Genomic DNA, 57,671 nt, shown 5'->3' on the forward strand with positions numbered 1-57,671 from the left:
GAGGCCGCCAGCATGGCCACGAGGCCCACGGCGATCAGGGCAAAGCCGATCCACAGGCCGGCGGCCAGGGCGGCGAAAAGGACGACGACGAGGAGGGGGGCAAGCACGGCGATTTCCATCAGGCCTCTCCCTGTTCCTGGGCCGCGTAGCCGGGCGTGCCGCCCCGCAGCAGCGTCACCAGCCCGTCCAGCAGGGCGACCAGCAGCAGGATCAGGCCCAGGGTCATCACGCCCTGCGGCAGCCACAGCGGCACGCGCACCATGCCGAAGGACACGCTGTCATAGACCCAGCTGTCCCAGGTCTGCAGCACCGAGGACCAGGTGGCGAAAAGGCACAGCCCGGCGGCGAGGATCAGCACCAGCGCCTCCAGCGGGCGGGCGATGCGCGGCGGCAGGGCGCCGGTCAGCAGGCCGACGCGGACATGGCCGCCCCGGCAGAAGGTGCCGGCAAGACCGAGGAAGACCGCGGAGAGGAACAGCATCCCGCCGATTTCCGCCAGCGAGGGCACGGTGATACCAAGGGGGGCGGCGCCGATCAGCCGGGCGCCCCGGTCGATCAGGCGGCCGAGGATCTGCACCAGCACCAGCGCGGCGATGGCGGCAAAGGCCGCCGCGGCCAGCATCAATGCGCCGGTGTAAAGCCGGTCGAGTGTCTGTCTCATCTGTCTTGCTTCCCTGCGCGGCGCCGGTGTGCCCCGGCCTTGTCCATATGGAGGATGCAAACCGGCCGGGGCACGGCATCCGCGCGCCCCGGCCGGTCCGGTGGTCTTACTCGGCGTGGTAGGCGTCGACGACCGACTGGCCTTCCTCGCCGGCTTCTTCCAGCCATTCGGCGGTCATCGTCTCACCGATCTCGGCCAGTTCCGCCGACAGGGTCTCGGAGGGGTCCGAGATGGTCATGCCGTTCTCTTCCAGCACCGCCAGCTTCTCGGCGGTTTCGGCCTTGGACATCTCCCAGCCGCGGGTTTCGGCGGCGGCGGCGGCCTCCAACACGGCGGCCTTCGTGTCGTCCGACAGCGCGTCGAAGGCGCGGGAGTTCACGATCACCATGTTCTTCGGCAGCCAGGCCTGAAGTTCGGTGTAGTTCGACACGAAGTCCCAGGCCTGAGAGGAGACACCGGTGGAGGGCGAGGTGATCATCGCGTCGGCGCGCCCGGTGGAGAAGGCAGTGGGAATGTCGCCGGTCTCGATCTGGGTGGGCACGGCGCCCATCAGCTGGGCCAGGCGTTCGGTGGCGTTGTTGTAGGCGCGGAAGGCGGCGCCTTCGAGGTCGGCGGTGCTTTCCACGGGGCCGGCGGTGAACAGGCTCTGGCCCGGCCACGGTACGGCATAGAGCAGGGTCAGGCCCTGTTCGGCCAGCTTCTCTTCGACCATGGGGCGCGAGGCCTCCCACAGCTTCATGGCGTCATCGTAGTTGGAGGCCAGGAAGGGGATCGAGTCGATGGCGAAGATCGGATCCTCGTTCGCCAGGCGCGACATCAGGGTCTCGCCGATCGGGGCCAGGCCGCGACGCACGGCATCCTTGATTTCCGGGTGGGCGAAGAGCGAGCCGGCGGAATGCACGGTGATCTCCAGGTCGCCATCGGTGGCCTCGGTCACGTCCTCGGCAAACTCGATGATGTTCGCGGTGTGGAACACGCTGTCGCCATAGGGCGTGGGCATGTCCCAGGTTTCCGCCATGGCGGCAGGGGCGGCCAGGGCGGCGAGGGCCCCGGCGAAGAGCGGCATGCGAAGGTGTTTGGTCATCTTGGGTCTCCCAGTTGTCGATTTTCTGAGCAGCGGATCAGGTCCGCCACCTCGCTTCGTGCCCCGACCTTGACAGATACGCTGAAAGTTCGTCAACAAATTGTCAGCGAAATGACTGCAAGATGCAGGGAGAAGATGAATGAATAAGCAGCAGCGCGGCGCGGAATGGGATTTCTGGATCGACCGTGGGGGCACTTTTACCGATGTGATCGCCCGTTCCCCCGAAGGGGGACTGACCGCGATGAAGCTCCTGTCGGAGAATCCCGGCGTCTACGAGGATGCCGCAATCGAGGGGATTCGTCGCCACCTGGGCGAGGATGAAATTGATTCGTCCCGCGTCGGCACCGTCCGCATGGGCACCACCGTGGCGACAAATGCGCTGCTTGAACGTAAGGGCGACCGGACGCTTCTGCTGATCACCAAGGGGTTCCGCGATGCCCTGCGCATTGCCTACCAGGACCGGCCCGACATCTTTGCCAAGGAAATCATCCTGCCCGAACAGCTTTACGAACGGGTGATCGAGGTCGAGGAACGGGTGCGCGCCGACGGCACGGTGGAGGTCGCGCTGGATGCGGAAGGCACCCGCGCCGAGCTGGAGAAGGCGAAGGCCGACGGGATCGACGCGGTGGCCATCGTGCTGATGCACGCCTGGACCGCGCCCGATCACGAGTTGGCGCTGGAGGCTTTGGCGCGCGAGGTGGGCTTCGGCCAGATCTCGGTCAGCCATGAGGTGTCGCCGCTGATCAAGCTGGTGGGCCGGGGCGATACCACCGTCGTCGACGCCTATCTGACACCGATCCTGTCGCGCTATGTCGAACGGGTGGCCAGCGCCCTGGGCGCCACGCCCCCGGACGAGGCGGGACCCACGCTTCTGTTCATGATGTCCTCGGGCGGGCTGACCGCCGCCGACCGCTTCAAGGGCCGCGACGCGATCCTGTCGGGCCCCGCAGGCGGGGTCGTCGGCATGGCACGCACCGGGCAGATCGCTGGCCATGACAAGGTGATCGGCTTCGACATGGGCGGCACCTCGACCGACGTGGCGCATTTCGATGGCGCCTTCGAGCGCGCGTTTGAAACCCAGGTGGCGGGCGTCCGGATGCGCACGCCCATGGTCCAGGTGCACACCGTCGCCGCCGGGGGCGGGTCCATCCTGCATGCCGACCCGGGCCGCTTCCGCGTCGGCCCCGACAGCGCCGGCGCCCATCCGGGGCCGGCTTGCTACCGGGGCGGGGGGCCGCTGACCGTGACCGATGCCAATGTCATGCTGGGCAAGCTGAACCCCGACTACTTCCCCGCCATTTTCGGCCCCGATCAGGACCAGCGACTGGACCGCGACACCGTGGCGGCGAAGTTCACCGAGATTTCCGATGGCCGTGCCCCCGAAGAGGTGGCCGAGGGCTTCCTGCGGATCGCCGTGGAAAGCATGGCCAACGCGGTGAAGAAGATCTCGGTGCAGCGCGGCCATGACGTGACGGGCTACCTGCTGAACGCCTTCGGTGGCGCAGGCGGGCAGCACGCCTGCCTGGTGGCCGATGCCCTGGGGATGAGCCAGGTTCTGATCCACCCGCTGTCGGGCCTTCTGTCGGCCTACGGTATCGGCCTGGCCCGCGTGACCGAGGCGCGCCAGCAGGGGCTGGAAGGCACCTTTGGCGAAACCACCGAAATCCCCCCCGCGCTGGAGCGGCTGGAGGGTGAGGTGCTGACCGCCCTGGCCGAACAGGGCGTGCGCGACGGTGTCGAGATCCGCCGCCGGTTGCACCTGCGCTATGCCGGCACCGACACCGCCCTGCCGGTCGCCTGGGACGGCGACGAGGGGGCCGCGCGCGAGGCCTTCGAGGCCGCGCACCTGGCCGAATTCGGCTTCACCGATCCGCAGGCGGCGCTGATCGTCGAGGCGGTGGAGGTCGAGGGCGAGGCGCCCGAGGGCGATCGCATCGACGGCACCTCCGCCCTGACCGAGGGCGCGGCAGAGATCGAGGCCCGCGTGCCGGTCTTCTCGGGCGGCACCTGGCACGAGGCCGCGGTGTTGCGCCGCAACGCCCTGACGCCCGGCCGCCACGTGCAGGGCCCGGCGCTGGTGATCGAACCCAACCAGACCATCGTCGTCGAACCCGGCTGGCGCGCCGAGGTCAGCCAGCATGACCACGTCATCATGACCCGCACCGAGGCCGCCAATCGCGCCGAGGCGGCGGGGACCGAGGCCGACCCGGTCCTGCTGGAGGTGTTCAACAACCTCTTCATGAACATCGCCGAACAGATGGGGGTCGCCCTGCAGAAAACCTCGCGCTCGGTCAACATCAAGGAACGGCTCGATTTCTCCTGTGCGGTCTTCGATGCCGATGGCGCGTTGGTGGCCAATGCGCCGCATATGCCGGTGCACCTCGGCTCCATGGACCGGTCGGTCGAGGCGGTGATCCGGCAGAACAAGGGCCGCGTCCGTCCGGGTGATGTCTTCGCGCTGAACGCGCCCTATAACGGCGGCACCCACCTGCCGGACATCACCGTGGTGACGCCGGTTTTCGAGGGGGAGGAGATCCTCTTCTGGACCGCCTCGCGTGGGCACCACGCGGATGTGGGTGGCATCGCCCCCGGGTCCATGACCCCGCGCGCCACCAGCGTCGACGAGGAAGGCGTGCTGATCGACAACTTCCTGCTGGTCGAGGGCGGGCGGTTCCGCGACGGCCCGCTGCGCGAGCTGCTGACGGATCACCCGTACCCCTGCCGCAACCCGGATCAGAACATCGCTGACCTGAAGGCCCAGGTGGCCGCCAACGCGCGCGGCGCGGCGGAATTGCGCCGGATGATCGAGCAGTTCGGGCTGGAGGTCGTGCAGGCCTACATGGGCCACGTGCAGGACAATGCGGCCGCCGAGGTGGCGCGGGTGCTGGGCCGGCTGGACGACGGGGACTACGCGTACCCCACCGACACCGGCCAGGTGATCCGCGTGAAGATCACCATCGACCGTGACGCGGGCGAGGCCACGGTGGACTTCACCGGCACGTCGCTCATGGCCGAGAACAACTTCAACGCACCGGAACCGGTGACGCGGGCGGCTGTTCTCTATGTCTTCCGGGTCATGGTCGAGGCGCCGATCCCGATGAACGCAGGCTGCCTGCGGCCCATTCGGATCATCGTGCCCGAGGGCTGCATGCTGGCGCCCACCTACCCGGCGGCGGTGGTGGCGGGCAACGTCGAAACCTCGCAGCATGTCACCAACGCGCTTTTCGGGGCGCTTGGGGCCATGTCGAACAGCGAGGGCACGATGAACAACCTGACCTTCGGCAACGACGCCTACCAGTACTATGAAACTATCTGCGCGGGTTCGCCCGCCGGTCGGTTCAACGACGGGCGGGAGTTCGCGGGCCAGGCGGGGGTGCATGTGCACATGACCAACTCGCGCCTGACCGATCCGGAGATCCTGGAAAGCCGCTACCCGGTCCTGCTGGAACGCTTCGGCATCGACGAAGGCTCGGGCGGTCAGGGCCGGGTTGCGGGCGGCGACGGCACCAGCCGGGTGATCCGCTTCCTCGAACCGATGGATCTGTCGATCCTGTCCTCGCACCGGGCGAACCCGCCACAGGGCCTGAAGGGCGGCCAGCCCGGCCGCTGCGGCAAGACCGAGGTGCGGCGCCTGTCGGGGCAGGTCGAGGTGCTGAAGGCCTGCGACCAGACCGAACTGGCCGCCGGAGAGGCGGTGATCGTCACCACCCCCACGCCCGGCGGCTACGGCAGCTGATCCCGGGGGCACAGCCTGAAACGCAAAAGACCGGCGCAGATCGCGCCGGTCTTCTGTCTTTTGATAGGCAGGCTGCACACCCGCTGGCCGGTCAGCCGGGCCACGGTATTGAGCGCCGCCGGCGGCACGGCGGGCAGGTCGGGCTCGCCCACGCCGCCCGTCTGGGCGCCGGAGCCTGCCAGGAAGCCACGGCGCGAGATGTTTTGCGGCGCGAGGCAGGGGTGATCTTGTCGAGGATCCCCATGGATCGGGCCTCCTTGCAGGCCCTCGTATGGCTTGTCCGGCGCAGGCATCCTGCGAAGGGCAGGGCGCGCCGGCATTGCGTCGCCGGCGCAAGGATGACCCCCATGGGCGCCTTACGCTCAGGGCGGCGGCCAGATAGGAGCAATGAGCCTGCCTCATGAATTGGGCGCCCCTTGGCCGCAGGACCGACGGCGGGGGCCCATTTTCCGTTGGAAAGCGTCCGGCGGCCCTGTAGCACCGAAGGGGTACAGGGCAGGGAGGGGGCCATGGCGCAGGCAACACCGGAGGGGGAGACCTTCGATTACGTCATCGTCGGCGCGGGCACGGCGGGCTGCCTGCTGGCCAACCGGCTGAGCGCCGATCCCGGCACACGTGTCCTGCTGCTGGAGGCGGGTCCGAAGGACAGCTACCACTGGATCCATATCCCGGTCGGCTATCTCTACTGTATCGGCAATCCGCGCACCGACTGGATGTATTCCACCGAGGCCGCGCCGGGGCTGAACGGGCGCAGCCTGCTCTATCCGCGCGGCAAGACCCTGGGGGGCTGTTCCTCGATCAACGGCATGATCTACATGCGCGGCCAGGCGCGGGACTACGACGGCTGGGCGCAGATCACCGGAGAGGACGCCTGGGGCTGGCAGGCCTCGCTGGAAGATTTCAAGCGCCACGAGGATCACTACCGGCTGGACGGCGGGGCCGATCCGGTCACCGGTGACAACAGCCGCTTTTCCGACCTGCATGGGTCGGGCGGCGAATGGCGGGTGGAGAAACAGCGCCTGCGCTGGGACGTGCTGGACAGTTTCGCCGAAGCCGCCGCCGAGGCCGGGATAGAGCCGACCGAGGATTTCAACACCGGCGACAACGCGGGCGTGGGTTACTTCGACGTGAACCAGCGCGCGGGCTGGCGCTGGAACGCCTCAAAGGCCTTCCTGCGGCCCGCGCGACACCGCGCGAACCTGACCATCTGGACCGGCGCGCAGGCGGAGCGGCTGACCTTCGAGCGTACCGGCGCCCTGCGGTGTGACGGCGTGGTGGTGCGGCGCGGCGGCGCCAGCGTGACGGCAAGGGCCCGGCGCGAGGTGGTGCTGGCGGCGGGGGCGGTGAACTCCCCGGCGCTGCTGCAGCTCTCGGGGCTGGGGCCGGCGGAGCTGCTGCGCACGCACGGGATCGAGGTGCTGCGGGATGTGCCCGGAGTGGGGGAGAACCTGCAGGACCATCTGCAGATCCGCGCCGTCTACAAGGTGGCCGGGACGAAGACGCTGAACGCGCTGACCGCCAGCCTCTTCGGCAAGGCGGCGATCGGGCTGGAATACGCCCTGCGCCGCTCGGGCCCGATGAGCATGTCCCCCAGCCAGCTGGGTGCTTTCACCCGGTCAGACCCGGACCGGGCGCATGCCAACCTGCAATATCACGTGCAGCCGCTGAGCCTCGATGCCTTCGGTCAGCCGTTGCACGGGTTCCCGGCAATCACGGTTTCGGTCTGCAACCTGAACCCCACCTCGCGCGGGCAGGTGCGGATCGGATCGGGGGATTTCCGCGACGCGCCGAAGATCGCGCCGAACTACCTGTCGACCGAGGAGGATCGCCAGGTCGCCGCCGCCAGCCTGCGCCAGGTGCGCGGGATCATGGAACAGCCCGCCATGGCGCGCTATGCGCCGGAGGAATACAGGCCCGGGGTGCAATACCAGAGCGACGAGGAGCTGGCGCGGCTGGCCGGCGACATCGCCAGCACGATCTTCCATCCCGTCGGCACGGTCCGCATGGGGGCCAAGGACGATGCCACCGCGCCGCTGGATCCACATCTGCGGATGAAGGGGGTGGCCGGGCTGCGGGTGGTCGATGCCTCGGTCATGCCCCGGATCACCAGCGGCAACACCAATGCGCCAACGCTGATGATCGCCGAAAAGGCCGCCGGCTGGATCCGCGCGGGGGGCTGAGGCGGCCGCGCGCGGGCTCAGGCCTGTTCCTCGGGCACCTCGACCACCAGCCCGTCCAGCGCCGCCGTGATCTTCAGCTGGCAGGACAGGCGGGAGCGGGCCGGGTCGCTGCCTGGGGCAAAGTCCAGCATGTCCTCCTCCATCGGGTCCATGGGCGGCAGCCGGTCCACCCAGTCGGGGGCCACGTAGACATGGCAGGTGGAACAGGCGCAGGCGCCGCCGCATTCGGCGACGATGCCTTCGACGCCGTTGTCGCGGCCGCCCTCCATCACCGTCAGCCCTTCGGCCAGATCGAGCGCGTGGGTGGTGCCGTCATGTTCGATATAGGTGATCTTCACCACGGGTCTTTCCTCCGTCTTGTTGGGGTGTCAGGCGGCCGCCAGGGCCTTCAGGTCGGTCTCCGGCGCGGCCAGTAGCGCCGGGTCGGGGCTGGTGTCCCGGGCCAGCAGGCGGCGGCCGATCATGTAGGCGCGCGGGTCGTTCATCGCGTCCAGCGCGATCAGCCGGTCCCCGGCGTAGTACCAGTGCGACAGGCTGCCGGCGCGGGCGCCGGGGCGGGCGACGACGCGGGTGTAGCCCGCGTTCAGCCCGGCGATCTGCAACTTGGTGTCGTATTGATCCGACCAGAACCAGGGCTGTGGATCATAGGGCGTTTGCGCGCCCAGCAGGTTGGTTGCGACGCATTCGGCCATGTCGATGGCGTTCTGCACGCTTTCCATCCGCACTCGGGTGTCGCGCCACGGGAAGCTGGCGCAGTCGCCCGCCGCCCAGATGTGCGGATCGCCCGTCCGGCCCAACTTGTCCACGGCGATGCCATTGTCCAGCGGCAGGCCCGCGGCTTCGGCCAGGGCGACATTGGGGGCGACGCCGATCCCGGCCAGCACCAGGTCCGCCTCGACCCGGCTGCCATCCGACAACTCCGCCCCGGTGACGTGGCCCGCACCCAGAAGCCGCGCCAGCCCCGTGCCTTCGCGCAGGTCGACGCCATGGGCGCGGTGCAGGGCACGGAAGTAGTCCGAGGTTTCCGGCGCGGCGACCCGTTGCAGGATACGTGGCGCGGCCTCGATCAGGGTGACCTGCAGGCCGAGGCCGCGCGCCACCGCCGCTGCTTCCAGCCCGATGTAGCCACCGCCCACCACCAGCAGCCGCGCGCCGGGGCGCATCCGCGGGGCCAGGGCGTCGACATCGGCGATGCCCCGCAGGGTGAACACCCCGTCGAGGCCGCCGCCGATCATGTTGGGCAGGCGGCGGGGCGTGGCGCCGGTGGTCAGGACCAGCTGGTCGTAGGGCAGCCGTTCGTCGCCGATGCGGACGCACCGCGCGGCGCGGTCGATGGCATCCGGCGCGCAGCCCGTCCGCAGGGTGATCCCCTGGTCGGCATAGAAGGCCTCGGGGCGCAGGAACAGCCGCTCGCGCGGCATCTCGCCCAGCAGGTATTTCTTCGACAGGGGCGGGCGCTGGTAGGGCGGATGGGGTTCGGCGCCCAGCAGGGTCAGGGGGCCGTCATGGTCCAGGGCGCGCAGCTTCGCGACCAGGGCACAGCCCGCCTGGCCCGCGCCGATGACGACGATGCCGCTCATGCCGCGCCCTCCGCCAGCATGCGCGCGAAGGCCGCGTGCAGCTCCGGCATCGGCGGGGCGCCTTCGTATTGCGCCACGCCGGGCAGGGCGGGCAGCCAGGGTTGGCGCTCCTCTATGAATAACTCCGCCACCGGACGCAGCCAGCCGGGCGCGTCCAGCGTGCCGGGTTTCAGCACCACCACCGGGCTGCCCTCCACCCGGTGGGTGATCCGGGTGCCGCAGGCCGGGCAAAACCGGATCTCGCCTGCGCGCCCCGAGCCGCCGGTGACGGCGCGGGCCTGCAGCTCGCCCTCGATCTGCAGATCCTCGGGGCGCAGTTGCAGGCTCTCGCCGAAGGCGCTGCCCGATTGCCGCTGACAGCGCGAGCAGTGGCAGAGGTAGAAGGTGACCGGCGCGCCGGTCACCCGGTAGCGCACCGCGCCGCATTGGCAGCCACCGGTCAATGGCAGATCGGGCAGCGCCAGCGCGCCGCCCGGCTTGGGCGTCGAGGCGTCAGATCGAGAGGACGACATAGTCATCCTCCGTCCGCACCTCGAAGATCTCCGCCTGGTAGGGGCCTTCGGCCAGGGTCTCGCCCGGCTTCACCTCCACGTCGAAGGTCTTCACCCGCATGCGGTTCGGGTCGCAGTAGGACCGCCCGTTGGCCAGGTCAAACTCCCAGCCGTGCCAGGGGCAACGCACCATGATCTTCTCGTCCTCGGTGCGGTAGTCTCCTGGCCCGTCGGCGCTGATGAAGGCCGCGACCTTGCCGTGGCACAGCTCCGCCCCTTCGTGGGGACAGCGATTGGTGATCGCGGCGAAGCGATGGCCCAGGTTGAAGATCGCGATGACGCGGCCCCCGATTTCCACCCGGCGGGCGGCGCCTTCGGCGATCTCGTCGGTGCGGCAGATGATGTGATCGGCCATGATGCCTCCTTCAGGTCAGGTTGTAGACGCCCAGGGCATTGTCGCGCAGGATGCCGCGCCGGGCCTCCTCGGACATGCCGACGCGGAAGGCGCGGTCGGGGTGGTCGAAATCCCAGTGCGGGTAGTCGGTGGAGAACATCAGCTTGTCCCAGCCGATCCAGTTCAGCAGGTGGGTCATGTGGCGCACGTTCGGCGGCTCCTCCACCGGCTGGGTGGTCAGCCAGACGTTGGATTTCACGTAGTCCGAGGGGCGCCGGGTGACATGGGGCACCTCTTCGCGCATGCGTTCCCATTCACGGTCCATGCGCCACATCAGCGGCGCCAGCCAGGCAAAGCCGCCTTCGACCAGCACCACCTTCAGTTTCGGGAAGCGCTCGAAGACGCCCTCGAAGATCATCGAGGTCAGCATGGTCTGTGCGGTGTGGGCGAAACCGTAGTGCTCCTCCACGTAGAAGCTTCCCCAGCCCGCGCCCGAATTGGCGCGCCAGCCGGTTGCGGCGGAATGCACGCCGATGGGCAGATCCAGCGCCTCGGCCCTTTCGTAGATCGGCCAGTAGCGGCGGCGCCCGGCCGGTTCCATGGACCGGGGCACGAAGGCCACCTGCACGAAGCGCGGGTCCTTCGAGCGTTCGTCGATCTCGCGCAGGGCGGCGGCGGTGTCCTCCTGCGGGATCGAGATGCCGCCTTTCAGCCGCGGCTCCTTCGACAGCCACTTGTCGATCTGCCAGTCGTTGAAGGCTGAACAGACCGCCGCGCCCAGCTCCTGGTTCTGCAGCGAGGGGCCGGCGTTCAGGGCATGCAGCAGGCCGAATTCGATGTTCAGATCATCCAGCAACTGCGTCTGCATGAAGGCCAGGTTGGACGCCGGCGCACCGCCGTCGGGCGGATAGCTGTCCTGGCGCATGCCGTGGCCCATGCGGGGATATTGCAGGGCCCCGGCGAAGGGTCCGCCCGATCGCATCCCCCAGTCGCGGACATGGTCGCGCCAGCGCAGCGGCAGGAAGGCGGCAATCTCGCCCCGCGTCGTCAGGGCCGGGTGGATGTCGCAATCGACGATGCCCAGCTTCGCCTCGGTGGTTTCGGTCTTTTCCAGTTCGGTGACGGACATGTCACACCTCCAGTCTGGGGTAGGTGGCAAGGATGTTGTCGCGGCAGATCGCCGGGGCCAGATCGGGCGCCAGCCCGGCCGGCCAGAGCGCGGCGCGCGGCCCCTGGTCGTGTGGGAAGTCCGAGGAGAACAGCAGCATGTCGGACCCGCCTACGCAGTCGATGACGGCCGCGACCTCCTCGGGATCGTCGGGCAGGTCGAAGGGATGCAGGGTGAACCGCAGCTGGCGTTGCAGTACCACCTCGGGGCTTTCCTTCAGCCAGGGCACCTCCACCCGGCTGCCGCGCCAGTCCTTGGCCATCCGCCAGGACAGGCCGAAGAGCCAGGAGATGCCGCTTTCGGCCATGACGACCTTCATGTCGGGAAACTCGGTCAGCACCCCTTCGGACAGCAGGCTGGCCGTCTGGCTGGCAAAGCCCTGGGTCCAGGTCACCTGTTCCTCCACCAGATAGCTGAGGAAGCCCGCCTGGGTGGGCGCATGGCGATAGTTGCTGCCCGGGTGGATCGACAGGGCGAAACCCGCCTCGCTGGCGGCGCGCCAGATGGGCCAGTAGTCGCGCTGCCCCAGCAACCCGTCGCCCATGCAGATCGCCAGCACCTGCACGAAACGCTTGTCGTCGGCATAGCGCCGGATCTCCGCCACGGCCTCCTCCACGTGGCGGAAGGGCACCAGCAGAGAGCCGCGCAGGCGCGGATCGTGATCCAGCCATTCGGCGGCCAGCCAGCGGTTTGTGGCTTGGCACATCGCCGTCTGCATGTAGGGATCGAACAGCGCCTGCACCCCGTTCACCACGTTCAGCACCGCCGCCGACAGGCCCAGCGGATCCAGATGCGCCTCGGCCAGCCGTGCGGGGGTGGCGACGCCGCCGTCCGCGCCTTCGGCCCGGAAGGGCTTGGTGGCGAAGGGGTAGGAGGTCAGCTCCATGTGGCCGATGTCGCGATAGGGCAGCATGTCGCGCCAGTAGCTGTCCATGAACGGCATCAGGTCGGCCTGTTCGGGACTGCGCGGATGCACGTCGCAGTCGATGGCGCCAAGGCCCTTCAGGGGTCCGGCGGCGGTCTCTGTCTTCGGATCGAGCTCTGTCAGCATGTCTCGGTCTCCTGCGGTTACATGAAGAAGGGAAGTTCGAAGGGGGTGTGCAGCACGCGGTCGTAAAGCCCGTAGAGGACCAGCCCGATCGCGGCGGTGTAGAGGGCCACGATCCACCAGCGGAACCGCCCCCAGAGCGCGGCGTAGAGGCCGGCAAAGCCGAGGATCGCCGCGTAGGTGCCGATCCAGGGGGTCAGGGCGACCATCAGGGTCACCGCCGCCAGCAGGGTCATCTGCCGCCCGTGGTCGGCCACGAACCCGGCCAGCGTGCCTCCTGCCGACTGGTCGCCCGCGGCCCGGGCGGCGGCGATGCGGCCCAGCCGGACACGGTCCTGCAGCAGGACGAAGCCCATGATGACCAGCCCGGCCACCCCGAAGGAAATGGGCGAGAGCTTCGCCAGCAGCTTCCAGTCCAGCGCCATCCAGACCGCCCCGGCAAAGACCATCGCCAGCAGCACGGCGAGGCCGGAGGAGAGCAGCAGGCTCGCCTTCGTTTCCACCGTGTTCTCGATCGAGTGCTCCGCCAGGCCGCGCCGGGTCGAGCGCAGGGCGAAGGCGAAGACGACGCCCAGCACCAGAACCAGGCCGATCACGGTGGGCCGGCTGATGACCTCCATCGGCGTGTAGCTTTGCCAGGTGATCGACAGCGCGCTTTCCAGCACCGGGCCCAGCACGAAGCCCAGGATGAAGGGCGGGCGTGGCCAGCCCGCGGCCTTCAGCACGTAACCCAGCAGGCCCACGCCCAGCAGGGTGATCCAGGTGAACATGCCCGGTTCCCAGACCCAGGAGCCCATGAAGATGAACAGGATCACGGCGGGCACGATGAAGTTGCCGTCGACGAAGGCCGCGCGGGCCACCTGGCGGCCCCAGATCATCAGGGCGGCGGCGCCGATGATATTGGCGATGATGATCGTCCAGACCATGGAGAAGGTGGTGTCCAGGTTCTCGCCCAGCATGTTGCGCCCCGGCGAGAAGCCGTGGATCGTCAGCGCCCCCAGCAGGACGGCCATGGCGCCTGAGCCCGGAATGCCGAAGGCCAGCGTCGGGATCAGCGACCCGCCCAGCACGGCATTGTTGGCCGCCTCCGGCGCGATCACGCCGCGCACGTCGCCCTTGCCGAACTGGCTGCGGTCCTTGGCGCCCTGGGTGGCATGGCCATAGGCCAGCCAGTCCACCACCGACGAGCCGATCGCCGGCAGCATTCCCACGTAGACCCCCATCAGCGAACAGCGCACCACCAGCCAGCGGTTGCGGATCGCCTGGCGGATGCCGTTCAGGATGCCGTCGTCTTCGGCGCGGGTGTCGCTGATATGGGCAATGGCACTGCGCCGGGCGGCCAGGTCCATCATCTCGGGCAGGCCGAACAGCCCGAGGATCACCGGCACCAGCGGCAGCCCGTCCAGCAATACCCGCTGATCGAAGAAGTAGCGCGGCATGGAGCTCGCCACCGGGTAGCCCATCTGGCTGAGCATCAGGCCGAGCGCGGCGGCGCCCAGCCCCTTCGAGATCGCGTTGCCGCTGACCGCGCCCACCATCAGCAGGCCCAGCAGGGACAGCAGGAAGAACTCGGGCGAGCCGAAGGCCAGGATGATCCACAGCGCGAAGGGCAGGGAGGCCGCCATGGCCAACCCGCCCAGCACGCCGCCGAAGGCGGAGCTGGCGAAGGCCGCGCCGAAGGCGGTCTGCGCCAGCCCGCGTTTGGCCATGGCATTGCCGTCGATGACGGTGGCCTGGCTGGCGATGGTGCCGGGGATGCCCAGCATGACCGAGGTGATCGTGTCCGAGGTCGAGACCACGGCGAAAAGCCCCAGGAGCATTGCCAGCCCCGCCGCCGGATCCATGCCGAAGGTCAGCGGCAGCAGCACGACCATGCCGGTCACGCCGCCCAGGCCCGGCACCACGCCCAGCCAGAGCCCCACGGCGATGCCCGCCAGCAGGTAGAAAAAGGTTGGAAAGGTCAGGACAAGGCCCAGCCCCGCCAGGAAGGAATCGAACATGAGACGTCAGCCCGTAAGAAGGTCGAGGGCCCGCGCCCGGAGGCCGGCCAGGGCAGGAGGCCCCGGGCGCGGGAGGGTCGGATGGGCAAGCCCCCTCCGGTCACGGCCCGCCATGGCTGGCGGGACCGCACGGCCGGATCCGCCGGGGCCTGCGATGAGGGCGGAAAGGGCGCGCCGGCCCTTACCGCTCCATCCGGTCGATCAGGCCGCGCATGGCGTCCTTGATCTCTTCGGGGGTGTTCTGCACGTCGGCGATGATGCCGCTCATCTCCTCGGCGTTGACGATGTTGGGGGGCGAGCCGTAGACCTTCGTCGCCTGTTCCAGGTAGGCCGCGTCGGCCACCGCCGCGTCGAAGCTCTCGCGCAGCATCGCCAGGTGCTCTTCCGGGGTGCCGGGGGGCGCCACGACGATCCAGTTCACGGGCGCGGAGGCTTCGGCGTGGTACATGACCACGTCCCACATCGGCCCCTCGGGCGCGGCACCGGTGGCGGCCTCGATGTATTCGCCCACCGTCGGGATACCCTCCAGCGCGGGGTCCTTCTTCATGGTGCCATCTTCCAGGATCGGGCCCATCTGCCAGACCGCCATGGAGGTGCCATCGGCGATCGGGCCAGCCTCCAGCTCGTTCATGTATTGCGCGGTGGTGGCGGGGTAGGCCTCGATCTCGCCCCGTTGCAGCGCGGCGTAGAGGGGCCCGTCGCCGAACATGCCGGAGACATAGGACCAGTCGACGCCCAGCAGGTCGAGCGCGGCCAGGGTCTGCATGCCCTGGGTCATCTTGGGGGAATAGCCGCCGACCTTGACGCTTTCGAGGCTGGCGAACTCGTCCCGGCCTTCCAGACCGCCGCCGAGGTCGGTGCGGGCATGCACCAGGAAGTTGGACCCGCCGATGCCGGCGATGGTGCCGAACTCCTCGAAGGGGATCTGCAGGATTTCCGGATCGAGGATCCGCGTCGTGCCCTGCCAGGCCAGGTAGCCCAGGGTCAGACCGTCGGGTCGCGCCTCCATCACGTGGTCGATGCCCTTGGTCAGGGCGCCGCCGGCCACCGACTGCACGACCATGGTGGGGTTGCCCGCCATGGTCTGCGCCCAGGCATCGGCCAGCACCTGCGCGCTGAGGCCGGTGGCGCCGCCGGGCGAGGCGTTGTGGACCAGGGTCACGGTCTTGCCGTCGAGATCCAGCACCTGCGCGCCGGCCGGCGCGGTTAGCGCCAGCATCGCCGTCAGGGCCGACGCCGCCAGGGCGCCGGGGGTCTTGGTCATTCCAGGTTTCATGTCTTCCTCCCATGTGGACCGCCGGGGAGCCGGTTCGGGGCAGGCATCCCTGGAACCGGCGAGGCCGTCTTCGGGCGTCTGTACCCGGACCCCTCCTCAAAGGTCCGCGGCGCCGTCGGATGGCAGGACCGGGGCGGGGCGATCAGCCGCCCGCGGTCTGGTCGTCTGACGCGCTGGCAGGGCCTTGTCTGCCATGGGTCGCGTCGTGTTGCGTGCCGGTCCGTCGCGGTCTCCCGTCCGCGCGGTCACGGCCTATTACTGCGAAGGATGTATACACCTCCTTCGCCCGCCACAGGCGATTCCTGACCGCCAGTATCGTCGTTGAATCATGGATACACTATTTTTCTTGATCCTCGCAGAGGGATCGGCAGACTTTCCCACATCGTGGGAGGCGATGTTTCATTGAGGGAGGTATACATGGCGACATCCGGTCAGGATGGAGTCCAATCGGTCGGCCGTGCGCTCGACCTGTTGGAACTGCTGTCACAGAACGAGGATGGCCTGCGGGCCAGCGATCTGGCGCGGTTGTCGGGGCTGGCGGTGTCGACCACGCACCGGCTGCTGACCACGCTGGAGGGGCGGGGCTTTGCCCACAGCGATCCCGACAGCGCGGCCTGGCACGTGGGGCGCACCGCCTTCGCCGTGGGCAGCACCTACGGGCGGCGGCGCAGCTTTGCCGTGCCGGCGATGCCCTACCTGCGGCGACTGCGCGACCTGACGCGCGAGACGGCGAACCTGGGCGTGCTGGACAATGACCACCTGGTCACCATCAGCCAGGTGGAAAGCCGCGAGATCGTACGCGCCATCGCGCCGCCGGGCGGGCAGGCGCCCATCGTCTGTTCGGGCATGGGCAAGGCGCTGCTCGCCACCTGGCCCGATGCCGAGATCGCGGCGCTGGTCGCGCGCACCGGCCTGCCGCCGATGACGCCGCACAGCCTGACCTCGCTTCAGGCGGTGATGGCCGACATCCGACAGGTCCGCGAACGTGGCTACGCGGTGGACGACGAGGAACGCAATCCCGGCCTGCGCTGCGTCGCCGCCCCGGTCTGGGCGGCCAGCGGTGAGCCGGTCTGCGCCATTTCCATCTCTGCCCTGGCGGTGCGGCTGACCCTGGCACGGATCCCGGAGGTGGGCGCCCAGGTGCGTGAGGCGGCCCACGCGCTGAGCCTGCATCTGGGCGGCGTGCCGGAGATGCCACCGCCGCGGGAGTGAGCGGGGAGAGATTCGCCACGGCCCTGCGGGCGGCGCGTCGTGGCAACGGCGTGCCCCTCTTAAACAGGGCCCAGGGGCATCTGATGCCCGTCCGGTGGGCGAGTTTTCGGGGAAAGGGGCCGCCTCGCGCGCTTCTGTCTTGACCGATCTGTCATGCTGACGTCACACGGATGCGCAGGGTGCCGCACCGTCATCCGATCCAGATCCCCATGCCGCCAAGGCACAGCAGGAGGCCGATCCCGTGGAAAACAGTTTCAAGGACCGCTTCACCACCGCCGCCCCCGTGGTTCCGCAGGGCGATGCCTTCTTCCCCTTGCCGGCGCCGGAGACGTCGACCGTCTTCGCCTTCCTGCTGGTGCCCGGGTTCACCCTGCTGGCCTTTTCGGCCGCGGTCGAGGCGCTGCGCATCGCCAACCAGCTGTCGCAGCAGCCGCTGTATCAGTGGCGTGTGCTGTCGGTGGATGGTGAGCCGGTCTATTCCTCCTCCGGCATCCCGATCGGGGTCGAAGGGGCAATCGACAAGCTGCCGCGCGACACGGGCCTTTTCGTCTGTTCCGGCAACCCGGCGGCAGAGGCGATGACGCCGGCCGTGGTGGGCGCGGTGCAGCGCCACCACCGCTTCGGCGGCATGGTGGGCGGGATCTGCACCGGCGCCGTGGCACTGGCTCGCGCGGGCCTGCTGGGCGACAAGGCCTTCACCCTGCACTGGGAAAACCTGCCCGCCTTCCGCACCCATTTCCCCGATCTGCTGCCCAAGGAAACCAAGTACGAGATCGACGGTCGCCTGATGACCTGCGGCGGCGGCTCGGCGGCCATCGACATGATGCTGGACCTGATCGGCCGGGACCATGGCGAGGCCTTCGCCGCGATGGTGTCGGAGATGTGCCTGCGAAAGGTGGCCGTGGGCCGCGAGGAAGAGCAGCGCAGCTCGACCTCTGTGCTGATCCGCACCCGTCACCCGGGCCTGCTGTCGATGGTGGAGCTGATGAAATCCCACCTCGAAGATCCGCTGACCATGGAAGAGCTGGCGCTGACCTCGGGCTATTCCCGGCGCCATATCGAGCGGCTGTTCATGTCGGTCTTCGGCAAGACTCCGGGGGAGTTCTACCGCGGGCTGCGACTGGACCACGGGCGGATGCTGCTGAGCTCGACCGACCTGGAGCTGATCGACGTGGCGACCGCCTGTGGCTATGGCTCGGTCGGGCATTTCTCGCGCTGCTTCAAGGCGCGTTTCGGCGTGGCCCCCACGGCCTACAACCGCGCCCTGGGGCGCGCGCGGCGCACGACGCGCCGGGGATGACGACGGACGTTCGCCTGTCTGGGAAGCGAGCCTGTCTCGGCAGATAAAAGGGGGGGGTAGGGCACCGGAGACGGGGGGACATGTCTCCGGTGCCAAGTCCGGGGGCGAGACGAGGAAAAAACACGACCCCAGAACCGATGCACTATCTGTACGGGACGAGGACATCGGACGGGAAGCTAACGCGCGGCCCCGGAATGGGTTCCAAGAAAAATCAGGATTTCTCGAAAAAAGTTGTCGGCGCGTCGACAGCGGGCATGCGGTCGACTTCCTGCATCTGCCCAAGGCCCTTCTGACGGGCGCGCGCGGCGGACACGAGGGCGCGGAAAATGCGGCGCTGGCGGCGGGCGTAGACCAGGTGTTCGGGGTGCCATTGCACACCGATGGCAAAGGGATCCGACAGGCTTTCGAGGGCCTGGGGCATGCCGCCTTGGTCGCGGGCCGACAGGCGCAGCCCGTCGCCCAGCCGGTTCACCGCCTGGCTGTGCAGGGCATTGACCTTCATCGGTTCGGTGCCGGCCAGGTCGGCCAGGCGGGTCCCGGGCAGCACCTCGACCTTGCGGCGGGGCAGGATGGTCCGGTAGCGGCGCGAACTGTCGTAGACCTCGAAGGCATCCTGGTGCAGCGTGCCGCCCAGCACCACGTTCAGCATCTGGGCGCCGCGGCAGATGCCAAGAACGGGCAGGCCATGGCCACGGGCCTTTTCGATCACCCGCGATTCCATCCGGTCGCGGGCCGGGTCCAGAGTGACGCCCGCACGGACCTCGCCGCCGTAGAGCATCGGCGCAATGTCATCGCCACCGCCGATGACCACGCCGTCGACCTTGTCCAGATCGACCTCATCCTCCCGGATCCAGCGCAGGGCCTTGCCGCCCGCCAGGGCCACCTGAAGGCGGATCAGCGGAAAGATCCGCCAGGCCGAGCGGGCCGAGACGGTGACGCCGATCCTCGGGCGCGGGCCATCCCGCTTGCCGAACAGCAGGCTCATGAACGCAGCGCCTCGGCCAGCTGCCGCAGATCGCCATGGCCGGCGCGGGTCAGGATGTCTTCCGAGGTCTCGACCCAGCCGTTCAGCTGCAGGCGCAGCCGTTCCATCGGGTCTTGGCGCATCGCCCGCCAACGGGTGCAGAGCGCCTCCAGCGTGTCGCGATCCTCAGCCAGCCGTTCCACGGCGCACCACAGGGCCCATTCGCCGGCCAGGCTCCAGCTTGGCTCGTCGATACGGCAATCGGGCATACGGTAGTGATAGGCGGGCCGGGCCGAGACGGTGCCCCCCGCGCCACGGGCCAGGGCGTCGCGGGTCAGGTCCGGGCACAGGTGGGCGAAGATCGGCAGCATGTCGAGCGCATGGTTGCGCGAATGCGTGGCCCCCAGGTAGCTTTCGACCAGGGTATCCAGCCGCTCGGGACAGCCCTGGGCCAGGACATCCAGCAGGCGCTGCGGGTAGGGATCGACAAAGGGCAGGGCGCGGCGCGACATGTCCAGGTCGTAGGCGTCGCGCAGCAGCGGTTCGGCCATGGCGAAGGCGGTGGTGACGGACCAGAGATGCGCGGCCGTGGGCGCGGCGATCTGCACGTTCAGATGCACGCCGAAGCCCAGCAGGATCCCGCCATGGGTGCCGCTGGCTCCGGCGGCGCGATAGCGTGCCAGAACCTCGTCCAGCTCGCCCAGCCGGTCGGGCGGAAAAGGGGAGGTGACCAACTCCACCGGCACGACGTTGCGCGCCAGGTCCAGGGCGGCCCGGCCAAGCGCGGTGTCATCCTGATTGCGATAGGCCGTATCCATGTAGAGCTTGCAGGTGCCGAAGGGCGTGTCCTCGACGCGGTAGTCCTCATCGCCCTGCGTGACCTCGCGGTCCGTCATTCCGGCCAGGATATCCGCGGCGCGGCCCTCGGTCAGCCCGCCGAATTCCACCTCGACGCCCAGCAGGCGGGTCTCTCCGTCCTCGTTCTGCGGAGAGGGCAGGGCGGGGATGACGGAGCTGTGGCGCAAGGACATCGGGTGCGTTCCTTTCGGGGTGAGCGGGCGGGGCCGTCGTCGGCGCCCGCCCGGTCGGCGTCAGTAGTCCAGCGGTTCCGGCTGGAAGCTGGCAACTTCGAAGCTGATCGAGGCGCGGTATTCCTTCTCGGTTTCCTTGATCTCGATCGAGCTGCCCAGCTGGGTGGCAAAGGCGCGGATCAACTGGTTGCCCAGTCCCGTGCTTTCGCCATCGGTTTCCAGGTGGTGCGCTGCGCCCTTGGAGTTGACGACGACCAGGCGCGCCCGGTTCCCTTCCTGCACCAGCGTCAGGGTCATCCAGGGCGGACCCTGGTCGCTACCGGTGTATTTCACCCCGTTGGCCATCAGTTCGGAAGCCAGCAGCGACAGAGGCACGGCCTGGTCAGGGTAGAGGATCACGTCGGCCACGTCGTATTTGACCCGGATCCGGTGCCCGCCCGAGGCGGAGGCCTGCAGGGTCTGGTTCGCGACTTCGCGCACCAGCTTGCCCACGTTGACCTGACCCTGGCTTTCGACCTGGTGCAGGTTGCGGTGGATCGACGCCATGGCGAGCACGCGATCCTGCAACCGGGAAAGGATGGCCTTGGTCTCCGGCGAATGGGCGCGGCGGATGTTCATGTTCATGATCGAGCTGATCAGCTGAAGATTGTTCTTCACCCGGTGGTGCACTTCCTTCAGCAGCACGTTGCGCTGGCGCACGGCGTTTTCCAGCTCCGCCTGGTCGTGCAGGATCGTTTCGGCCATGAGGATGAAATCCTCTTCCATGTTCTTCAGCTCATCGGCGGCATAGCGCATCGAGCGTTGGCCCTCGAAGGTGCGCACCCGTTCAAACCGGCGCATGCGGCGGCTGAGCTGGCGGATATGGCGGCCGGCCATGCGGTCGATGGCCACCAGCCCGACCACGGCGGAGGCGATCCACATCAGCAGCGGGAAGAGAATGACGGGGACCTGGATCTGGTCGCTCATGTTCTCGAAGGAGGGCCAGATGCCCAGGGCGAAGACCTCGTCCTCGACGATCGGGACGACGACATAAAGCTGATCGCCTTCGGCGCGGCTCTGCCCGGAGAAGACCATCGGTGCCAGCCGCGACATATCCTCCAGCGAAGAGCGGATCGGCAACAGGCTCTGTGTCCTTTCCCCGTCCGGCGCGGCGTCCTCGATGCTGCTGGTCAGCACCTCGCCGGACGCATTGAAGGTCATCAGGTAGTCAGGCGCGGCGCCGAAGCTGGGCTGATGTGCCAGGTTCAGGTTGGCATGGGGCACCGAGATCGCGGTGTAGCCGACATAGGTGCCGTCAATCTCGACCGGATGGGACACGACAAGGACGGAGGTGTCGCTGATCGCACCGTGGTTCACCACCATGACGCGAGGGCGCTTTTCACGGATCGCTTCCAGATGCGACGCCCGCTCGGACACGTCCTGACCCACGCCGCGCGAGGAGCAGCTGACCTGGCCGTCGACCGGGATGAAGGCCGCCAGGCTGAAATCCGGCATGGCGGCGTTAAACTCCTGCATCACCTCGCGGCAGCCCGGCGCGTCAGGGCCCTGGGTCTGGATCATGCGCGCCAGCGCCGCTGTCGCGCCGAAGGCCTGTTGCAGCACGGCGCGCTCTTCCTCGACGCCCTGCTGGGTCAGCGCCAGCAGGGACAGTCGTGTGACTTCTTCGGCCTGGGAAGAGACCTGGTTGGTCTGGTAGATCGCGATGGACCCGATGGGGACCAGCGCCAGAGAGAGGACACCTGCGATCCGGAAGGACAGCGACCGGAACCAGGGCGTATTCGCGCTATGCGGCATTTGGGCTCCCGCCGGTCAGCGAGCCGTCATGGGTTTCGACGTCACCACGGCCATCGTGGCAGGGTCGGTCAGTTCCAGGGCTTCATTTTCGTTCAGCTTCATCAGTTCGGCCAGCTTGGCGCGGCCACGGTTCGCACGGCTCTTGATCGTGCCGACAGCCACACCGCAGGATTCCGCGGCTTCCTCGTAGGAGGCGCCGAGGGCACCGACAAGGACCAGCGCCTCGCGCTGTTCGTCGGGCAGCTGGTTGAAGGCGGTACGGAAATCGGCCATCGCGAGGCGGCCGTCATGGGCCGGTTTCTCGGACAGGCTTTCGGCAAAGACGCCGTCGACATCCGCCACTTCGCGGCGCGTCTTGCGCAGCGAGGAGTAATAGGTATTGCGCAGGATGGTAAACAGCCAGGCACGCAGGTTGGTGCCGACCTGGAATTTCTCGATGTTGGTCCAGGCTTTCACGATCGCGTCCTGAACAAGGTCGTCGGCGGTGGCCGAGTTCCGGGTCAGACCGAGGGCGAAGGCACGCAGCGCGGGCAGGTGATTGACCAGCTCATCACGCGGGTTGGGGCCGGACAGGCCGCTGGTGTCGTCGCCGGCGCCGCCATTGGCGGAGGTCGCTCGCGTCGTCATTCCCGGTGCTCCTCGTTGTCAGCGGAAGCGCTCTGGGGCTCCTGCTTCTGCAGCTGCTGCAACAGGTCCTTGAACCGGTCGGGGATGTCCTCTTCCAGAGTGGATTGGAACACGCGACGCAGGTTGTCGTCGATCCCACCGTGTGAGCTTGATTTTGTCTGACCCAATGTCATGTTCCTCTTTCGATAGTCCGAGAAATTCTCATCGCTGGCGGAACCCAACGCGCCATCCGGAGTTAGGTTCCTGAAAAATGCAAAAAAGGGGATAAAATGTCAGTCTCTTCCGGCAACGCATCGAACACCGGTGATCTTGCTGCACTGATCGGTGCGCATCTGCCTTTCCTGCGCCGTTACGCGCGGGCGCTGACGGGGGCGCAGTCCAGCGGTGACGCCTATGCGGCCGCGACGTTGGAGGCGATCCTCCAGGACCGGTCGGTCTTCGAAGGGGGCATTGGCGAGAAAGTTGCCCTTTTCAAGGTGTTCCATACGATCTGGGCCAGCTCCGGGGCCCCCGTTTCCATCGAGGCTTCGGGGCTTGAGGCGCAGGCGCAGAGGCACATGGCAAAGCTCAGCCCGAACACGCGCGAGGCGCTGCTGCTGCACACCATCGAAGATTTCAACGTAAGCGAGGTGGCCAGCGTTATGGGAACCGACGAATCCGAGGTCGAGACCCTTCTCGATACCGCCCGCCAGGAGATGGCCGACGCAGTCTCCGGCCGGGTCATGATCATCGAGGACGAGGCGATCATCGCCATGGACCTGGAGGCCCTGGTGGCCGAAATGGGTCACAAGATCACCGGCGTGGCACGCACCCACGGTGAGGCGGTGGATCTGGCCAAGGCGGAAACGCCGGACCTGATCATGGCGGACATCCAACTGGCCGACAACTCCAGCGGCATCGACGCGGTGAACGAGATCCTGGGCGAGCTGGGCGACCGTCCGGTGATCTTCATCACGGCCTTCCCCGAACGCCTGCTGACCGGCGATCGTCCCGAACCCGCCTTCCTGATCTCCAAGCCCTACCGCGAAGACCAGGTTCGCTCGGCTGTCAGCCAGGCGATGTTCTTCGCCTCCACCGAGACGCTGAAAACCTGAGGATGCTGCGGGTCCCGGCTGTACCGAGTGCCCGCCATATCCCTGTTTTGACGAAAGAAACGCCCCGCCGATCTTCGCGATCGGCGGGGCATTTTCGTTGACGTTTCTTGCTCTGCCCGAGGTCAGTACCCGCGAGAGTTCTCGTCGAACTCGTCTTGGTTCTGATCCTCCGTCATGTGCAGCAGGAGCGACAGGATCCCGAGACCTGCAAAGAGCAGGAACAAGATCTGTGCGATCCCCGCAGAGGCTGCCGCGATCCCCGCGTATCCGAAGATTCCGGCGATGAGCGCGACAGCAAAGAAAGTGATTGGCCAGATCATGGCACACCTCCGTTTTTCGTGTCGCTTCAGGCGTTTCCATCCGTCTTGGATAAGTAAACGCCGCACACGGGGGGTGGTTCCGCAGAGTCCCCTGGGAATCCGGAGATTCTAAGTGAAATTTGAGATAATTTCTGCGGAGCGCCGCAGGATCACGGGCGGTCCAGCTCGTCCCCGGCGGTGACGCCGGAGATCAGCTGGTAGGCCAGCAGGTCATGCATATGCGCCGGGTCGCGCAGCAGCGGAGTGACGTTGGCTGCCAGGCGCTTCAGTCGCGCGGCAGGGGCCACGGGCAGGGGGGCGGCTCCTGCATCGTCGAGCAGGGTGAAGTGCAGCGGGCTGCGCGCGTCGGCCTGGATCAGGCGGGGCAGGTCCTCGGGATGGATGGACCCGAGGCGGGGATACCCGCCGATGGTCTGGCATTCCGGACCCAGCACGAAGGGGGTGCCATCCCCGGTGATCTGCACGTCGCCGACCTGGATCGGCTCGGACGCCATGCCGCCGGCGTCCAGGTGCCAGTCCTGCGCCGCCTCGCAGAGCAGTTGGATGGCCTGGCGGTTGCTGCGCGGGCCGCGGGTGAACCGCGCGGCCAGAAAGCTTTCCATCCGGGCGCGGTTGAAAAGGTGAGTCTGCGGGCCGGGCAGCAGACGCAGGGACCCGCCGCCAAAGCGTGGCTCGGGGCGCAGGGCGCAAGCCGGGCGGTGCGGCATGGGGTCGTCCCCGGTGGGCAGGGAGGTGCCATCGGCCAGGAGGGTGCCGACCCCGGCGGCCAGGTGCGCGGCGCGGCTGCCCATCAGGGGCGGCGTGGCGAGGCCGCCAGCGGGTGTCAGGTAACCCACCGTGCCGCCGGTGGTGCCGCCGATCCGCAGGACCTGGCCCGGGCGGACCGGGTGGGCGGCGTGCCAGGCCAGCGGCTGGCCGTCCAGCGTCGCCTGCATCGGCGCCCCGGTCAGCGCCAGGCGCATCGGCGCCGTGACCGCGAAGGTGGCGCCCATGCCGGGCATTTCGACCGAGGCCACGGGGCCTTTCAGCCCCAGCAGGGCGGCGGCCTCCCATAGGGCCAGCGGGTCGAGCGCCCCGCCGCGGGACAGCCCCTGGCCCGCACGGCCCGGGCGGCCCAGGTCCTGGACAGTCAGTGCCGGGCCGGGGGCGGAGACGATCAGCGCGGCGCCGGTCACGACAGGATCTCCAGCCGGGCGCCACCCATCGGATCTTCACCCAGGGCCTTCAACTCGCCGTCGGGGATGGCGTGAAAGCGGATCTCGTCGCCGGTGCGCAGGGGCATCGGGTCTGTCGCGTCCGGTTGGAACGGGCGGAAGGCGGCACGGCCGATCTGCATCCATCCGGTCGGCGAGGCGTTTGAAAACAGCACCATCTGCCGGATCGCCAGGGTCAGCGCCCCGGCGGGCACGTCCTGCAGCTGTGCGCGACGGGGCAGGTCGAAGACCGGGGGCAATTGGCCAAGGTAGGGCTGCCCCGGGGCAAAGCCGATGGCCAGGACGCGGGGCCGTTCGGCCAGGATACGGGTCACGACGTCGGCCTCGGGCAGGCCAGTGATCCGGGCCACCTCGGGCAGGTCGGGTGCATCCGCCTTCGCGAAGGAGACCGGCAAGTGCCAGCACCGGGCGGCCGGTGCGGCGGGCAGGGACAGCCAGTCGTGGCTGTCCAGCAGGGCGCGCGCGGCGCTTTGGACCTGGGCGGCGGGCTGTTCCCGAGGATCGAGGCGCAGCAGGACCGAGGCCGGGGCCGGAACGACCTCCGTCACGCCGTCCAGCGCCGCGGCCTCTGCCGCGAAGGCGCGGGCGGCCCGGTTTCCCTCTTCGGTGAAGGTGGTGCCGAAGCGCACGAGCACCCCGTCCAGGCCGAGCGGCAGAAGCGCGGGCAGGGCAACAGGATCACGGGCGGCGGCGGGCATCGGGGTGGGCTCCGGCAGGGGGCGGACGGGGAGGGGCACAGGTTGCAATTCCGCTCCCCGTTGTCAACGTGGCGTGCCCGACGGCGGCGGCTGGCCCAGGGGGCCGCCGGGGCTTCGATCCGCCGCCGGGATCGGATAGGATGGGCCAGAGCAGACGAGGTGGGTGCATGAGAAAGAGACCGGACGGCGCGGGGGCCCTGCGCCGGATCGCCCTGTGGCTGGTGGTGACCGCCGGCATGACGCTGGCCGGCGTTTCCGGCAGCACCGCGATGGCACAGGACTTCACCGCGCGCGCCACGGTCCTGCCGGGCGACAGCGGGATCCGCGACCGGCGCGGCCGGCTGGAGCTGTCACTGCACCTCAGCCAGGGGGTGCCCTACCGCATTTTCACGCTGGAGGACCCGCGTCGCATCGTGCTGGACTTCCGCGAGGTTGACTGGCGCGGCGTCGATCCGGCGGTCCTGCTGAAATCTGACCTGGCGACGGCGGTGCGCATGGGGCAGTTCCGCCCCGGCTGGTCGCGCATGGTGATCGACCTGGCAGAGCCCCTGGCGCTGGAGGAGGCGGACCTGCGCCTGACCGAGGACAGCGGTCGCGCCCGGCTGACCGCGCGGTTCGGCCCCGTGGCGGCGGAGGAGTTCACCCGGCTCTCGGGCTATCCCGCAACCCCGGGCTGGGGCCGCGAGGGTCTGGTTGCCCTGCCGATGCAGGTGCCGCCCAAGGCACCTGACGGGCCGATGCGCATCCTGCTGGACCCGGGCCATGGCGGCATCGACCCGGGCGCCGAGCGTGCGGGCGTGGTCGAGGCCGACCTGATGCTGACCTTCGCCCGCGAGTTGCAGGAGGCGCTGGTGCGCTCCGGTGCCGAGGTCTATCTGACGCGCGAGGACGACAGCTTCGTCAGCCTGGAAGGGCGGGTCGCCATGGCCCATGCGCTGGAGGCGGACCTGTTCCTGTCGCTTCACGCGGACGCCTTGGCCTCCGGCCGGGCGCTTGGCACCACGGTGCATACCCTTGCGCGGTCGGCCAGCGACGAGGCCAGCCGCCTGCTGGCGGAACGTCACGACCGCGCGGACCTGCTGGCGGGGATCGACCTGAGCGACAGCGACGACCAGGTGGCCGGCGTGCTGATGGACCTGGCCCGGACCCAGACGCAGCCGCGCAGCGAGCAACTGGCCGATGCCATCGTCCTTGCGCTGCGCAGCGAGGGGATGCCGCTGAACACCCGCCCGCGCCGCGCTGCCGGCTATTCGGTGCTGAAGGCGCCCGATGTGCCGTCGGTCCTGATCGAGACGGGCTTCCTCTCGTCGCCCCGGGACCGGGAGAACCTGGTTGACCCGGTGTTCCGTGCGCGCCTTGCCAATGCGATCCGCGACGGCATCCAGGCCTGGAAGATCGCCGATGACACCCTGGCGCCCCTGCGGCTGAAGTAGCAGGGCGGGGCGGATCCGCCTCCGCCCGTCCATGGCGGGGTGGGGAGGCTGCGCGCGCGGCAGTAGCGGCAGCATCGGACCGCCGGTGACGCCTCCTTGCGGGGATGTGTTTTGACCGTCATGGGCACGCGGTCTATATGGTCGAGCCTAATCAGAGAGGCCCGGGCGCGTGATCAGATTCGTACTTTCCTTCCTCGGCGGTATTTTCACCCTGGTGACCGCCGGCATTGCCATGGTGGCCCTGTCGGTGGGCGCCATCTTCTGGGTCTATGGCCGGGATCTGCCCAGCCACGAAGCCCTGGCGCGGTATCAGCCGAAATCCATCTCCCGGATCTATTCCGGCGAGGGGCAGCTGATCGACGAATTTGCCCGCGAACACCGCCTCTATACCCCCACGGAGGAGATCCCCGACCTGGTGAAGAACGCCTTCATCTCGGCGGAGGACAAGAACTTCTACACCCACGCGGGCTATGACCCGCGCGGCATCGCCGCCGCGATCTTCGAGGCGATCCAGACCCGCGGCGAAAGTGTGCGCGGCGCCTCGACCATTCCGCAGCAGGTGGCCAAGAACCTGTTCCTGTCCGGTGACCGGCGGATCGAGCGCAAGGTGAAGGAGGTCATCCTGGCCTCGCGCCTGGTGGAAAGCCTGCCCAAGGACGAGATCCTTGGCATCTATCTGAACGAGATCTTCCTCGGCCAGAACTCCTACGGGGTGACGGCTGCCGCACGGGTCTATTTCAACAAGTCCCTGACGGAATTGGCCCCGCATGAGGCCGCGACGCTGGCGGCCATGCCGCAGGCGCCCAGCAACTACCATCCCGTGCGTGCGCGTGAACGGGTCACGCAGCGCCGCAACTATGTGCTGCGCGAGATGCTGGAAAACGGCTATATCGACCAGGCGACCTACGAGACTGAGGTGGCGCAGCCGCTGCGCTCCGTTCAGGCGGGCGATTTCGAGCCCTACCGCAACCAGCTGCCGCCGCGCGACTACTTCACCGACGAGATCCGCCGCCAGCTCTCCGATGACTTCGGCGAGGAAGAGTTCTTCTCCGGCGGCTACACCGTGCGCGCCACGGTCGATCCCGACATGCAGGACGTCGCGGCCCGGGCGCTGCGTCACAAGCTGGAAGAGGTGGACCGCAACCTGGGCGTCTGGCGGGGCACCGGCGCGGCGCTGACCGAAGATCAGCTGGCCAGCGAAGAGGCCTGGCGTGCGGCGCTGGACAGTGCCGACGTGCCGCGCGACATCGACCTGGGCGGCCAGTGGCGGCCGGCGGTGGTGCGCGAGATCGCGGCCCAGAGCCTGACCATCGGGATTGAGGACGTGGCGCTGGACGATCCGCGCGGCACCTCCGTCCCCCGCAGCGACATCCAGTGGCTGCGCGGCGACTTCTTCGACAACTTCGAGGTCGGCGACGTCGTCCTGGTGCGCGAGGTGAAGACCAGCGGCGGCGAGTTCGACCACTGGTCGCTGCGTCAGGTGCCCGAGGTGCAGGGCGGCTTCATGGCGATGGACGTCAACAACGGCCGCGTCATCGCCATGCAGGGCGGCTTCAGCTACCAGGACTCGGTCTTCAACCGTGCCACCCAGGCGCGTCGCCAGCCTGGGTCTAGCTTCAAACCTTTCGTCTATGCCTCGGCGCTGGACAGCGGATATACCCCCGCCACGATCGTCATCGACGCCCCGATCGAGATCGACACCGGCGAGGGCCTGTGGCGGCCCAAGAACTCGTCGAACAAGTTCTACGGACCCACGCCCCTGCGCACCGGGATCGAGATGTCGCGGAACCTGATGACCGTGCGCCTGGCGCGCGAGGTGGGCATGGACGTGGTCGCGGAATACGCCGAACGCTTCGGCGTCTACGACGATATGAGCCCCTATCTCGCCAACTCCCTCGGCGCGGAGGAAACCACGCTTTACAAGATGGTGGCGGCCTACGCGATGTTCGCCAACGGTGGCGAGCGGGTGGAACCCACCCTGGTCGACCGGGTGCAGGACCGCTACGGCAAGACCATCTATCGCCACGACCAGCGGATCTGCGTCGACTGCGAGGATCTGTCCCTGACGCCCAGCCAGAGCCCGCGGATCCTGCCCAACCGCCAGCGGGTGATGGATGCCATCACCGCCTATCAGCTGACCTCGATGATGCAGGGCGTGGTGCAGCGCGGCACGGCGGCCCGCGTCGTCAACCTGCCGGTGCCCACGGCGGGCAAGACCGGGACGTCGAACGACGCCCGCGACGCCTGGTTCGTCGGCTTCACCTCCAACATCGTGGCGGGCTGCTACATCGGCTACGACACCCCCCGGCCCATGCTGGGCGGGCGCGGCTATGGCGGCACGCTCTGCGGTCCGGTCTTCCAGGAGTTCATGACCGAGGCCGTTAAGGAATTCGGTGGCGGGCCCTTCGAGATCCCCGAGGGTGGGCATTTCATCAAGATCGACCGCTACACCGGTGCGCGTCTGCCGCAGGAGGCGTCGGGTGCCAATGTCGTCGCCGAATACTTCCGCGATGGCGAGGAGCCGATCTTCGGCATCTTCTACGATGGCGGCTTCGCCATGGGGTCTGACCTGCCGTTGTTCGACAGCGCCGCAGAGGCGCGCAACCAGGCGCAGCGCCAGGTGACGACGTCGACGGGCGAAACGGCCACCGTGGGTCCGAACGCAGGCTTCGGTACGCTGTCCTCGGGCGGGTTGTACTGACTAGCCTGCAGCGCCGCGCAGCCGAATGACGGCGCGGGGGGCTTTGCGCCCCCCGGTCCCCAGGCTGGCGACTCCCCGGGGGTATTTTCGGCGAAGAGAAGACGGGGCCGGGCGCGTGGCTGCAAGGGGCTGCGCGCCGCGTGCGGCGATGCGGCCCGCTCTTGTTCCGCCCCGGGCCATGGGATACACCCCGGGCTCAGACCTGCCAGTAAGGAACCACGATGCGCGCCGAGGCACAGAACACCGTCACCGAGATCGAGAAATCCCTGGAGCTGCTGCGCCAGCGGGTGGATTGGGACACGGCCCAGCACCGCCTGGAGGAGTTCAACGCCCGGGTCGAGGACCCGAACCTCTGGGATGATCCCGCCAAGGCCCAGGCCCTGATGAAGGACCGCCAGGCCCTGGTCGATGCCATCGACACCCATAATGCCCTGCAGCAGGAGCTATCGGACAACGTCGAGCTGATCGAGCTGGGCGAGATGGAAGAGGACGAGGAGGTCGTCACGGAGGCCGAGCAGGCGCTGAAGGCGCTGAAGGAGAAAGCCGCCGAGAAGGAGCTGGAAGCCCTGCTGAACGGCGAGGCCGATGCCAACGACACCTTCCTGGAGATCAACGCCGGCGCCGGCGGCACCGAGGCCTGCGACTGGGCCTCGATGCTGCAACGGATGTACGTCCGCTGGGCCGAGAAGCGCGGCTACAAGGTGGAGCTGCAGTCGGAGGAAGCCGGCGGCGAGGCGGGCATCAAGTCCTGCTCCTACAAGATTTCCGGCCACAATGCCTATGGCTGGCTGAAGTCGGAAAGCGGCGTGCACCGGCTGGTGCGCATCTCGCCTTTCGGCAAGGGCACGCGCGAGACCTCCTTTGCATCCGTCTGGGTCTATCCGGTGGTCGACGACAATATCGAGATCGAGGTGAACCCCGCCGACATCCGCATCGACACCTACCGGTCGTCGGGCGCGGGCGGTCAGCACGTGAACACCACCGACTCCGCCGTGCGGATCACCCACCACCCCACGGGGATCGTGGTGACCAGCTCGGAGAAGTCGCAGCACCAGAACCGCGACATCGCCATGAAGGCGCTGAAATCGCGCCTCTACCAGCTGGAGCTGGATCGCCGCAACGCGGCCATCAACGAGGCCCACGACAGCAAGGGCAGCGCCGGCTGGGGCAACCAGATCCGCAGCTACGTCCTGCAGCCCTACCAGATGGTGAAGGACCTGAGGACCAACCACGAGACCTCCGACACTTCCGGCGTGCTGGACGGCGCCCTGGACGGTTTCATGGCGGCCACCCTGGCGCAGAACGTCGCCGGCAAGAGCCGCGCCGAGGCTGCGGGCGAGTAAGCCCCGGCGCGAGGCCCGGGCCGCCTGGCCCGGTGCCTTTACGGCGTCGCTGCGGCAATGCGGTGAGCCCCTGAAATTCAGTCCCTATTTACATTACCTTATGGTCACGGTTGCGAATCTCAATTCAATGTATTGGGACGGGTCGAGACTTTTGGGCGCCGAACCTGATCAAATTCGCCATTCCCTCTGGCAATAACGCCTGAAAGGTTGCGTCATCGGGTCACAATTTCGTTCCCACGCGGCGGAGGTCGCGCGACAGGACGGGGGAATGGGGTAGATTGATCCGGTACTGCGTGAAATCCATTTGATTTCGTCGGGACGTTGCGCGACGCCGCCGGATGCGTGTCGGGGCACGTTCCGGGGCTGCGCGCCGTGCAGTGTTTGTGTGTGGGCGGGGCTGGCCAAGCTCTCTTTCGATCCCGCCCGTGGGTTTTCTGAAAAGGTGGGGCAATGAACCGGAAAGTAGTGATCAAGGGCCATTTCGGCACCATGCACAAAGGCGGCTGGACCCGCTCCTTTCCTCCGGGAAGTGTGAACGGCGGCAGCTGGATGCTCGACGTGGTCGAGGACATGAAGGCCTATGCCGCCCATCACGACATGGAAGAGGCTGAACAGATCCTGGCCGACACCCAGGCGCGCCTGTCGCGGGTCGTCTTCACGGGCTGAGGCCCGGCAACTGCGCCGGGCGCAACTGTTTCAGCCGTCGATCCGGGCGGCCGCATAGGCGATGGCCTGCTGATAGACCGTGGCCGCGTTCCAGTCGTTCAGCACCCGGAAATTCGCCGTGCCCTCGTGGTAGGGCTGACCGGGCTGCCAGCCGTGGCCGCGCAGGTAGTTCGCCGTCGAGGCCAGCGCATCCGCCGCGTCGTAAAGGTTGACCCGCCCGTCGCCATTGCCGTCGCGACCATATTTCACCACATTGCCGGCCAGGAACTGCGTATGGCCAATCTCGCCGTGGGCGGCGCCGATGGCATCGGCGGGCAGCCAGCCGCGATCAACCATTTTCAGCGCGGACAGCAGATGCGCGGTAAAGAACTCCGACCGACGGCAATCATAGGCCACCGTCGCATTGGAGGAAATCACCGGGTATTTTCCGAAAAACTGGCCAAAGCCGCTTTCCATCCCGTGAATGGAAATGAGGATCCCGGCAGGCACCCCGTATTCCGCTTCCAGCGCATCGAAGAAGGCCGCATTGCGGGCGCGACGTTTCCGGCCCTCGGCGGCGATGTAGTCAACGCCGCGGATCCGTTTGAACTCTTCGAAGGAATAGCGCACGCCGGTCTGCTTGCGGTCGGCGCCGATGGTGCCATGGGAATATTGCGTGGCGGCCAGGGCCGAAAGTCCGGCCGGCCCGATGCCGGCAGCGCGGGCCTCCTCCGCGAAGGCGCTCTTCCAGGCGGCGAAGCCGGCGGAGGTGTCACCACAGGGCGCGGCAGACAGCGGTGCGGCCAGGGCCAGAAGGCCGGCAAGCGTGGGGGCAAGGGCAGGGGCAAGGCGGCGGAACGAGGGAAAAGCGATCATGAAAAACCTGCGGAAATCTTCGGATAAGGCGAAAGAAGCCTAGGCTGCGCCGGGTAACGGGGCAAGCCTGCGCGCGTCCCCGGCCGGTTGCGCCCCGTACGGAAAGCTTGATCGGCGCGGCAGAAGGGGGGCATCCTGTCGCCGCGCCCGGGAGGCGGCCGGATGAGGGTCGGGGCGCGCCGTTGCAGGTGAGGGAGGAGGAAACGGATGGACACCATGACGCCGGGCGCACGGCCCGAAGACGCGATGCCCGAAGAGGGTGTGCCGCCGCTGCGCCCCGTGACCGCCGGAATGCTGCGCGAAGCGCTGCGCCGGGGCTGGGCGGACCTGACACGCGCGCCGGTCTGGGGGCTGTTCTTCGCCGGGGTCTACGTGGTGATCGGATGGCTCCTGGCCTGGGTGACCCTGGCCACCGGGCAAAGCTACTGGCTGATCTTCGCGGCCCTGTCCTTCCCGCTGGCCGGTCCCTTCGCCGCGGTCGGTCTTTATGAGGTGTCGCGCCGGCTGGAACGCGGGCAGCCGCTGGATCGCCGCGCGATCCTGACGGTGGTGCTGCGCCAGTCGCGGCGGCAACTGCCGTCGATCTGCGCCATCATCATCTTTCTGCTGCTCTTCTGGTTCTTCCTCGGCCACATGATCTTTGCCCTCTTTCTGGGGCTTTCGGTGATGACCAATGTCTCCAGCTCGGTCGAAGTCTTCCTGGCGCCGGAGGGGCTGATGATGCTGGGCTTCGGCTCGGTCGTGGGGGCGGGGTTTGCCCTGTTGCTCTACATGATCACGGTGATCGCCCTGCCGCTGCTGCTGGATCGCGAGGTGGATTTCGTCACCGCGATGATCACCAGCTTCGGCACCGTGACCGCGAATCCCGGTCCGATGATGGGCTGGGGGATCTTCATTGCCGTCGCGACCTTCCTGGCGTTGATCCCGGCCTTCCTGGGTCTCTTCCTGGTGCTGCCGCTTCTGGGTCACGCCACCTGGCATCTCTACGATCAGATCGTGGGCGAGGGCTGAAGGGCCGCGCCGTCGCGCAAGATGCGAGACGTAGAGGGGGGCGGGGGGCTCTGCCCCCCTTGAGCCCTGGCGGGCTCAATTCCCCCCGGGATATTTTTGGCCAACAAATGGAGAGATGGGGGAGGCGCATGATGGGGAGCGGCGCGCCCGGGGGACCGGGCCGCCGTTTCGTTGTCGAACCCGGGCGTGAGGGGATCAGTAATCCTTCTCGAAGAAGACGCCCAGCCCGGTGCCGCCGTCGGTATCGACGGAGCCCTTGGCGCGGATGTTGTCCGTCAGGTCGAGGTTGATCGACAGAGAGGTCTCGCCCTCTGCCGTGACCTCGGTTTCCGTGTAGACGTTTTCCGACAGATACTTGCCCGCGGTGAGCGAGGCCGAGCCATCGGAGTCGGTCGCCACGTCCAGGTTGTCCAGCCCGGTGCTTTCGCGCAGGCGACCCAGGACGCCGCCACCGCCTTGGCCGGTCAGCGTGGCGACTGCGGCGGCCAGCTGGGCGGCCTGCACCGCCGACAGCTCCGACAGGGGCCGGTCGAAGAAGAGGCGCGACAGGATCTCGTCCTCGGGCAAGCCGGGGTTGGAGGAGAAGGTGATTTCCGGTTCCGACGCCGTGCCGGAGATTCCGATCTGGTAGACGTAGCTGCCCGATTGCGAGGTGGCGACGAAGCGCAGGATCGGCTCGAAGCCGCCCGCCAGGCGCAGCTCGCCTTCCGACAGGTCGAGGCGCTTGGTGAGGATCGACAGGCGGCCGCGCACCAGCTCGAACTGTCCCACGGGGCGCGGATCGGAGGTGGTGCCGCCGACCGTCAGGTCGCCGCGCAGCTCGGCGTCGAGGCCGCGGCCGCGAATGAAGACCGAGCCGTCGGTGATCACCCGGATGTCGAGGCCGAGGCCCCGCGATCCGCCGCTGCCGGAGGAGACGACCGAGGCGCCATCGCCCGAGCCGGTCAGCCCGGCCCGGTCGCGCGTGATGCGGCTCGCGGCAGGCTCGGCCACATGGGTCATCTCGGGGATGGCTTCCTGGCCGCCGAAACCGCCGGAGGGCACGCGCACCTCGGTGTCCGTCAGGCCGATGCGGCCGGAGATCGCGCCATTGCCGGTCAGCGGGCCGGAGACGTCCAGCGTTCCGTTCAGCGTCGTCGTCAGCAGGCCCGCCTGGGTAAAGATCACCCCGTCGATGCCGACGTCGAGGCCCGCGGTATAGGGCGCCGAGAGGGCGAGCGGGCCGGAGACGGTGAGCCGGCCACCCTCGGCGGGGCGTGCCGACAGGTCGAGCCGCGCCTGGCCGCCGGACAGCTGCACGCTGCCCGAGATCCCCTCGATCACCTGGCTGAGGCTGGGGGCGATCAGGCGCCCGTCCGACAGGGTGATCTGGCCGGAGACCGACGAAAGTGCCGGCTGGCCCGCGACCGAAAGATCGAACCGCGCCAGCCCCGCGACGGAGCGCGGCGCGACGAAGGGATTGGCCAGGCCGAGCGGGGCCGAGCCGCGCAGGGTGATGTCGACGGAGCCGTCAGGCCGCGCCACCAGACCCGACAGGGTCGCGTCGGAGCCGGCGGGGCCCGTCGCCTGGGCCGCGACCCGCAGCGCGCCGTCGGGGCCGGGGGCCACGTTGCCGGTGATTTCCAGCGGGCCGGAGAAACCGTCGGCCAGCCGTGCGACGTTGTCGAGGCCGGCGGAGAAATCCATCTCGATCTCGCTGCCCGCCACGGTGCCCGAGGCGGAGGCATCCAGCGCGGTCGAGGCGACCTGCGCGGTCTCCACGGTCAGGACACCGTCGGGGGCCAGTGACAACAGGGCCGAAAGCGTCGTGTCACCCGCGAAAAGCGCGTCGATCTGCGGGTTGCCGATGCCGATGTTGCGCCCCTCACCACGCGCGTCGATCCGGTAGGCGCCCCTGTCGTCGGCGCTGACGTTGGCCGTCAGCTCCAACGGGCCGGCGGAGGCGCCCAGGGGGGCGGCGGAGTTGGGCAGCGTCAGGGCCAGGTCCAGCGCGGTGTCGGCGCCGGCAACGAGGCCCGAGGCGGTCAGGTCCAGCCCGCCCGCGTCCAGATCGGCGCGGCTGACGGTGATCCTTTCGCCGGCGAGGGTCACATCCGCGTCCAGCCGCGTCGGGCCGGTCAGCAGGGCGTCCACCGCCTCGATGCCGGTGCCGATGCGGTCGCCGCCACCCGAAAGCGTGGCGCGCAGGGCCTCGCCCTCGCTGGTCAGGCGGCCCGACAGCTCCAGCGGGCCGGCAGTGCCGCCGGTGAAGGTGGCGGAATTCGCCAGCCAGGCGCCGAAGTCCAGCGCCATCTCGCTGTCCGCGCCGGCCAGCGGCCCGGAGGCGGTCAGGCGCAGGGCGTCGTTCTCGATCCGGGCGCGGTCGATGCGCGGGGCGCCGTCGCCGGGCAGGGTCACCAGCGCGTCCAGCGACAGGCCCGAGGACAGCAGGTCGTCCAGCGCCTCGATCCCGAGGGCCAGGCGGTCGCCGCCGCCCTGGGCGGTCAGGGTCATCGCTTCGGGCGTCTGGGTAATGGCGCCCGCAACGGCGAAGGGCGCGGGATCGCCCGCAGCGCCCGTCAGCAGGTTGGCATCCGTCAGCGACAGCTCATAGGTGATCTGGCCATCGTCGGAGGCCAGTCGGCCCTCGCCGGTCAGGGACATCTCGTCGGTGCCGATGGTCAGTTCCGACAGGGTGATGCCGGTCTCATCGCGGGTCAGGTCCAGCGCCAGCGTCGCAGGGGAAGCCAGCAGGGCGTCGGCCTGGGGGATGCCGGTGGCCAGGTTCTCGCCCGTGCCCTCGGCGGTGATGCGCCCGGTGCCGGCGGGCAGCTGAATGTCGGCGGTGACCGACAGATCGGCCTGGCCAGCCAGCTCCAACCCGGTGAGGGAGGCGAAGGCCGCCAGATCCGCGACCTCGGCACCAGCCTCGACGGTCAGCCCGGCCTGTTCGCCCGCCTCGGTGGTGCCGTCATAGCGCGCCGCGCCGGTCAGACGCAGGGCGGGGCCTTCGACCACCAGGTTCTCGATGCTGACCGGGCCTTCGCCAAAGGTGATGTCGGCGGCGCCGGTGATGCGGTTGCCCAGGGCCTCGGCCACGGCGGGATCCTCGGCGGAGAGGCCCGAGGCCTCTAGCGCCAGGGCCAGGTCGCTGGCGCGACCCTGGCGCAGCGGGCCCGAAAGGCTCAGCGACAGGGTGTCGGCGGAGAAGCCGGTGGCGCGTGCGGCACTGGCATCCAACCGCGCCTCCATCTGGTTGGAATTGTCCCGGTCGAAGGTGGCGGTCAGTTCGCCCGAGGCCAACGAGAGGCCGTCGCCCATGGGCAGATCCAGCCGGTCGGAGCCGTCGGGCGCGGCCATCAGGCCCCGCAGGTCGAAGCTCTGCGGGCTGCCCTCGGCGTCCAGCGCCAGTCGCCCTTCGAGGTTCACCGAGGCCGAGCGAAGGCGGAACAGTTGCAGGTCCAGCGCGCCGTCAGCCGCGGCCGTGCCGGTGGCCGTCAGGCCGATGTCGGCCCCCAGGAACTCGCGGTAGTCGGGCGCCAGCAGGGCGGTCAGGTCGCCGCCCAGATCGGCGGTGAATTCGCGCCCGCCATCGTCGCGGCCGCGCAGGGCCACCTGGCCGGTCAGCCGTTCCTCGCCATCGGTCAGCAGCAGCAGGTTCGCGTCGTAGTCGTCCAGAGGGCCGGCGCCGGCAACGGTCAGTTCGACCGAGGGGGTGCCCGGCAGCCCCATGAGGGAGGCCACCAGCCCGCCCTGGGGTTCGGAGGCGCTGATGTCCACCGCCAGGCGTTCGTCCTCGGGGGCGTAGTCGGCGGAGATGGCGATCTGGCCGGGCCGGTCGAGGCGGTTGATCGCCAGGTCCGTGGCCAGCGCGCCGCCGGCTAGGCTGGCCGAGCCGTTCAGCGACAGTTCCGCGGCCTGGCCCACCACGGCCTCTCGCATGTCGAAACGGCCGATCGACAGCTCGCCGATGTCGATGGCGACCGGCAGGTCGGGAATGGCAAAGCCCGAGGCCTCGGGCGAGGGGGGGGTAGGCTCGCTTTCGGGCAGGCGGGTCAGGGTGATGCTGTCCGCCGACAGGGTGTTCACGTCCAGCCGTCCGCGCAGCAGCGCGGAGCGGTTCCAGTCCAGCGTGGCGCCTTCCAGGTCCAGCCAGATGCCGTCCTCATCCGCGATGGTCAGGCGCTGCATCGTGGCCTGCGACGACAGCGCGCCCTCGAAGCCGGTGATGTCCACCGTCATGCCGTCCGAGGACAGCGCGTTCTGCAGGGTGCGGGTCAGGAAACCCTCGCCGTCGTCATCGGCCGAAGGGGTCTGCTGAGCCGCGGCGGGCGTCAGGGCGAGGGCGGCGCAGGTGGCCAGCGCAAGGGAGCGGGAAAAACGCATCAGAAGCTCTGTCCAATTCCGACATAGACCGAAACCGAATCCACCGAGCCGGTGACCGGCACGGCGAGATCGGCGCGGATCGGCCCGATGGAGGTGAAGTAGCGCACGCCGACACCGGCGCCGCCCTGCCATTCGCCGCCCGCGAAATCGGGATCGGCGGAGACATATCCGTAATCGACGAAGGCCGCCGCGCCCCAGCTTTCGCCGATCCGCGTGCGTAGCTCGGTCGAGACGGCGGCGAAGCCGCGCCCGCCGGTGGCGGTGTTGCCTGACCCGACGCCCAGCGACTGATAGCCCTGGCCGCGCACCGTGTCGCCGCCGCCCGACCAGAACAGCCAGTCTGCGGGCACCTCCTCGATCTCCGGGCCGGCGACCACGCCCATCTGAAGCCGTGCCGCCAGCACGAAGCGTCCCTCGGCAAAGCCGCGGTAGCCGCGCAGGTCGGCGGTGCCCAGTACGCCGCTTTCGGTATCCGACACCCCGAGGAAGGGCATCGCCGTCACCTCGGCATAGGCGCCGTCGGTGGGGTTGGTGCTGTTGTCGCGGTTGTCCCAGGTCAGCCCGCCGGTCAGCAGCAGGTGGGTGAAGTCGCGGGTGCCGTTGGCATCCTCGGTTTCCGAGATGCGGAAGCCCAGCTCGTAGTTGGCCGACAAGGTCTCGGTCAGGTAGCGGTCGACGCCCACCGAGGCCTCGGCGAAGGTCGAGATGTAGTTCGGCTCATCCTCGCGCGCCAGGTCGAGGCCGAAGATCAGGCTGCGGTCCGGGCTGAGGAAGGCGGGGTAGGTGTAGGTGGCGCCCAGGGCATAGTCGATGCCGCCGGTCTCACCGCCGATGCCTGCCACCTCTGCGTCGAAGCGCAGCCGGTCGGCGGCGCCGGAGATATTGCGGTGCAGCCAGTAGCCCGACAGGGTCAGCCCGTCGGTAGTGGCGTATTCGATGCCGGCGCCCAGGCGGCGGGGCTTGGCGTCCTCCACCTCCAGCGTCATCGGCAGGGTGTTGTTGGGCCCGATCTCCTCGGCCTCCGTCACCACGGCGCTGGCGAAGGCGCCGGCGGTGCGCAGGCGGGACTCGGCGCGGTCGATCTCGGAGGGCGCATAGACCTCTCCCTCGGGGAGGCCCGCGATGGCGCGGATGCGCTCGGGGCGGACCGCGCTCATCCGTGCGGTTTCCGACAGCAGGGTCGGGCCGAAGGTCAGCCGGGGACCCGGGGCGATGGTGAAGGCCGCGTCGACGCGGCGGTCGGCGTGATCGGCGGTGATGCGTTGCTCGGTGATCTGGGCCTTGGCGTGGCCACGCTCGGCCCAGGCCGTGCGGCCCGCTTGGGCGGCCTGGCGCATGACGACGGTGCCGGCCGGGTCGCCGGTGGCGAAGCCCTCGGGCGGGCTGACGCCCTCGGGCAGGGGCGCGACGGATGTGGCGCCGAAGCTGAAACGCGGCCCGGGCGTCACGGAAATGTCGATCCGGTTCACCTGGGCGTCGCGGTCCAGCACCGACATCGAGGAGGCTTCGCGCCCGTCGATGCGGATAGAGATCGCGCCGGAAAAATAGCCATCCTCGTAAAGAGCGGCCAGCAGCCGGCGGTAGTCGGCCTGAGCCGCTGCGATCAGTTCCTGCGCGTCGGTGGTGCCTTCGTCCTCGGCCGAGACCGCAAGAGAGGCCGCGCGCATCCGGCCCTCCAGATCCTCGTCGCCTGCAACGCTGACAGAGACATCGGCCGCCGACAGCGGGCCGGGCAGGGGCAGCGTCAGGGTGGCGGCCCCTAATGTCGTGGCCCAGAGCGCGGCGCGCAGGGCGCTGCGGCGGCCGGACCGTTGGCGGCGGGACGAGGCAGGTGCGGGGGCAGCGGGGCAGCGAGGCGTCATCGGGCGCGGGGCCTTTCCTGTCGGCACGAGGCCGGTGGTCGTCATCGGCGACGCCCGACCGCGCCGGGGGCAGATCCCTGTCCCGCGCAGGATTGAACGGCGGGACGGCGCAGAGAGAGCATCAGGGAGCAAGCTAGTTTGATTGAGGGTAAATGGCCAGCTTCAGAGGGGCTGGAAGGTGCGGTGAAAGCGGAAAATCGCGGTGGTGGCGAGAGCGGTCCTGACCACGCAACCCAGAGTGTTCGCTTCGCCGTAGCGCGGGTGCCACATCGGGTGCGAAGCGGGCCGCGCAGGGCGGGAATACCGGACTTGCGGCCCGAAAACCGGGCTGACGCAGGTGACAAAAGCCGTCAGGCCGGGAAAAGTTATCTCCGGGACGGCGCTTTTTCGCCTATCCTACCTCGGAGTACAGATTCTGACCGGTGCGATTATGCCAAAAGCAAGTTCTTCAGCCCGGCCCTTCTGGGTCATCGCCTGTCTCGGAGCCGCCCTGCCGGGTGGTGCCCTGGCCGAGCCCTTCGAGGCCGGCGCCTTCGACAGCTATCAGCCCGACATGGTTCGGGGCGAACGTTTGTTCCAGTTGGGCGCCTGCGCCTCCTGTCACCAGGATCCGGCCGCGGCGCTGGACCCGGCGGCGCCTCTTCTGGCGGGGGGGATGAAGATCGACAGCCCGAACTACGGCCTGATCTCCGTGCCCAATATCACCGGCAGCGCGGCGGGCCTCGGGGACTGGTCCCGGGCCGATTTCCTCAACGCGATGCTCTATGGCCTGTCGCCGGACGGGGGCGAGTATACGCCGCTCTTTCCCTATGAGTTCTATTCGGGGATGAAGCCCGAGCATGTGGTGGATCTGTTCGAATACCTGAAGGCCGAGGCGCCCAGGTCCGACCGGCCCAGCGAGGATCACGAGCTGACCCTGCGCTACCGGCTGAAACGGTCGAACCCCTGGCGCTATTCCTTTGAACCCGCGAGCTACGACGGCGCGGGCGACAGCCAGGCCGATCCGGTCGCCTGGGGGCAATACATTGTGGAAAACGTCGCCGCCTGCGGCAGTTGCCACACGCCGCGCAACTCGGCCTTCATCCTTCAGGAAGACCAGGCGCTGACCGGCGGGATTTCCGTGCTGGGCGAAGTCGCGGGCGACATCACGAAGGGGGCCGTCTCCGGCCTGGCGCCGGAAGATTTCGTGGCCCATGTGCTGGGCGATGGCATGGGGCTGGACCTGACGACGCCGGTCAAGGGGTCGATGGCGCGGGTCGCGGGGCAGCTTGGCCAGGCACCGGAAGAGCACCGGCAGGCGATCTTCCAGTACCTCGCGGACATGCCGGAGCTGCCGAAACCCGTGATCGAGATGGAATGCGCGGCGCCCACGCCGCTGGTGCAGACCGCCTCGCCGGACCTGACGGCGCGGGTCGATGCCTATTTCAATTCCGACTGCAAGGCCTGCCACGCGCGGGGGGGATCGGCGGCGGCCCAGGCCACGTTGGTCTCGGCCGCCAAGACCGCCGCCGACAGTTCGTTGGTGGTGCCGGGCGACCCGGGCGCCTCGGCCCTCTACAAGTCGCTGAACCGCATGCCCACGAGCCAGGCGGCGAGCGATGCCGACCGCGCGCTGATCGCCGACTGGATCGAAAGCCTGGCGGTCAACAAGGAGCTGCTGACGGCCGAGGTGAAGCCGCCGCCGCGTGACCCCAGCCGGATGCATGAGGGCTTTGCCGCCGAGTTTGCCGCCGTCCAGGGCCACCTGACCGCCCAGGATCAGCTGGACCGTCCCTTCCTGCGCTACTTCTCCTTCGGCCATCTGGAAAACGGCCAGCTGCCGTGCCAGTCGATGGACGACTTCCGCATGCAGCACCTGTCGGGCTACGTGGCGGCGCTGAACAAGATGGTGAACTCCCTGTCGTGGGAGCCGCGCATCACCCGGGTCGAACCGATCGCCGAAGGGGCCTCGATCTTCGTCATCGACATCCGCGATTTCGGTTGGACGCCCTTCCAGTGGGAAGTGCTGGTCTCCGGCCAGATCCCCGGGATCGAGACGGCGCGTCCCTATCCCTACGGCATGGACCCGCAGGGCCTGAACGCCGACCCCAACCTGAAGATGCTGGCCTCGGTCACCGGGACGCAGGTGCCGGTGATGCGCGGCGACTGGTTCGTGTCGAACGCCGGTCTGCCCTTCACCTACAAGTTCATGCTGGGTCTGCCCGATGATGTCGCCACGCTGGAGGCCACGCGCCTGCGCGTCGACCGCATCGCCGACATCCGCAATTTCGACGTGATGCGGGCGGGCTTCCTCGAAGGGGCCTCGGCGGTCAGCCAGAACAACCGCCTGATCGAGCGGCTGGAACAGCCCGCGGGCGGCTACTACTGGACCTCCTACGATTTCGACCGCGGTGTCGACCCGTCGCGGCGGCTGAAGGAAACGCCCCTGGGGCCGGCGGCGGCCTTCCCCAACTCGCCGCATTTCGAGGAAGACGGGGGCGAGATGATCTTCTCGCTGCCCAACGGGATGCAGGGCTACTACCTGACCGACCCGGCAGGGGGCTATCTGGACAAGGGGCCGACGGCGGTGGTCTTCCTGAAAGATCCCAGCCCGATCTACGGCACCACCATTTCTAATGGCAAGGCCTGCATGGTCTGCCATACGCGCGGCCCGATCGAGGCCTATGACAACCTGCGCGAGGCGGTGGAGGCGACCGGGGCCGATGCGCTGACCCTGATGGCGGTGCAGCGGCTGCATCCCGAGGACGACGTGCTGGAGGCGGCCTATGCCGAGGATACCGACCGCTACCTGACGGCCCTGTCGCGCGCCGGCGCCGACATGACGATCATGGAAGGGCCGGGCCGGTTCCACCCCGAACCCGTCACCCACACCGCCAGCGTCTATGCCGAGAACCTCGACCGCGACCTGCTGGCGGCGCAGTTCGGCCTGACCTGGGAGGCGTTCCAGCAACAGATCCTGTCCCTGCCGCGCCACAGCGAGGCCTTCGCCCGCGTCTCCGGCTGGCTGGCGGAGATCGACACCCGGGGCGAGGTGGAACGGCTGGATGTCGAACTGGCCTGGCAACAGGTGGCGGCGGGCCTCTACCTGACTTCGCCGCGTGGGCATCCGGGCGTCGACGCGCAGGAGATCCAGCAGCATCTGGCCGCCTATGTGCCGGGACATGCCGGCGCTGGCGCTGAGACTGGCACCGCCCCGGCCCAGCCGGTGCAGGCCGCCGCCCATGTGCCCGCGCCCGCGCCGAAACCCGTCGCGCAGGATCGCCAGACCGTCACCAGCGCCCCCGGCGCGGTGAAGGCGGGCCGCCCTGGCCTGACCATCAACGTGGCCAACCCGCACCTTAAGGTCTGCGAGGGCGTCAGCTTCACCGTGCAGACCGACCAGGCCTGCCTGCTGGACGTGATCTATCCCGACACCTCCGTCGGCAGCTTCTTCCGCCTCAGCCCGGCGGCCATCGGCAACCCGGTGCTGCAACCGGGCGAGGTGCGCCAGGTGCCCCAGCCGGGACGCGAACTGCAATCGCATACGCCGTCCACCGGCGTCGATATCGCGGTGAACTGCTACCCGGGCCTGACCAGCTATGACCAGCTGGGCACCGACCTGATGAAGACGCTGGAGGACTACCAGCGCAGGGCGCCGACCCAGACCAAGAACTTCTCCGAGGTGGTCAGCACCGTGACCGAACAGACCCTGGCGCCGGCCCGGGAGGGCCAGCGCGATCCGCTGGCGGCGTCCCAGGTGCCGATCACCTCGGTGCTGCGGTTCACCATCGCCGAGGACCGCTCGGCGCTGGATGCCAACGGATCCTGCCTGCCGTGAGGCGGCACGGGACGAAAACAAGCCTTTGCGGCGCTGCCGGTGGCACCGGCGACGCTCGTGCCATTTGCGCCCAGACGACCTGCCGCCGGTTCTGCCCCGGTGGTCCGAAGACCATGGAGAGAGACGGATGACCCCGCTGCCCGCCGCCCGCCGCCTTCTGATGCGGCCTGTCCTTGCCCTTGCGGCGCTGCTGCTGGCCCCCTTCGCCGCGCCCGCCCAGGCCCAGGATGTGGCCTTCAAGAACTTCTCGGAGGTGCGCGTCACCGGCCCCGTCACCCGCGAGGCCAGCGTCGACAATTACGCCCTGATCGTCTACAACTCGACCTACGACGACGATGCGATCAGCGACCTGGCGGTGACCGAGCTGGACGCAAAGGCGATGCAGAAGCTGTTCATCGACATGGGCTATCCCGAAGAGAACATCATGCTGGTCGGCGACGGCACCAAGCAGGAGATCGAGGACCAGGTCTATTTCTTCGCCGAGAAGCTGGATGCCGATAGCACCGTCGTCATCTACTACTCGGGCCACGGGATCACCTTCGAGGGCGATCCGTCGAACTACATCGTGCCGGTCAACATGACCGCCAGCGCGCCGGGCGCCGAACGGGCCACGCGCGAGGCCTTCTTCAAGCGCCGCGCGGTGAACTTCAATCGCGACATCCTGGGGGTGGTGAAGGCCGCGGGGCCGAAGGGCGTGGTGGTCTTCTACGATGCCTGTCGCAACTCGCCGCTGGCCTCCGCCGATCCCACCAAGGCCGTGGGCCAGGAACAGGGGTTCGTGCCGGCCAAGGTCGAGGGCACCGCGATCTTCTATTCCGCCCGCAACGGCGAGACCTCGCTGGCGGCCCTGTCGACGGACGATGACGTGCGCCTGTCGGTCTATACCCGCGTTCTGGTCACCCAGCTGTCGCGCAACCCCACCATCCGCCTGTCGGACCTGCACCGAGAGCTGCAATCCAGCGTCGCCCGCATGGCCCGCAACAAGCCCGGCGGGTCCCATTCACAGAACCCGGTGATGGAAAATGGCCTCGATTACTCGCGCTCTGAACGCAACGAGTTCTGCCTGGCAGTGGCCAATATCAACGGCGCCCCGGGCTGCACCGGGCCGGGCGGCGTGCCCGCGCCGATCGCCCCGGGGGCGCTGGATGCGGTCTGCACCTCGGCGCCCATTCGCGGCGCGATCGACGCCATTGCCACCATCGAACAGGCCCGGGCCGAGCGCGACCGTTACATCCAGTGCGATGACCTACGCGAGCAGATCAACGCCCGCATCGCCACGCTGGCCTGGGAGGAGACCAAGGCCGAGAACACCTGCGCCGCCTACCGCGCCTATCTGACCTTCCACGAGGGCAGCGCCCATACCGAGGCCGCCCGCGCCGCCGAGGCAGAGGCCTGCCGCCAGATGACCCGGGAGGAGATCAACGCCCATGTCGTGCGCTGTGAAACCACCGCCGCGCGGCTCGGCTCCGTCTTCTCCACCGTCGACGCCGCCACCCTGGCCGAGGCCGACCAGAGCTGCGCCATTGCCGCCACCGCCGATACGGTGGACGGTCGGGCGATTGCCTTCAGCCGGGCCCTGATCCTGCTGGAGCAGGGGGAACAGGCGCGCGGGCTGGACGCGTTGAAGTTTGCCGCCGGCACCGTGCCCCGCGCGGCGCTGAAGCTGGGCGACGTGTTGTCTTCGCCCGAGATCCCGCTGCCGCAGCGCGACCTGAACGAGGCGCTTTTCTGGTACGAACGGGCCGCCAACTCCTCCACCATCTCCTCCGAGGACCAGCGCCGGGCGCTGTTCCGGGTGATCGAGCTGCAGAACGAGATGGGCAATCCGGCGGCGGCGATGGATGCCTATGCCCTGCTGATCAACCGCGCCAGCGAGGCGCGCCAGGTCATGGCCCACCTGCGCCAGTTCCCAGAAGGGCAGGCGGGCAAGCTCTCACCCTCGGACGTCTACGAGATCCTGTTCTTCCGCTTCCAGGACGGCAACCTGGCCTACCAGATCGGCGAGGCCTGGGAGACCGGCGTGCATGGCGGGCAGAACCTGGAACAGGCGCGGATCTGGTACACCCGCGCGCAGGAACGCGGCAACATGCGCGCCCAGGCGGCGCTGGAGCGGGTCGGCGCGGGCGGCGGTGGCGCGGTGGACGCCGAAAGCCTCTGGTCCGAGCTGATCTCCTGCCTGCAACAGGCGGAGCAGTCCCTCAGCGAGGAAAGCAAGCTGGAGAAGGGGGTGGACTGCACCGACAGCTGGCTGACCCGCGCAGGCCGTGACGACCACCGCCGACCGGAGGTCGAGGAACACCGCGAGACCCTGCAGATGGATCTGGCGGCCATTGCCCGCCCGGCCAGCGGCGGGGGCAGCCTCGACCAGTTCCGCCAGTCCTCCGACCCCTGGGACGGGCGCAACGGCAGCTATGCCGGCCAGCGCGGCTATACCGACAACGGGCGCCGCAGCCCCTCGGTGGAATGCAAGAAACGCTATGATTTCACCGCCGAGGTGGACAATGGCACGATCACCTTCTGGTCCGATGGGCGGACCTTCACCGGCCAGATCGACCTTGCCGGCAATATCTCCCTGGATCGCAACGGCCTCAGCCCTAGGTCGCGCACCGATTTCTGGATCCAGGGGCATGTCGGCAATGCGGCGATGTACTCTGGCTATTGCGGCAACGGCTATTTCCGCCTGAGCGGGTATTGAGGCGCGCCGATGACGCGGCCCAAGAACTGCCCTCCAGGCGCTTGGAGGGCAGCCAGACAGCAGAAAGCGAGACGACCCAGATGACCCCGTCCAAGGATTCGGCCCGGCCTCTCCCTTCGTCGCGACGCCGGTTTGGCCCGGCGGCCCTGGCGTGCCGCCTTTCCGTTCTGTCGGCCCTGGGCCCGACCGCCAGCGCCATGGTGCTGCCCCTGGCGCTGGCCGCAGGCGTGCCTGCCTGGGACATGGCCCGCGCGCAGGCGGCTGGCGCCGCCTCGCTCGTGCCGCTGACCTCGGCGGGGGAGACGCCCGCCGTCCTGCGTCCCGTGGCCCGGCCCGCCGAATTGGTCGGGACCCCGGCCTCTGCCACCACCAGCCTGGCCGCGGCCGCCGTGGAGGCCCCCGATCCCGAAAGCCGCAGCCTGGCGCGCTCGGTCATGGGCGTGCTCTCGACCACCACCGCGCCCGGGCGTGACGGTGTGGTGGCCGCAGCCCTGGCCGTCGAAAGCGCCCTGAACCCCGTGGCCGAGGGGGTGTCCCCCGCCGAAGCCGTCGCCGCCGTGACGCCGCTGCGCCCCCGCGCCCGGCCCGAGGGGCTGGCCGCCACGCCGGCCGCCTGGTTCAGCAAGCCCGATGCGCCCTGCCTGCCGGCGGCGGGCTTTCCGGATCCGGACGTGCGCCGCAACCTGGCCAGTTTCCAGGCCGATGCCGGCCTCTGCCTGTCCCGCGCGGGCTTCACCGAACATGGCCGCACCTGGCAGCTGACCGTGGTGCGCAACCTCTCGGCCCGGCGCGGGCCGGTCTGGGCGGTACTTCATGACAATGAAAACGCGGCCTTCGACAGCGCGCTTTACGCCGTGCGACGCTACGGTGGCGCGCTGGTCGCGGTGGAAGCCGGCGAAAGCCGCACCTTCCAGGGGCAGGACCCGAACCGCAACTTCTCCCTCTCCGCCTCCAGGGCGGCAACCTGTCGGGACATCTCGGCCAAGCCCACACCTGGCTTCACACGCGCGATCACCAGCTTCTTCTCCGACCGTTACCCGGTTCTGACGCTGCACAACAACGACGAGGGCTATTCCGGCGCGGGCGGGCGCGGGCATATCTCGGCCCGGCGCAGCTCAGCCTCGATGACGGGAATGATGACGCCCATGCCGCAGGGCGCCCTGTCGGACGAGGACAACGCGATCCTGCTGGCCGACACGCGCCCCTTTGCGCAGAGCCCAGCCTCGCGCAAGGCGACGGCGGCCTTCCATGCCCAAGGGGTCAACGTGATCTACGAACACGTCCGGCCGGAGCGGAACGATTGCTCCTTCTCCTTCTTCACCCGGATGAACGGGCTGGGGGACTACTACAATATCGAGGCGCAGTTCGGTGCGGGCGAGGCGCAGCGGCGGATGGTCGATGTGCTGATGGCCTACCTGGGGATCGCACCGTTGCGCTAGGGTGCCCCACGCCACGGCCCCGCTCGATGCGGGGACGGGGCGTCCCTCCGGTGTCGCCGGGCGGGGGATCAGAACTCGAAATACTCGAAATGCAGTTTGCGGCCGAAGCGTTTGCGCAGGGCGTCGCGCACCATTGGCGGGCCGCAGAAGAGGACGGCGCGCAGGTCCGCAGGCGTTTCTTCGGGGGCTTGCCAGCGGCCCTTCTCCTTCGAGGGATGCAGGGTGAAGGAGAAGTTGGGCACCCGCGCCGCTGCCGCCTCCAGCTCATCCAGGGCCAGGGCCTCGTCCCGGGTGCGGACCAGATAGACCATCTCCACCTCGCCCTTCAGATCCTCGGGCAGGGAGCGGACGAAGCTGAGGAAGGGCGTCACCCCGATCCCGGCGGCGATCCACAGCTGGCGCCCGTCGCGGGCGGGGTAGCGGAAGTGGCCATAGGGCCCTTCGACGGTCAGCCGGTCGCCCGGTTGCAGGTCGGGCAGCCGCCCGGTGAAATCGCCCAGAGCCTTGATGTTGAACTGCAGCTCTCCGTCACGGCCTTCGCCGCCGGAAATGGAGAAGGGATGCGCCTCGCGCAGGCCGGCGCGGTTGGCGCGGATATAGGCGAATTGCCCGGCGCGGTGTTTGAGCGGTCGTCCCAGGGGGCGGGCACGGATGCCAGTCACGTCGCCCAGGCGTGTGACCTCGACCACCTCGTACTTGCGCGCGCAGATCATCCGCCAGGCGAAGCTGACGATCCACAGCAGCGCACAGATCGCGCCGAGCGCGGCAAAACCTTCGGCCAGGGTTTGGTAGGTCACCGGCATCTTCATGTTGAAGGCCAGGTGGAAGGTGGCCGCGCCGAAGGGCAGCAGCATCAGGTAGTGCGTCCGCTTCCACCAGTGATAGGGCAGGCCGTGGCCGCGGATCTTCACCCGGCGCAGGGCGCTGACCAGACCCAGCACGATCAGCCAGTTGAAGGCCAGCTCACCCCCCTCGATCGCCGCCTTGCAGCTGTCGTCGCAGGGGTAGAGGCGCCCGGAGAAGTCCGGCGGGCCGATCCAGTGCAGCGCGGCGGCGATCAGCGCCAGGTAGCCGAACTGCCGGTGTTGTAGGAACATCTTGTCCATCCCGCCGAAGGCCCGTTCGATGGGCCGCACCCGGGCGCCCAGCAGGATGTTCAGCGCCATGGCGGCGTAGGTCACCAGCCCGGCATAGACCGCCCCGATGGCGTCCAGGTCGCCGGTGGGGTTCACCGCCAGAAGCACGGCGCCGACGATCAGCACCAGCATGATCTGCGGCAGCAGCCGCCTTGCCCAATCCATTGCCTGAAATCCCCCGGCGTCGCTGCGTCAATATCCGTCGCTCACCGGGCATGTCGGTCCGGTGCGAGGGCAGGATAGGCGGACAGTCGCTGATCGCGCAAAGCTTTTCCGGCCCGGGTGCTGCACCTGGAGCCCGTCAAAGCGCAGCGGCGCGGCGCCCTGCAATCGCCAGGCCGGGGCCGTTTCCCCCGACTTCAGGCGGCAGGCGGTGTCGCAGCCCGCCCCGCCATAGAGCCGGTTTGCCAGGGTGATGAAGCCGGTCTCGTGCATGTGGCGGCTGTCCGACCCGCAGGCATCCTTGACCAGCAGCACCCGGTATCCGGCCGCCACCGCATCGCGGCAGCTGGCGGCGACGCAGGCCTCGGTCCACACGCCGCAGATCACCACCCATTCGGGCGCCGTTCCGGTGACGGCCGCGCGGTAGCCCTCGTCGGTGAAGCAGGTAGTGTCCCGGGTGGTGGTGTAGGAGGCCGCGCGCGGAGCCGGGGGCGGAAAAGGCGGGCGTGCCTCAGGGCAGGCATGGCCCGGGACAGGGCGCAAGCGGCTGGTGGGGCAGGGCGGGCATTGTCATGGGCGGCGGTTCCTCTGGAGGCGTGCGGTCAGGCTGGCCGGTGCCGCGCTGCAGTGCTGCGCCGGATACCCCATCAGGCGGGCGGGACACGGCGCGTTTCGGATGCTCTGTCAGGACCTTGCCGTGGCGTCCGGCGGCCTCGCGCCCCGGCGCGCTTGCCCAAACCCTTGACCTTTGATGCCAAAACGCGCCTCCTTGGATCAACCGCATGGCTGGTGGGAGTGATGAGGCGCGACAGACCCACAGGACCGGAGCCAACCGGGCCGGGGGACGAGCGCCCGAGAATTGGGCACAGGCCCGGATTTTCACCGACCCGCAGACGACATGCGGTGATCCGCCCCTCGCTTCGCCTCCGGGGCTCTGCGAGGATCGGGGTCCGGACGCCGCGGCTAGAACCGTGGCGCCGGGGTCGGGTGAGAGTGACGGTTGGCTGGCCCGCCTGCCGCATCTGGGTGCCGTGACAGGGACAGCAAGGGCTGAGGGAGACCATGACCGACAATCGGTTCTTTGACGAGATGCTGACCGGCGCCGGCGATGCGCGGGTCCCCTATTCCGAATACGCCAAGTGGTTTTCCGGCGAGGACCCCAAGGTCCTGCTGAAGAAATCCAACGAGGCCGAGACGTTCTTTCGACGCATCGGGATCACCTTCAATGTCTATGGCCAGAAGGAGGCGCAGGAACGCCTGATCCCCTTCGACATCGTGCCCCGGATCATCGCCGCCCGCGAATGGCGCCTGCTGGAGAAGGGCATCGAACAGCGGGTGCGGGCGCTGAACGCCTTCCTGGCCGACATCTATCACCGGCAGGAGATCATCAAGTCCGGACGCCTGCCGGAGCATATCATCTCCCGCAATGACGCCTTCCTGCCGCAGATGGTGGGCATGACGCCCCCGGGTGGGGTCTATACCCATATCGTCGGCACCGACCTGGTGCGCACCGGCGAGAACGAATTCTACGTGCTGGAAGACAACGCCCGCACGCCCTCGGGCGTCTCCTACATGCTGGAGAACCGGGAAACGATGCTGCAGATGTTCCCCGAGCTCTTCACCAAGATGAAGGTGCGGCCCGTCTCCGGCTATCCGGCCGAGCTGCGCCGGTCGCTGTCGGAATGCGCGCCGCCCAACTTCGACCGCGCGAAGCCGCGGGTGGCGGTGCTGACGCCCGGCATCCACAATTCGGCCTACTTCGAGCACAGCTTCCTGGCGGACCAGATGGGCGCCGAACTGGTCGAGGCGGGCGATCTGCGGGTCGTGGACGGCAAGGTGCAGATGCGCACGACCATGGGCTACAAGCCGATCGACGTGATCTATCGCCGTGTCGACGACGATTTCCTCGATCCGCTGTCGTTCAACCCCGACAGCATGCTGGGCGTGCCGGGCATCATGGATGTCTACCGCGCCGGCAACATCACCATCGCCAACGCCCCCGGCACCGGGATCGCCGACGACAAGGCGCTGTATTCCTACATGCCCGACATCGTCGAATTCTACACCGGAGAGAAGGCCATCCTGAAGAACGTGCCGACCTGGCGCTGCTCGGAACCCGACAGCCTGCAGTACGTGCTGGATAACCTGAATGAGCTGGTGGTGAAGGAGGTGCATGGCTCCGGCGGCTACGGCATGCTGGTCGGACCCGCGGCCTCGAAGAAGGAACTGGCGGAGTTCGGCGCCAAGCTGCGCGCCAAGCCCGACAACTACGTGGCCCAGCCGACGCTGGCGCTGTCGACCGTGCCGATCATGACCAAGAAGGGGCTGGCGCCGCGCCACGTGGACCTGCGGCCCTATGTGCTGGTGGCGCCCGGACGGGTGCATATCACGCCCGGTGGGCTGACCCGCGTGGCGCTGAAGGAAGGCTCGCTGGTGGTGAATTCCAGCCAGGGCGGCGGCACCAAAGATACCTGGGTTCTGGGGGACTGACGACAATGCTGGGACGGACCGCAGGCGGACTCTTCTGGATGTTCCGCTATCTCGAACGCAGCGAAAACACCGCGCGTCTTCTGGAAACCGGCTTTCGCATGGCGCTGACCGTGCAGGACAATGCCGAAAGCGAATGGGAAAGCATCGTCACCACCGCCGGCGCGCGGGAGGAGTTCCTGGAGAAATACGAGGACTTCGACCAGGCCAGCGTGACCAACTTCCTGTTGCGCGACCGCGACAACCCCTCGTCGGTGATGTCCTGCATCGAGGCGGCGCGATCCAACGGGCGGATGGTGCGCACGGCGCTGTCGACCGAGGTCTGGGAGGCCGTGAACGAGGCCTGGATGATCCTCAAGGAAGAGCTGAAACGACCTGTTTCGGTGAAGAACCTGGCGGAGATCCTGACCACGATCCGCCAGCATTCCAGCCTGGTGCGCGGCGCGCTGCACGGCACGATGCTGCGCAATGACATCTTCGATTTCTGCCGCCTGGGCACTTTCATCGAGCGGGCCGACAACACGGCGCGGATCCTCGATGTGAAATACTACGTCCTGCTGCCCTCGGCGGCGCATGTGGGCTCTCGCATGGACAACATCCAGTGGGAGACGATCCTGCGCTCCGTCTCTGCCTTCCGCAGCTATCGCTGGCTGCACGAGGGCGAGGTCAGCCCCAACACGATCGCCGACTTCCTGATCCTGGACCGGCGGATGCCGCGCAGCCTGGCCTTCTGCTATTCCAAGATCGTGGGCAACCTGAACTACCTCAACGGGCCGGATGCGCCCGAATTGCCCTGCCTGCGGATGGCGACCCAGACCCATGCCCGGCTGTCGGGGCGCAACATCGACCGGGTGATCGACGACGGGCTGCACGAGTTCCTGAAGGTGGCGATCAGCGAGACCGGGCGACTGGGCAGCCAGATCCAGGAAGATTTCAGGTTCTACGGGTGACATCATGCGGCTGAAGATTTCCCACACCACCACCTACGCCTACGACCGTCCGGTCGACTACGCCCTGTTGCAGCTGCGCCTGACACCGCGCGGCGGGGTCGCGGGGCAGAACGTGCTATCGTGGTCGACGCGCTACGAGGGCGCCACCCTGCAGGTCGCCTACGAGGACCACTTCCGCAACGCGGTCGAGATGGTCCAGATGGACGACGGCAGCCAGAGCGTCAGCATCCACTGCTCGGGCGAGATCGAGACCGAGGACCGCACCGGCGTGGTCGGCCCCGGCTGCGGGCTGGCGCCGCTCTGGCTCTACCGTCAGCCGACCAAGGCCACCACCGCCGGCCCGGTGATCCGCAAGCTGGCCGCTGGCGCCAAGGACACCCTGGCGGAGAACGCGCTGTCGGGCGTGCACGACCTGTCGGATCGCGTGGCCGAGGCCGTGTCCTATGCCAAGGGCACCACCCATGTTGCCACCTCCGCCGAGGAGGCCGCCAGTGCGGGGCAGGGGGTCTGCCAGGACCACGCGCAAATCCTGATTTCCGCCGCCCGCCACTTGGGCCTGCCGGCGCGCTACGTCTCGGGCTACCTGCTGCTGTCGGACCGGATCGACCAGGAGGCCGCCCACGGCTGGGCCGAGGTCTGGCTGGAGGGGCTGGGATGGGTCGGTTTCGACGTCTCCAACGCCATCTGCCCCGATGATCGCTACGTACGTGTGGCCGTCGGTCGCGACTATTCCGAGGCGGCCCCGGTGCACGGGCTGCGCCAGGGCGGCGCCTCGGAAGAGCTTTGCGTTTCCTTGCAGGTTCAGCAATAGAGTGACGCTGCCCGATTCCCTCGCGGGCCTGCTATCGGAGCTTTGACGCCAGATGACCTATTGCGTTGCCCTGCAACTGGATCGTGGCCTGCTGTTCATGTCGGACACGCGGACCAACTCCGGCGTCGACAACATCTCCACCTTCCGCAAGATGGTGCACTTCGAGGTGCCGGGGGAACGCTGCATCACGCTGATGACGGCGGGCAACCTGGCCACCACCCAGGCGGTGGTCAGCCTGTTGCAGGAACGCTCCAAGAGCCCCGACGAACGCAGCCCCGACATCCTCCAACTGCCGACCATGTTCCAGGTCGCCGGGTTGATCGGGCAGACCCTGCGCGAGGTGATCTCGCGCCATGACGACAACGGGCAGAAGGCCAGCTCGACCTTCTCTGCCACCATCCTGCTGGGGGGGCAGATCGCCGGGGGAGAACCGCGGATCTACCTGATCTACCCCGAGGGCAATTTCATCGAAGCCTCTGCCGACACACCGTTTTTCCAGATCGGAGAGACCAAGTACGGCCGCCCGATCCTGGTGCGCGCCTATGAGGCCGACATGTCCTTCGAAGATGCGATGAAGCTGGTTCTGGTCAGTTTCGACAGCACCATTAAGGCCAACCTTTCGGTCGCCCTGCCGCTGGATTACCACGTCTACGAGGCCGACAGCCTGCACCTTGGCCGCACGGGCCGGATCGAGGCCGACGATCCCTATTTCCAGGACATCTCCTCCGGTTGGGGCGTGGCCCTGCGCGATGCCTTTGCTGCGCTGCCCGAGTTCAGTTTCGAGGACAGTGCCGCGCCGCATGAGGACACCGGCGGCGCCTGAGCCGGCCCCTCGTCCGACACCTTCCGCTGTCTGACCCGTTGCGCGTCCCCGCCATCAGCGGGGCGGAGGCAGGCCGGAATAGCCTCGAAGCCGCATCCGCCCCCTGTTCAGCAGCGCTGTCCCGGGGGAGACGCGACACGGGCTGACGCAGCGACATCTTCACATGGAAGGCCGGCGCCCTCGTTGGGTGACTGTTTTCAGGGCATTCGCGGCAAAACCTGCATGTTAAATGTGCAATTGCCCGCGAGGCCCGGGCTTTCACGCGGTCACTTGGCCGTGAATGTAGGAAAAAACTGCCGAACCGGCGTTCATCGAAACGCGCCGCGCAAGACGGCGTGAAAGCAAAATGTGCGGTGGCTTCCAATCTGGCGGTTCGGTCACCATCGCACGGAGAAGCAACTTTTATAAAAAGTCGCTCGGGGAGATATAGGACGGTTAGCCCGCGGTTCCAACCGTGGCCGATCCCCTGTGCCCGAGGCGGCACCATGAAGGGGAATACCATCCAATGTCGCATTTCAAGAAAATGATGCTGAGCGCGACCGCGGCCACGGCCCTGATGTCGGGCGCGGCGATGGCGCAGGACGACACGATCAAGGTCGGCATCCTGCACTCGCTTTCCGGCACGATGGCGATCTCGGAAACCACGCTGAAGGACACCATGCTGATGCTCATCGAGCAGCAGAACGCCAAGGGCGGCGTCATGGGCAAGCAGCTGGAAGCGGTGGTTGTCGATCCTGCCTCCGACTGGCCGCTCTTCGCCGAAAAGGCGCGCGAGCTGCTGACCGTGTCCGATGTCGACGTGATATTCGGCTGCTGGACCTCCGTCAGCCGCAAATCCGTCCTGCCGGTGATCGAGGAACTGAACGGCCTGCTGTTCTACCCGGTCCAGTACGAGGGCGAGGAAAGCTCCTACAACGTGTTCTACACCGGCGCCGCGCCGAACCAGCAGGCGATCCCGGCCACGGATTACTACCTGGAGGAACTGGGCGTCGAGAAGTTCGCCCTGCTGGGCACCGACTACGTCTATCCCCGCACCACCAACAACATTCTCGAATCCTACCTGATGGACAAGGGGATCGCGGAGGAAGACATCTTCGTCAACTACACCCCCTTCGGCCATTCCGACTGGTCCAAGATCGTGTCGGACGTCGTGGCCCTGGGCGCTGACGGCAAGAAGGTCGGCGTGATCTCGACCATCAACGGCGACGCCAACGTGGGCTTCTACAAGGAACTGGCCGCGCAGGGCGTCTCGGCCGAGGATATCCCCGTTGTCGCCTTCTCCGTGGGCGAAGAGGAACTGTCGGGCTTCGACACCTCTGAGCTGGTCGGCCACCTGGCCGCCTGGAACTACTTCCAGTCCGCCGACACCGCTGAGAACGAAGAGTTCATCGCCGCGTGGAAGGACTTCGCCGGTGAGGACCGCGTGACCAACGACCCGATGGAAGCCCATTACATCGGCTTCAACATGTGGGCGAACGCGGTCGAGGAATCGGGCACCACCGATGTCGACACGGTGATCGAGGCGATGGTCGGCCAGACCTTCCCGAACCTCACCGGCGGCACCGCGGAAATGCTGCCGAACCACCACCTGACCAAGCCGGTGCTGATCGGTGAGATCCTCGAAGACGGCCAGTTCGACATCATCTCGGAAACCGATCCGGTGCCGGGCGACGCCTGGACCGACTTCCTGCCGGAATCCGCGGTGCTGACCTCCGACTGGCCGGGCCTCGACTGCGGTATGTACAACACCGAGACCGAAACCTGCGTGCAGAAACAATCCAACTACTGATCTGACCCCGAACGTCCCGGGCGGAACTTCTTCGCCCGGGTGGTCCGGGCGGGCCGGCACCCTCCTCCCTGCCGTCCCGCCCGGCTCGCTGACCTTCCGCCGCAGGACCAAAATGCCCAAACGTCTCATTCAGGTTGTCGCGACGCTGCTGATCGCGTGTGCCGCCTTCGTCCTGCCGGTGCCGTCGGCCCTGGCCCAGACTGACAGCGCCGAGGACGCCGCCTCGCTCCAGCCGATCCTGCAGGAGCAGGCGGAGCTTTTCCTCGACAGCTCCCGCCGTACGATCCAGCCCGCCATCGACGCCGTGGCCGCATCCGGCCTGCCGCAGGCGCCGGATTTCCTGGTCGCCTGGGCGGAGCGCGAGATCTGGGTGAACGAGGCCGACCTGACCTTCTACCGCGTGACCCGTGACGACGACCGCATCTATCACCTCTTCGACGTCGATACCGGCGCCGAGGTGATGACGCTGGAGGACGACGATGGCTACGAGGACCTGCGCCCAAATTCCGGCATCCGGGGCCTGATCGGGGCCGCGCTGGTGCGCTTCCAGCTGGAGGATCCCGATCCGGCCATCCGCGCCGAGGCGCTGGACAGCATCGACCGCAACGGCGAGGCCAGCCACCTTGGCCCCCTGCGCGCCTCCATCGACAGTGAGACGGACCAGGGCCTGCGCGCCCGCAAGGAACAGCTGCTGACCCTGCTGACCATCGGCTATGCCGACGACAAGGTCGACCGGATCGCGGCCATCGAAAGCGTCGCGGGCAACCTGGATGTTGCGGTGCGCGCGGCGTTGAACCCGCTGGTCGCCACCACCCGCAGCGCGGCCACGGATCTGCCCGAGGGCCGCAACATCGCCCGAGAGCTGCGTCCCGGCTCCGAGGCGCTCCCCCGCACCGAAGCCTACCAGTTGCTGGTCGACGAGGGGCTGGCGCCGCCGCTGGTCTCCTCCGACGATCTGCGCAGCACCCTGGCCGATCATATCGAGGACGGCGCCGTGGCCGGCGTTCCGCTCTCCGAACTCTCGAATCCGGCCGCCCGCGATCGGGCCTTCGACGCGCTGGTGGCCGAGGGGCTGGTGGAGCCGGCGGCGACCGAGGCCGACATCGACAGCTCCCTGGCCGATCATGTCTTCTATGAAACCTATGCCGAAGCCGATGCCGAGGTGACCGGCGCCGCCAATGCCGCGCTGGCCTCGATCTCGCGCATGGTGGCGCTGAACCAGGTGTTGGACCTGGCGCTGGATGCGTTGTCGCTCGGTTCGATCTACTTCCTGGCGGCCATCGGCCTGGCCATCACCTTCGGCGTGATGGGGGTCATCAACATGGCCCATGGCGAGTTCATCATGATGGGCGCCTATACCGGCTACGTGCTGCAACAGGTGATCCCCGATTATACCGTGTCGATCCTCGTCGCGATCCCTACGGCCTTCGCGGTGACCTTCGCCGCCGGCGTCG

43 protein-coding genes (2 of these 43 only partly in view) are annotated in these 57,671 nt (G+C 68.3%); 19 read left to right on the forward strand and 24 right to left on the reverse strand.

Going from position 1 to position 57,671, the window contains the following annotated elements:
- The 3 genes from CVM50_RS02280 to CVM50_RS02290 all read right to left on the reverse strand — a co-directional run.
- On the reverse strand, positions 1-119 hold the 5' end (the start) of the coding sequence (locus CVM50_RS02280; RefSeq protein ID WP_085886314.1) for a TRAP transporter large permease. The gene continues 1,177 nt to the left of window position 1, outside the view; the window shows 119 of its 1,296 coding nt (coding positions 1-119); it begins with the start codon at positions 117-119; its stop codon lies beyond the left edge, outside the window.
- Positions 119-661 carry a TRAP transporter small permease subunit gene (locus CVM50_RS02285; protein WP_085886313.1) on the reverse strand — a complete coding sequence of 181 codons (543 nt, stop codon included), beginning with the start codon at positions 659-661 and terminating at the stop codon, positions 119-121. The genes CVM50_RS02280 and CVM50_RS02285 overlap by 1 nt, the downstream gene beginning before the upstream one ends.
- Positions 662-767: 106 nt before the next feature.
- Positions 768-1,745, reverse strand: a complete 978-nt coding sequence (locus CVM50_RS02290) for a TRAP transporter substrate-binding protein (protein ID WP_232618128.1) — start codon at positions 1,743-1,745, stop codon at positions 768-770.
- A 139-nt stretch (positions 1,746-1,884) separates the two neighbouring features.
- Between CVM50_RS02290 and CVM50_RS02295 the strand changes: the two genes are divergently transcribed.
- Together CVM50_RS02295 and CVM50_RS02305 are read left to right on the forward strand one after the other, a co-directional pair.
- Positions 1,885-5,481, forward strand: coding sequence for a hydantoinase B/oxoprolinase family protein (locus tag CVM50_RS02295; RefSeq protein WP_085886312.1), 3,597 nt, complete (start codon positions 1,885-1,887; stop codon positions 5,479-5,481).
- A gap of 509 nt (positions 5,482-5,990) precedes the next feature.
- Entirely contained in the window at positions 5,991-7,661 is a 1,671-nt protein-coding gene (locus CVM50_RS02305) for a GMC family oxidoreductase (protein WP_085886310.1), read from the forward strand.
- Between the two features lie 17 nt (positions 7,662-7,678).
- Here the strand turns inward: CVM50_RS02305 and CVM50_RS02310 are convergent, their stop codons facing one another.
- From CVM50_RS02310 to CVM50_RS02345, 8 genes are all read right to left on the reverse strand, one after another.
- Positions 7,679-8,002, reverse strand: coding sequence for a 2Fe-2S iron-sulfur cluster-binding protein (locus tag CVM50_RS02310; protein WP_085886309.1), 324 nt, complete (start codon positions 8,000-8,002; stop codon positions 7,679-7,681).
- Positions 8,003-8,029: 27 nt separating this feature from the next.
- Positions 8,030-9,241, reverse strand: a complete 1,212-nt coding sequence (locus CVM50_RS02315; RefSeq protein ID WP_085886308.1) for an NAD(P)/FAD-dependent oxidoreductase — start codon at positions 9,239-9,241, stop codon at positions 8,030-8,032.
- Positions 9,238-9,753 carry a GFA family protein gene (locus CVM50_RS02320; protein ID WP_085886307.1) on the reverse strand — a complete coding sequence of 172 codons (516 nt, stop codon included), beginning with the start codon at positions 9,751-9,753 and terminating at the stop codon, positions 9,238-9,240. The genes CVM50_RS02315 and CVM50_RS02320 overlap by 4 nt, the downstream gene beginning before the upstream one ends.
- Positions 9,734-10,147: a Rieske (2Fe-2S) protein gene (locus CVM50_RS02325; RefSeq protein ID WP_085886306.1), complete on the reverse strand. Its 414-nt coding sequence runs from the start codon at positions 10,145-10,147 to the stop codon at positions 9,734-9,736. Before CVM50_RS02325 ends, CVM50_RS02320 begins: the two co-directional genes overlap by 20 nt.
- Positions 10,148-10,157: 10 nt before the next feature.
- Positions 10,158-11,255 carry an amidohydrolase family protein gene (locus tag CVM50_RS02330; RefSeq protein ID WP_085886305.1) on the reverse strand — a complete coding sequence of 366 codons (1,098 nt, stop codon included), beginning with the start codon at positions 11,253-11,255 and terminating at the stop codon, positions 10,158-10,160.
- A gap of 1 nt (position 11,256) precedes the next feature.
- On the reverse strand, positions 11,257-12,345 hold the full coding sequence (locus CVM50_RS02335) for an amidohydrolase family protein (RefSeq protein ID WP_085886304.1): 1,089 nt from the start codon (positions 12,343-12,345) through the stop codon (positions 11,257-11,259).
- Between the two features lie 17 nt (positions 12,346-12,362).
- Positions 12,363-14,342 carry a tripartite tricarboxylate transporter permease gene (locus CVM50_RS02340; RefSeq protein WP_085886303.1) on the reverse strand — a complete coding sequence of 660 codons (1,980 nt, stop codon included), beginning with the start codon at positions 14,340-14,342 and terminating at the stop codon, positions 12,363-12,365.
- 181 nt (positions 14,343-14,523) lie between these two features.
- Positions 14,524-15,618 (reverse strand): type 2 periplasmic-binding domain-containing protein, encoded by a 1,095-nt coding sequence (locus CVM50_RS02345; RefSeq protein ID WP_157792117.1) that lies wholly within the window; start codon positions 15,616-15,618, stop codon positions 14,524-14,526.
- A 417-nt stretch (positions 15,619-16,035) separates the two neighbouring features.
- On the opposite strand from CVM50_RS02345, the gene CVM50_RS02350 reads away from it, so the two are divergent.
- Both CVM50_RS02350 and CVM50_RS02355 read left to right on the forward strand, forming a co-directional pair.
- A complete protein-coding gene (locus tag CVM50_RS02350; protein ID WP_085886301.1) occupies positions 16,036-16,830 on the forward strand; it encodes an IclR family transcriptional regulator in 795 nt (264 codons plus the stop codon).
- Between the two features lie 241 nt (positions 16,831-17,071).
- Entirely contained in the window at positions 17,072-18,130 is a 1,059-nt protein-coding gene (locus CVM50_RS02355; RefSeq protein ID WP_085886300.1) for a GlxA family transcriptional regulator, read from the forward strand.
- A gap of 211 nt (positions 18,131-18,341) precedes the next feature.
- Here CVM50_RS02355 and CVM50_RS02360 read toward each other — a convergent pair whose 3' ends face one another.
- From CVM50_RS02360 to CVM50_RS21670, 5 genes are read right to left on the reverse strand one after another with little or no spacing between them, the layout of a single operon-like run.
- Positions 18,342-19,115: a gamma-glutamyl-gamma-aminobutyrate hydrolase family protein gene (locus CVM50_RS02360; RefSeq protein ID WP_085886299.1), complete on the reverse strand. Its 774-nt coding sequence runs from the start codon at positions 19,113-19,115 to the stop codon at positions 18,342-18,344.
- Positions 19,112-20,125 (reverse strand): amidoligase family protein, encoded by a 1,014-nt coding sequence (locus CVM50_RS02365; protein WP_085886298.1) that lies wholly within the window; start codon positions 20,123-20,125, stop codon positions 19,112-19,114. Before CVM50_RS02365 ends, CVM50_RS02360 begins: the two co-directional genes overlap by 4 nt.
- Before the next feature lie 60 nt (positions 20,126-20,185).
- Positions 20,186-21,919 carry a sensor histidine kinase gene (locus CVM50_RS02370; protein ID WP_085886297.1) on the reverse strand — a complete coding sequence of 578 codons (1,734 nt, stop codon included), beginning with the start codon at positions 21,917-21,919 and terminating at the stop codon, positions 20,186-20,188.
- Between the two features lie 15 nt (positions 21,920-21,934).
- Positions 21,935-22,492: an RNA polymerase sigma factor gene (locus CVM50_RS02375; protein WP_085886632.1), complete on the reverse strand. Its 558-nt coding sequence runs from the start codon at positions 22,490-22,492 to the stop codon at positions 21,935-21,937.
- 50 nt (positions 22,493-22,542) lie between these two features.
- Positions 22,543-22,719, reverse strand: coding sequence for a NepR family anti-sigma factor (locus tag CVM50_RS21670; protein WP_159457045.1), 177 nt, complete (start codon positions 22,717-22,719; stop codon positions 22,543-22,545).
- Positions 22,720-22,815: 96 nt separating this feature from the next.
- On the opposite strand from CVM50_RS21670, the gene CVM50_RS02380 reads away from it, so the two are divergent.
- Positions 22,816-23,640, forward strand: coding sequence for a response regulator (locus CVM50_RS02380; RefSeq protein ID WP_085886296.1), 825 nt, complete (start codon positions 22,816-22,818; stop codon positions 23,638-23,640).
- A 122-nt stretch (positions 23,641-23,762) separates the two neighbouring features.
- On the opposite strand, the gene CVM50_RS02385 is transcribed toward CVM50_RS02380, so the two are convergent.
- The 3 genes from CVM50_RS02385 to CVM50_RS02395 all read right to left on the reverse strand — a co-directional run bounded on the left by CVM50_RS02385 (position 23,763) and on the right by CVM50_RS02395 (position 25,872).
- Entirely contained in the window at positions 23,763-23,960 is a 198-nt protein-coding gene (locus tag CVM50_RS02385) for a DUF1328 family protein (RefSeq protein WP_085886295.1), read from the reverse strand.
- Positions 23,961-24,109: 149 nt separating this feature from the next.
- Positions 24,110-25,135 carry a 5-oxoprolinase subunit C family protein gene (locus tag CVM50_RS02390; RefSeq protein ID WP_085886294.1) on the reverse strand — a complete coding sequence of 342 codons (1,026 nt, stop codon included), beginning with the start codon at positions 25,133-25,135 and terminating at the stop codon, positions 24,110-24,112.
- Positions 25,132-25,872, reverse strand: a complete 741-nt coding sequence (locus tag CVM50_RS02395) for a 5-oxoprolinase subunit B family protein (protein ID WP_085886293.1) — start codon at positions 25,870-25,872, stop codon at positions 25,132-25,134. Before CVM50_RS02395 ends, CVM50_RS02390 begins: the two co-directional genes overlap by 4 nt.
- Positions 25,873-26,039: 167 nt before the next feature.
- Between CVM50_RS02395 and CVM50_RS02400 the strand changes: the two genes are divergently transcribed.
- From CVM50_RS02400 to CVM50_RS02415, 4 genes are all read left to right on the forward strand, one after another.
- Positions 26,040-27,305: an N-acetylmuramoyl-L-alanine amidase gene (locus CVM50_RS02400; protein ID WP_232618129.1), complete on the forward strand. Its 1,266-nt coding sequence runs from the start codon at positions 26,040-26,042 to the stop codon at positions 27,303-27,305.
- Positions 27,306-27,474: 169 nt separating this feature from the next.
- Complete coding sequence (locus tag CVM50_RS02405; protein WP_085886292.1) at positions 27,475-30,006, forward strand: penicillin-binding protein 1A; 2,532 nt, start codon at positions 27,475-27,477, stop codon at positions 30,004-30,006.
- Positions 30,007-30,227: 221 nt separating this feature from the next.
- On the forward strand, positions 30,228-31,349 hold the full coding sequence (gene prfB / locus CVM50_RS02410; protein WP_085886291.1) for a peptide chain release factor 2: 1,122 nt from the start codon (positions 30,228-30,230) through the stop codon (positions 31,347-31,349).
- A 450-nt stretch (positions 31,350-31,799) separates the two neighbouring features.
- Positions 31,800-32,015, forward strand: coding sequence for a hypothetical protein (locus CVM50_RS02415; RefSeq protein ID WP_085886290.1), 216 nt, complete (start codon positions 31,800-31,802; stop codon positions 32,013-32,015).
- Between the two features lie 30 nt (positions 32,016-32,045).
- On the opposite strand, the gene CVM50_RS02420 is transcribed toward CVM50_RS02415, so the two are convergent.
- The gene (locus CVM50_RS02420) at positions 32,046-32,870 is read right to left on the reverse strand and encodes a lytic murein transglycosylase (RefSeq protein ID WP_085886289.1); all 825 of its coding nucleotides are present in this window, start codon (positions 32,868-32,870) and stop codon (positions 32,046-32,048) included.
- Positions 32,871-33,077: 207 nt separating this feature from the next.
- Between CVM50_RS02420 and CVM50_RS02425 the strand changes: the two genes are divergently transcribed.
- Positions 33,078-33,881 carry a DUF2189 domain-containing protein gene (locus tag CVM50_RS02425; RefSeq protein WP_408634035.1) on the forward strand — a complete coding sequence of 268 codons (804 nt, stop codon included), beginning with the start codon at positions 33,078-33,080 and terminating at the stop codon, positions 33,879-33,881.
- A gap of 195 nt (positions 33,882-34,076) precedes the next feature.
- Here the strand turns inward: CVM50_RS02425 and CVM50_RS02430 are convergent, their stop codons facing one another.
- Both CVM50_RS02430 and CVM50_RS02435 read right to left on the reverse strand, forming a co-directional pair.
- Positions 34,077-38,246 (reverse strand): translocation/assembly module TamB domain-containing protein, encoded by a 4,170-nt coding sequence (locus tag CVM50_RS02430; RefSeq protein ID WP_085886288.1) that lies wholly within the window; start codon positions 38,244-38,246, stop codon positions 34,077-34,079.
- Complete coding sequence (locus CVM50_RS02435) at positions 38,246-40,108, reverse strand: autotransporter assembly complex protein TamA (protein ID WP_085886287.1); 1,863 nt, start codon at positions 40,106-40,108, stop codon at positions 38,246-38,248. The genes CVM50_RS02430 and CVM50_RS02435 overlap by 1 nt, the downstream gene beginning before the upstream one ends.
- Positions 40,109-40,538: 430 nt before the next feature.
- Between CVM50_RS02435 and CVM50_RS02440 the strand changes: the two genes are divergently transcribed.
- The 3 genes from CVM50_RS02440 to CVM50_RS02450 all read left to right on the forward strand — a co-directional run bounded on the left by CVM50_RS02440 (position 40,539) and on the right by CVM50_RS02450 (position 48,059).
- Positions 40,539-43,925, forward strand: a complete 3,387-nt coding sequence (locus CVM50_RS02440; protein WP_085886286.1) for a hypothetical protein — start codon at positions 40,539-40,541, stop codon at positions 43,923-43,925.
- 127 nt (positions 43,926-44,052) lie between these two features.
- The gene (locus CVM50_RS02445; protein ID WP_159457044.1) at positions 44,053-46,620 is read left to right on the forward strand and encodes a caspase family protein; all 2,568 of its coding nucleotides are present in this window, start codon (positions 44,053-44,055) and stop codon (positions 46,618-46,620) included.
- Between the two features lie 80 nt (positions 46,621-46,700).
- Positions 46,701-48,059, forward strand: coding sequence for a hypothetical protein (locus CVM50_RS02450; protein WP_143515548.1), 1,359 nt, complete (start codon positions 46,701-46,703; stop codon positions 48,057-48,059).
- 68 nt (positions 48,060-48,127) lie between these two features.
- Here the strand turns inward: CVM50_RS02450 and CVM50_RS02455 are convergent, their stop codons facing one another.
- Positions 48,128-49,360: a ferredoxin reductase family protein gene (locus tag CVM50_RS02455; protein ID WP_085886283.1), complete on the reverse strand. Its 1,233-nt coding sequence runs from the start codon at positions 49,358-49,360 to the stop codon at positions 48,128-48,130.
- 27 nt (positions 49,361-49,387) lie between these two features.
- A complete protein-coding gene (locus CVM50_RS02460) occupies positions 49,388-49,900 on the reverse strand; it encodes an isochorismatase family protein (protein WP_085886282.1) in 513 nt (170 codons plus the stop codon).
- Positions 49,901-50,419: 519 nt separating this feature from the next.
- Between CVM50_RS02460 and CVM50_RS02465 the strand changes: the two genes are divergently transcribed.
- The 6 genes from CVM50_RS02465 to urtB all read left to right on the forward strand — a co-directional run.
- A complete protein-coding gene (locus CVM50_RS02465) occupies positions 50,420-51,847 on the forward strand; it encodes a circularly permuted type 2 ATP-grasp protein (RefSeq protein WP_085886281.1) in 1,428 nt (475 codons plus the stop codon).
- A gap of 5 nt (positions 51,848-51,852) precedes the next feature.
- The gene (locus CVM50_RS02470; RefSeq protein WP_085886280.1) at positions 51,853-52,794 is read left to right on the forward strand and encodes an alpha-E domain-containing protein; all 942 of its coding nucleotides are present in this window, start codon (positions 51,853-51,855) and stop codon (positions 52,792-52,794) included.
- Between the two features lie 4 nt (positions 52,795-52,798).
- Positions 52,799-53,605, forward strand: coding sequence for a transglutaminase family protein (locus CVM50_RS02475; RefSeq protein ID WP_085886279.1), 807 nt, complete (start codon positions 52,799-52,801; stop codon positions 53,603-53,605).
- 52 nt (positions 53,606-53,657) lie between these two features.
- Positions 53,658-54,428 carry a proteasome-type protease gene (locus tag CVM50_RS02480; RefSeq protein ID WP_085886278.1) on the forward strand — a complete coding sequence of 257 codons (771 nt, stop codon included), beginning with the start codon at positions 53,658-53,660 and terminating at the stop codon, positions 54,426-54,428.
- Between the two features lie 526 nt (positions 54,429-54,954).
- Positions 54,955-56,217, forward strand: a complete 1,263-nt coding sequence (gene urtA / locus CVM50_RS02485) for an urea ABC transporter substrate-binding protein (RefSeq protein WP_408634036.1) — start codon at positions 54,955-54,957, stop codon at positions 56,215-56,217.
- A 112-nt stretch (positions 56,218-56,329) separates the two neighbouring features.
- Positions 56,330-57,671, forward strand: the 5' portion of a protein-coding gene (gene urtB / locus CVM50_RS02490; RefSeq protein ID WP_085886276.1) for an urea ABC transporter permease subunit UrtB. The gene runs 656 nt beyond the window's last position; 1,342 of the gene's 1,998 nt are visible here — the first part of the coding sequence; the start codon lies at positions 56,330-56,332; the stop codon falls past the right edge of the window.

Origin of the sequence: Pseudooceanicola marinus (assembly GCF_002786295.1) — a bacterium.
Lineage (GTDB): Bacteria > Pseudomonadota > Alphaproteobacteria > Rhodobacterales > Rhodobacteraceae > Pseudooceanicola > Pseudooceanicola marinus.

Excerpts from the sequence above, each read along its gene's own strand:
- CVM50_RS02285 (WP_085886313.1), bottom strand. The coding sequence starts at position 661 with ATGAGACAGACACTCGACCGGCTTTACACCGGCGCATTGATGCTGGCC.
- CVM50_RS02290 (WP_232618128.1), bottom strand. The coding sequence starts at position 1,745 with ATGACCAAACACCTTCGCATGCCGCTCTTCGCCGGGGCCCTCGCCGCC.
- CVM50_RS02295 (WP_085886312.1), top strand. The coding sequence starts at position 1,885 with ATGAATAAGCAGCAGCGCGGCGCGGAATGGGATTTCTGGATCGACCGT.
- CVM50_RS02305 (WP_085886310.1), top strand. The coding sequence starts at position 5,991 with ATGGCGCAGGCAACACCGGAGGGGGAGACCTTCGATTACGTCATCGTC.
- CVM50_RS02315 (WP_085886308.1), bottom strand. The coding sequence starts at position 9,241 with ATGAGCGGCATCGTCGTCATCGGCGCGGGCCAGGCGGGCTGTGCCCTG.
- CVM50_RS02320 (WP_085886307.1), bottom strand. The coding sequence starts at position 9,753 with ATGTCGTCCTCTCGATCTGACGCCTCGACGCCCAAGCCGGGCGGCGCG.
- CVM50_RS02325 (WP_085886306.1), bottom strand. The coding sequence starts at position 10,147 with ATGGCCGATCACATCATCTGCCGCACCGACGAGATCGCCGAAGGCGCC.
- CVM50_RS02330 (WP_085886305.1), bottom strand. The coding sequence starts at position 11,255 with ATGTCCGTCACCGAACTGGAAAAGACCGAAACCACCGAGGCGAAGCTG.
- CVM50_RS02335 (WP_085886304.1), bottom strand. The coding sequence starts at position 12,345 with ATGCTGACAGAGCTCGATCCGAAGACAGAGACCGCCGCCGGACCCCTG.
- CVM50_RS02340 (WP_085886303.1), bottom strand. The coding sequence starts at position 14,342 with ATGTTCGATTCCTTCCTGGCGGGGCTGGGCCTTGTCCTGACCTTTCCA.
- CVM50_RS02345 (WP_157792117.1), bottom strand. The coding sequence starts at position 15,618 with ATGAAACCTGGAATGACCAAGACCCCCGGCGCCCTGGCGGCGTCGGCC.
- CVM50_RS02350 (WP_085886301.1), top strand. The coding sequence starts at position 16,036 with ATGGCGACATCCGGTCAGGATGGAGTCCAATCGGTCGGCCGTGCGCTC.
- CVM50_RS02360 (WP_085886299.1), bottom strand. The coding sequence starts at position 19,115 with ATGAGCCTGCTGTTCGGCAAGCGGGATGGCCCGCGCCCGAGGATCGGC.
- CVM50_RS02365 (WP_085886298.1), bottom strand. The coding sequence starts at position 20,125 with ATGTCCTTGCGCCACAGCTCCGTCATCCCCGCCCTGCCCTCTCCGCAG.
- CVM50_RS02370 (WP_085886297.1), bottom strand. The coding sequence starts at position 21,919 with ATGCCGCATAGCGCGAATACGCCCTGGTTCCGGTCGCTGTCCTTCCGG.
- CVM50_RS21670 (WP_159457045.1), bottom strand. The coding sequence starts at position 22,719 with ATGACATTGGGTCAGACAAAATCAAGCTCACACGGTGGGATCGACGAC.
- CVM50_RS02380 (WP_085886296.1), top strand. The coding sequence starts at position 22,816 with ATGTCAGTCTCTTCCGGCAACGCATCGAACACCGGTGATCTTGCTGCA.
- CVM50_RS02385 (WP_085886295.1), bottom strand. The coding sequence starts at position 23,960 with ATGATCTGGCCAATCACTTTCTTTGCTGTCGCGCTCATCGCCGGAATC.
- CVM50_RS02395 (WP_085886293.1), bottom strand. The coding sequence starts at position 25,872 with ATGCCCGCCGCCGCCCGTGATCCTGTTGCCCTGCCCGCGCTTCTGCCG.
- CVM50_RS02400 (WP_232618129.1), top strand. The coding sequence starts at position 26,040 with ATGAGAAAGAGACCGGACGGCGCGGGGGCCCTGCGCCGGATCGCCCTG.
- prfB (WP_085886291.1), top strand. The coding sequence starts at position 30,228 with ATGCGCGCCGAGGCACAGAACACCGTCACCGAGATCGAGAAATCCCTG.
- CVM50_RS02415 (WP_085886290.1), top strand. The coding sequence starts at position 31,800 with ATGAACCGGAAAGTAGTGATCAAGGGCCATTTCGGCACCATGCACAAA.
- CVM50_RS02420 (WP_085886289.1), bottom strand. The coding sequence starts at position 32,870 with ATGATCGCTTTTCCCTCGTTCCGCCGCCTTGCCCCTGCCCTTGCCCCC.
- CVM50_RS02425 (WP_408634035.1), top strand. The coding sequence starts at position 33,078 with ATGGACACCATGACGCCGGGCGCACGGCCCGAAGACGCGATGCCCGAA.
- CVM50_RS02430 (WP_085886288.1), bottom strand. The coding sequence starts at position 38,246 with ATGCGTTTTTCCCGCTCCCTTGCGCTGGCCACCTGCGCCGCCCTCGCC.
- CVM50_RS02435 (WP_085886287.1), bottom strand. The coding sequence starts at position 40,108 with ATGACGCCTCGCTGCCCCGCTGCCCCCGCACCTGCCTCGTCCCGCCGC.
- CVM50_RS02440 (WP_085886286.1), top strand. The coding sequence starts at position 40,539 with ATGCCAAAAGCAAGTTCTTCAGCCCGGCCCTTCTGGGTCATCGCCTGT.
- CVM50_RS02445 (WP_159457044.1), top strand. The coding sequence starts at position 44,053 with ATGACCCCGCTGCCCGCCGCCCGCCGCCTTCTGATGCGGCCTGTCCTT.
- CVM50_RS02450 (WP_143515548.1), top strand. The coding sequence starts at position 46,701 with ATGACCCCGTCCAAGGATTCGGCCCGGCCTCTCCCTTCGTCGCGACGC.
- CVM50_RS02455 (WP_085886283.1), bottom strand. The coding sequence starts at position 49,360 with ATGGATTGGGCAAGGCGGCTGCTGCCGCAGATCATGCTGGTGCTGATC.
- CVM50_RS02465 (WP_085886281.1), top strand. The coding sequence starts at position 50,420 with ATGACCGACAATCGGTTCTTTGACGAGATGCTGACCGGCGCCGGCGAT.
- CVM50_RS02470 (WP_085886280.1), top strand. The coding sequence starts at position 51,853 with ATGCTGGGACGGACCGCAGGCGGACTCTTCTGGATGTTCCGCTATCTC.
- CVM50_RS02475 (WP_085886279.1), top strand. The coding sequence starts at position 52,799 with ATGCGGCTGAAGATTTCCCACACCACCACCTACGCCTACGACCGTCCG.
- CVM50_RS02480 (WP_085886278.1), top strand. The coding sequence starts at position 53,658 with ATGACCTATTGCGTTGCCCTGCAACTGGATCGTGGCCTGCTGTTCATG.
- urtA (WP_408634036.1), top strand. The coding sequence starts at position 54,955 with ATGCTGAGCGCGACCGCGGCCACGGCCCTGATGTCGGGCGCGGCGATG.